This window comes from Cryobacterium mannosilyticum (assembly GCF_004402705.1).
Lineage (GTDB): Bacteria > Actinomycetota > Actinomycetes > Actinomycetales > Microbacteriaceae > Cryobacterium > Cryobacterium mannosilyticum.
On record NZ_SOFM01000027.1, the window covers coordinates 1 to 57,671 of the forward strand.

A 57,671-nucleotide genomic window follows, 5' to 3' on the forward strand; every position below is an offset into this window, starting at 1 on the left:
CCGCGACCCCGCCCCCGCTGCCGATCCCCGCGCCTGCCCCCACCCCCGCGCTTCGGCGGTTCCGGGCGCGCGCCGCCGCCCCCGCTCCGCTGGAGGCCGAGACCCCGGCCCCCGAGACCCCGGCGATTCCCGCGCCGCTCATCGAGCCCGCGCCGACCATTGCCATGGCGGCCCAGCCCGATGCGACCCCGCCCGACGCGGCCGAGCCGCACGGGACCCCGCCCGACCTGACGACTCGCGCAGTCGCCGAGCCCGAAGCGATCCTGCCCGAGACCCGCCAGGCCCGCAGGCTGGCAGAGGCGGCCGGGACGGACCAGCCGCCGACGCCGGCACCGAACGCGGCACCCACCGTGGCCATTCCGGCCGGACCCGCGGCATCCGCCGGCGCTGCCGGCCCGGTCGGCCCGGACGCCCCCGGTCGCCGCCGCGGACCCGGCGGCCGGTCGCCAGCACGCCCGGGCGTGTTCGGCGGGCTGCCTCCCCGGCTGGTCTGGATCGCCGGCGCACTGCTCGCCGTGATCGTGCTGGTCGGCCTCTTCTTCCTCGGCCGCCAACTCGTCGGCGGCATCGCCCCGGCCGCCGTGGCCACGTCCAGCGCGGCCGCGACCCCGACCGCCACGCCGCCCCCCACGGCCGCCCCGGAGCCCACCGGCCCCCAGCCGGTCGGCGTGCACAAGTGGAACACCCTCTTCGGCGGCGAATGCCTGCAGCCGTACGTGTCGCCGTGGGAGGAAGACTTCACCGTCGCCGACTGCGCCGCCCCGCACGCCGCCCAGCTGGTCTACCGGGGCACCTTCCCCGGGGATGCCGCCGCCGCGTTCCCCGGTGAGGAAGCCCTGGCCTCGCAGATCAACCTGCTCTGCAGCGCGACCGGCGTGATCGACCTGCCCGCGGCCGCCGAGTTCGCCGACGTGCAGGTGCAGGGCAGCTACCCGGTCACCGCTGAACAGTGGGCGAAGGGCCCGCACTACTACTACTGCTTCGTCAACCGGTCAGGCGGCGAGCCGCTCTCCACGAGCGTCGCCGGCCCCGGACCGGCCCCCGCCGGCTGACGAGGAACGCCGGCTGTCGAGGCGCGTCAGCTGTCGAGGCCCGTCAGCGTTAGATCTCGTCCGACAGCAACGGTTCGCGGGCGACGAGCTCGTGCACACCCGAGATGATCTCGTCGGGGCGGAACGGGTAGCGGCGCACCTCGGCCTCGTCGCTGATGCCGGTCATCACAAGGATCGTGTGCAGCCCGGCCTCGATCCCGGCGACGATGTCGGTGTCCATCCGGTCGCCGATCATGGCCGTGTTCTCCGAGTGCGCGCCGATCTTGTTCATCGCCGAGCGGAACATCATCGGGTTGGGCTTGCCGACGACATACGGCTCCATCCCGGTCGCCTTCGAGATGAGGGCGGCGATCGCGCCCGTCGCGGGCATCGGGCCGTCGGCGCTGGGGCCGGTCGCATCCGGGTTGGTCGCGATGAAGCGGGCACCGGCCAGCAGCAGACGGATCGCCTTGGTGATCGCCTCGAACGAGTAGTTGCGGGTCTCCCCGACGACGACATAGTCGGGGTTCGTCTCGGTCATGATGAAGCCGGCCTCGTGCAGCGCGGTCGTCAGGCCCACCTCGCCGATCACGAAGGCGGTGCCACCCGGCGCCTGCGACTTGAGGAAGTCGGCGGTGGCGAGGGCGGAGGTCCAGATCCGCTCTTCCGGCACGATCAGGCCGGACGCGCGGAGGCGGGCGCTCAGGTCTCGCGGGGTGAAGATGGAGTTGTTGGTGAGCACCAGGAACGGCGTTCCGGCGTCGGTCCAGTTCTGGATCAGTTCGGCCGCGCCGGGCAGCGGGCTGTTCTCGTGTACGAGCACACCGTCCATGTCGGTGAGCCAGCATTCGATCTCGTCGCGGCGTGTCATTGGGCGCTCCTCAGGGTCGACCCAAGCCTAGCCGGGGCGGGTTTCCGGGCGGTTACAGCGTCAGCCAGATCGACGCGGCGGCATCGGGGTGCAACGGGCGGATGCGCCCGCCCGGCAGGCGCACCGCGCCCGCCTCGAGCACGGTCAGGGTGCTGCCCGGCCCGATCGACTCGGCGGCGAGATCGCGCAGGATTCCCGGGTCGCGGTCGCTGATCCGCAGCACCGTCCCCGCGTGGCCGGGCGCGGCATCCGCCAGCAGGATCGCGGGCACGCGCACCAGGCTGCCGTCGGCGGCGGGGATCAGGTCGCCGTGCGGGTCGGCGCCCGGTCGGCCGAGCCGCTCGTCGATCGCTTCGAGCAGCCGGTCGGAGAGCGCGTGCTCGAGCACCTCCGCCTCGTCGTGCACCTGGTCCCAGTCGTAGCCCATCTCGCGCACGAGCCAGGTTTCGACCAGGCGGTGCCGGCGCACCACCGCGCTTGCGCCGAGGAAACCCGACCGGGTGAGCCGGAGCGGCCCGTACGGCACATGCGTGATCAGCCCCGCCGCGGCGAGCTTCTTCACCATCTCGGTGACGGATGACGGCGCCACGCCGAGGCGCGAGGCGAGCACCGAGGGGGTGATCGGCTCCGGCTGCCATTCGGTGTGCGCGTAGATGGTCTTGAGGTAGTCCTCCACCGCGGGGGTGGACACTGCCGTGGGTCGCCTGGTCATCCGGATCCCGGCCTCAGGCGCCGGTGAAGATCAGCACGAGCAGCACCACATTCAGGGCGACGAGCAGCACGGCGGCGACGATACCGGCGGCGGTGGTGAACCACCGGTTCGTGTAATCGCCGAGAACGTCCCGGCGGGAGGTCAGCCAGATCAGGGGGATCAGAGCGAACGGGATGCCGAAGGAGAGCACCACCTGGCTGAGCACGAGGGCGAGGGTCGGGTCGAAGCCCAGCCCGAGGATGAGCAGGGCGGGGATGAGCGTGACCAGGCGGCGCAGCAGCAGGGGAACGCGGATGTGGAGCAGGCCGTGCATGATCTCCGCGCCGGCATACGCGCCGACCGACGTCGACGCGAGCCCGGATGCGAGCAGCCCCACCGCGAACAAGGTCGCGACGAGAGGGCCGAGGCTGGCCTGCAGGGCGGCGTAGGCGCCGGGCAGGCTGTCCGTTCCGGGCGCGCCCTGCAGGGCGGACGCGGCGAGCAGGAGCAGGGCCAGGTTCACGGTGCCGGCGATCGCCATGGCGATCGAGACATCCCACCTGGTCGCCCAGAGCAGCCGGCGAGTCGCCGTCGACCCGACGATGTCGGGGAACCGGTCCCTGGCCAGGGCCGAGTGGGCGTAGATGGCGTGCGGCATGATCGTGGCGCCCAGGATCGACGCGGCGAGGAGCACGGAGTTGGCACCCTCGAAGCGGGGCACCAGCCCGCCCGCGACCCCGGCGGCATCCGGCGGGGCGAAGAAGACGCCGGCGGTGAAGCCGACGGCGATGATCAGGAGCAGCGCCAGCACGACCTTTTCGAAGCTGCGCGGACCGCGGCGGGTCTGCACCGTGAGCACGAGCATCGAGATGACGCCCGTGATGATCCCGCCGGCCAGCAGGGGGAGGCCGAACAGGAGGTAGAGGGCGACCGCGCCGCCGATGATCTCGGCCAGGTCGGTGGCCATCGCCACCAGTTCGGCCTGCATCCAGTACAGCCTCCGCCCGAGCGGCCGCCGCAGCCGCGCCCCGAGGATCTCCGGCAGGCTCGAGCCGGTGACGATCCCGAGTTTCGCCGAGAGGTACTGGATCAGCCAGGCCATCAGGTTGCCGGCGATGACCACCCAGACCAGCAGGTAGCCGAAGCGCGCCCCGGCCGTCATGTTGCTCGCGACATTGCCGGGGTCGAGGTAGGCCACGCCCGCCACGAGGGCCGGCCCGAGCAGCCAGAGCAGGCGAGTGGATGCGATGGTGGCCGGTTGCGCGCGGACCGGCACCTGCGTCGTCCCAGATTTAGGCATACCGAAATCATAGCCTCGCGGCGGCTCCCCGTCGTCCCCCTAGATCGCCTCTTTCGGTCGAGACCGACCCGCGCGCCGGTCGGTTTCGACCGAAACGGCAGATCTCGACGACGAGGGGAGTCGGGCAGGGAGCCGGCCGGGCCGGGATACGGTTGCAGGGTGACTGAATCGCTCAACCCGACGCCCGAGCTCTCGACCCATGGCGTCGGCCCCTGGCCGGGCGATCTCCCCGAGGAGTCCTTCTACGACCCGGAGCTGCTCGAGCACGGCGACACCCGCAACGTGATCGACCGGTACCGGTACTGGTCGATGGCGGCGATCGTGGCCGACCTGGACGAGAAGCGGCATCCGTTCCACGTCGCCATCGAGAACTGGCAGCACGACATGAACATCGGTTCGATCGTGCGCAGCGCCAACGCGTTCGCCGCCGACACCGTGCACATCATCGGCCGGAAGCGCTGGAACAAGCGCGGCGCGATGGTCACCGACCGCTACCAGCATGTGCTGCACCACCCGGATGTCGCGGCCTTCGTCGCCTGGGCCGCCGGCGAGGAGCTGCCGATCATCGCGATCGACAACGTGCCGGGCAGCGTCATCATTGAAACCTTCCGCTTCCCGGAGCGCTGCGTGCTGCTCTTCGGGCAGGAGGGCCCCGGCCTTTCCGAGGAGGCGATCGCCGCCGCCGACGCCGTCGTGGAGATCAGCCAGTTCGGCTCGACCCGGTCGATCAACGCCTCGGCCGCGGCCGCCGTGACCATGCACGACTGGGTGCTCCAGCACCGGTTCTGAGCCTCGCCTCGGCTGCCCCCAGCATTGGGGGCGCCCGGATCTGGCTTTCCCGGAACCGGAAACGATAGATTCTCAGAAGATGTTTGTCCGGGGGGCAAATTCTCGGGGCACGTGAACCGAGGGGCGTGTGCATCGATTTGTCCGATGCGCCATGCCCCTGGAGTCTCCCGTGCCACAGCCCCGCCCCCGCCCGCGCCACCAGAAGCGACAGGTGCTCTTCGGAGGCGGTTTCCTCGCCCCGGCCCGCGCGCACATCCGCATCACCGCCGGCGTGCTGGCCGGCCTGCTCGTCGCCGTCGGCCTGACCCTCGGCGTGGTCGTCGCCCCGGCCAGCGCCGACGCGCTGATCTCACTTTCCGCCACCTCGACCGGCACCATCCTCGCCGGCGAGGACGCGACCGTCACCCTCACCGCCAGCGGACCGAGCGGGTCGACCGCCGACTACTACAACCTGGCCTTCCGCTACGAGCTCCCGACCGGGGTGGCCTACGTCGCGGGCAGCGCGAAGAGCGCCACCGTGCCCGCCCTGCCCGACCCCACCATCGTGGTCATCACCGACTCGGCCGGGCCGCCCGCGCTCACCCACCAGGTGCTGATCTGGACGAACCTCGCCGACCTCCCTCACGGCACCACCCCCGGTTTCAGCTTCGGGATCAAGCCGGATGCCGACGTCTACCCGGTCGGTTCTCCCATCCCGGGCGCCGCCGCCGTCTACGCCCAGACAAACCCGCGCCTGCTCGCCAGGTTCGACAAGGACACCGGCATCGTCGTCGCCGGCAGCTTCGCCGCCTCGGATGCCGTCAGCCCGCAGGCCACCAGGGTCGCCGCGATCAAGGTGACCAAGAGCGAACCGAGCCCCGAGCATGAGCTCATGCGGGGCGTGCACAACGAGGGCAGGGTCTACACGATCGCCACCCGCAACACCGGCATCGCCCCCACCGATGGCGTCGTCCTCGTCGACTACCTGCCCGCCGGACTCGAGTTCCTCGGCTGCGGAGCGACCGACAACAGCGCCGCCGTGGAATACCCGGGCTCCGGGCCCGTGCGCGCAACCCTCACCGGCGGCGAAGTCGCCACCTGTGCGACCCCGGTCAGCATCGACACGGTGAACGACCGCCCCGGTTTCGCCGGCCAGGTCTTCACCAAGGTCACCTGGAACCTCGGCGCGCTCGCCGCCGGCGCCACCCGCACCATCACCTACGCCGCCGGGATCCCGCTCCGGGCCAACACCCTCGCCTGGCCCGCCGGCACCCCCGGCGTCGCGTCCCTGCTCCAGGGTGCGAACCTCGACAACAACACCGGCGCATCCACCCGCCAGGAAGACGCCGCCGCCGCCGGCCAGTCGCTGACGAACACCGCAACGGCCTCCGGCACGTACACCGGCAAGGTCGCCACCCCGGCGGATGCCGCCACCTCGTCCAGCGACTCCGTCACCGTGAAGGCCATGGACCTCTCCATCGTCAAGTCCGGCACCAGCGTGTTCACCGCCGGTGACATCGCCGACTTCTCCCTGCTGGTTCGCGCCGGCGAGTACACCGACGACAGCGCCATGACCATCGTCGACACCATCCCCAACGGCCTCTGCCCCATCCTGCCTGCCTCCGTGCTCTTCACCCGCAGCGCGGGCTGCCCCGGCGACGGCATCGTCACCAATGCGACCGTGACCGGCGCCGTCGCCAACAGTGATGGCACGTTCACCGTCACGATGACGCCCACCCCCAACGCGATCGCCCATGACGACAGCGTGATCATCAGGTACAGCGCCTACATGAACGCCTCCTACCAGGGCACGAGCACAACCGGCACCGGGGCGGGCGTCCCGACTGCCGCCGGGGACTCCTTCCTCAACACGGTCACCATCGCCGGAACCACCACCGGGCTCACCCCCGGGGACCTGGCCGTCAAGGCGGTCACCGATGACTCCTCCGCCGGACTGGGCTCGGACGGACCGGAAATCAGCAAGAAGGTGCTGGAGCGCCCGACCCCCGGGGCCACCCCGGTGGCGTGCGAGGCCGCGCCGGGCAACTACGTCGAGGAACCCCAGACACCGGCCTACCAGGTCGGCGACAAGGTCTGCTTCGAACTCACCGTCACGTTCTCCACCGGGGCCAGGACCCGCAACGCCCAGATCACCGACTTCGTGCCGGTGGGCACCCGCTACGACTCCTTCGTCCTCGCCGCCGGAAGCACGGTCGCAGTCACCCCGGTCGCCGGCACCCAGTCCGCGACGCCCCTGGTCGCCGACCCGCTCCCCGCGTCCTGGAACCTCGGCACCTCCGAGGGCGGCGCTGACCTCTTCGTGCCCAAGGGTGCGACGCTCACCCTGTACGTGAGCGCCGTCATCGTCTCGCGCTCCGCCGGAACAGGCGTCGACATCACCGCCAACCTGATGAAATACCGCCAGGAGACGACCGACGGCGGCGTGCTCGCCCTGCGCGACCAGGTCGACTACAGGGTCGCCCCGACGCCGGCGGTCCTGCTCGCCAAGAGCATCGCCAGTGTCAACGGCACCGCCCCCGCGGCCCCGAATGACAACGCCGTGGTCAAGGAGGGCGACGTCGTCAGCTACTCCGTCGACGTGAGCGGGGCCCCGTCAAACCTCTTCGACGTCGAGGACGTCGTCGTCTGGGATGCCCTCCCGGCCGGCTACGACTGTGCCACCTGGACCGTCACCGGCATCACCGCGGGCGGCGTCTGCCTCAACCCGGGTGACGCAGGCTACCCGGCCAACTCGGCCGCACCCAGTGGACGCAGCGTGATCGTCTGGACCATTGCCGGGCCGCTGTCCGCGTTCACCGTCGCCACACTGGCCTACAGCGTGACAATGCCCGTCGGCTTGAGCGTGTCCCGGATCTTCGTCAATACGGCATCCGTCGTCGCGTTCACCGCGCCGACCACCAACGCCACCGACAACGCCTACTTCCCGAAGGGCTCGCTCAACCCGGCCCACGACACCGACGGCAACGCCGCCCCGGCCAACGACAACGCCCAGGTGCGCCTCGCTGACGCCGTCACCGGCAAGACCGGCATCAGCCGCATCAACGAGACCGGCAACACCGCCGGTCAGGCGGTCGCGGGTGAGCTCGTCGACTACACCTTCTCCGTCACGGTCCCGGCCCGCACCACCGTCTTCAACGGCGTGCTCTCCGACGCCCTTCCGGCCGGCCAGACCACGACCGGGGCGACCGCCACGGCAGCCCTCGATGGCGGGGCCCTCCCCGTCGGATTCGTCCTGGACACGACCACCGGCGCGCTGACCTTCCCGGCGACCTACGACAACACGACAGCAGCCGCCCAGGTCTTCACCGTGACCCTGCCCGGCGTGCTCGTCGGCGTCACCCTGGCCTCCGGCACCCTCACCAACACGGCCACCTTCGCCAGCAACGTCACCCTGGGCGGCACCGCGGTGACCCCGCGCACGGCGACCAAAGCCATCGCCGTGGTGACCCCGCTGCCCACCCTCGCCAAGGTCGTCGACAAGCCGACCGCGCAGGGCGGCGACAGCGTGGTGTTCACCCTGACCGCGGGCAACACGGCCGGCCGTCCGGCCGCCTACGACTCCGTCGTCACCGACTGCCTGCCCGCCGGCCTCATTTTCGGCAGCTTCCTCACCGCACCGGTCGGCACCGTCACCTCGAGCGCGGCCGGCACCGGTGTCGCCGGCAACGGCTGCGCTGTCGGCACCACCCGGCTGGCCTGGGTGCTGCCCGGCACGGGGGCGCTGCTCAACCCGGCGACGACCCAGCTCACCTACTCCGCCCAGGTCGACCCGGCCTCCGCCGGCCTCGTCAGCTACACGAACACCGCCTCCGTCACCGGCTCGACCCTGTCCGCCAACGCCGCGAACAACGCCGCCGTCGAGCGCATCGTGACCGCGGGGGCATCCGCCGTCGTCTCGGTCGAGGGTGCCACGACCGTCAAGACGGTCGCCCCGGCCATCGCAACGATCGGCGGCAACGTCGGCTACACCGTCAAGGTCGTCCTCCCGAAGAACGTCAATTTCTACAACGCGACCATCGTCGACACCCTCCCGGCCGGCCTGACCGCCGACGCGTCGACCGCCACCGTGACCTGCCAGACCGCCTCACTGCTCGACTGTTCCGCCGACCTCCCGAACTCGCCGACCTTCACCCTGGCACCCTCCGGCCAGAAGATCGGCTGGCTGCTGGGCAGCGTGACCGCCAAGCCTGAGAACCGCACCGTCACCGTCTCCTTCACCGGAACGGTCACCTCGGCCGTCGCCAACATCGCCGGAAAGGTGCTCACCAACACCGCCGTCCTCGCCTGGAACGACTCCGCCAAGGCCTCCCCGGCCACCGCGGCGTCCCCGTTCGACCGCACCGGCACCCCCGGCACGGTCGACATCACGGTCATCGAGCCCAGACTCGGCATCACCAAGAGCGTCTCCAACACCACGCCCGAGCCCGGCCAGGCCTTCACCTACACGGTCACCGCCCGCAACGCGAACACCGCCACCACGAGCACCGCCTTCGCCGTGAGCATCGTCGACACCATCCCCACCGGTATCGACCTGTCGAGCATCACGAACATCTCGGGCGGCGGCGTGCTCTCCGGCAACACCATCACCTGGTCGGTCGCGAGCATCGCAAAGAACGCGTCCGTGGTTCTGACGTACGACGCGAAACTCGCCGCGTCGAGCACCCTCGGCACCGGCCCGCTCGTGAACACCGTGCGCATCCCCACCTACTCGTCGCTTTCCAGCGGCGGCCGTGAGTACACCATCAACCCGCCGACCGCCACGGCCTCCGTGACGCCCGACTTCCCGTTCATCACCCTCGCCAAAACGGTGGCCAGCGGCACGACGGCCTACCTGGACACCCCGTTCGGCTGGACCCTCACCCTGCAGAACACCGGCAGAGGAACCGCCGCCACGGTCACCCCGACGGATGTCCTCCCGGCCAACTGGATCTACGTCGCCGGAACCGGCACCGCCTCCATCAACGGCGCCGCCGCTGCCCCCCTCGCCGACCCGACCGTCACGACGGCCGGCGGCGTGCAGACCCTGGTCTGGCCGGCATTCACCACCGTCGCACCCGGCACCGGCATCGTGATCCGCTACTCGGCGCAGCCCACCGCGGCCGCCACCACGACCCCCGGCGCCGGTTCGCTCACCGCCCACATCAACACCCTGTCCGCGTCGACGACGGATGCGACCGGAGCCACCGGCCGCGGCGGCCCGACCCCCTACACGGCCGCCCCGGTCACCGCGGCGGCGCACCTCGACTCCGCCGACCTGCGCATCGTCAAGGCGGCCGGAACTGTGCTCGTCGCCGGAACGACGACGGCCGACGCCTGGACGATCACCGTGTCCAACCTCGGACCGGACACCGCAGTCGGCAACGTCGGCGGCCGCAACTTCCGGGTCACCGACACCCCGGCGCAGCCGCTCCCGGCCGGCCTGGTCGTCTCCCTGGCCTCCGGCACCGGCTGGAGCTGCTCCGTGCCGGACGCCGGCACGGGCGCCTTCACCTGCGACCGGACGAACGCCGGCGAAACCCTGGCGCCCGGCAGCGCCTGGCCGGCCATCAGCGTGGCCGTCCGGGTCGCCGCCGATGTGGCATTCGGCAGCACGGTGACCAACTCGGCCACCGTCGCCGGACTCACGTTCGACCCGGCCACCGGGAACAACACCAGCACCAGCGCCCTCAGCGTGACCACCAGTGCTGATCTCCGCATCGTCAAGGCGGCCCAGGGCGTCTTCGCCGCCGGGGAGGTCGCCACCTGGACGATCGACGTCACCAACGACGGCCCCTCGCTGTCGGTGGCGCCGCTCGAGGTGACCGACACGCTGCCCGGCAACATCTCGGGCGTCACCGCCACCGGAGCCGGCTGGACCTGTGACACCTCGGTGACCCCGCTGAGCTGCAGCACGGCCACCGACCTTGCCCTCGGCGCCACGTCCCGCATCACGGTCACCGCGCTGGTCGACTCGGGCTTCACCGGCAGCCTCACCAACTCGGCCACCGTCACCGGCACCACCCCCGACCCGAAGCCGTCCAACAACACCTCCGGACCGACCACCCCGGTCGGCACCGGCACCAGCCTGGCGATCGAGAAGACCCTCGTGGACGCGAAACTCGTGCCGGGCGCCGAGGCAACCTACCGTTTCCTCGTCACCAACACCGGCCTGGCGAACGCCCGCAACGTGCATATCACCGACGCGCTCCCGAACGGGCTCACCTTCGTGGGCCAGAGCGCGGCGGGCCCCGGAACCTGGACCTGCACGGAGACGGCCACAGCCCCGTCGACCATCGGCTGCGCCCTGACCGGCACGCTCGCGCCCGGCGTCTCCGCCGCCCAGACGATCGACGTGACCGTGCTGGTTCCCAGCAGCCTGACCGGTGACGTCGTCAACGCGGCCACGGTCTCCGCCGACAACGCCCCGTCGGTCACCGACGACACGAGCACCGCCCTCACCGGCGAATCCGACCTCGGCATCGTCAAGTCCCACCCGGCCGGGCCCGTCACGGCCGGCACCGACGTGACCTACACCCTCTCGGTCACCAACCACGGTCCGTCCGACGCCCCCGTCGGCACCGTCGTCACCGACCACGTCCCCGCGGGCCTCATCGCGCAGTCGGCCGACGGCGGCGCCGAGTGGAGCTGCGACCTGCCGGTCGGCCAGGACCTGACCTGCACCAGCACCGGCATCCTCGCCGCCGGGGACACCGCCTCCGCCATCACGGTGGTCGTGGCGATCCCGGCCGCCGCCGGCCCGGCCACCTTCACCAACGTCGCCGACGTCGCCGGTGTCCTGCCCGAACCCGCGACCGACCCGAACCCGAACACCGCCAGCGACCCCACCGACGTCACCGACCGGGCCGACGTCACCATCGTCAAGACGATCACGCCCGACGCCGCCACCGTCGTCGCCGGCGGGTCGATCGTCTACACGCTGACGGTGACCAACGCCGGTCCGTCCGACGCGGATGCCCTGAGCGTCACCGACACCCTCCCGGCCGGCTTCACCGCCACGGCGATCGAGGGCGCCGACTGGACCTGCACGCTCGCCACCGTGAGCTGCACCCGGCCGACCCTCGGGGTCACCACCTCCGTCATCACCGTCACCGCCGCGGTGTCCCCGGCCCTCCCCGACGGCACGGTGGCCACCAACACCGCCGACCTGGCCTGGACCGACAGCCGCCCGGGACCGCACACCGACACGGACTCCGTTCCCGTGACGGTGACGGCCGTGGCAGACCTCGTGCTGGCCAAGACGGCGCCGCTCACCACGCCGAACGCCGGCGACGCGGTCGACTTCGATCTCGCGCTCACCAACGCGGGCCTCTCCGACGCCGTGGGGCCGATCACGATCGTGGACACGCTGCCGGTCGGCATCCGTTTCCAGGCGAACACGCCCGGCTGGACCTGTCTCGCCGATGCCGTTCCGGCCGACGCCGACCAGCCCGTCACCTGCACGCTCGGCGACGGCGCGGTCGGCCTCCCGGCCGGCGGCACCGCCACCGCGCTGAGGATCTCGACGAGCACAGATCCCGCGCTCGGCCTGGTCACGCTGACGAACACCGCCACAGCGGCAACGCCGACGAGCGAGACCAACCTGGACAACAACACCGACCCGGCCGACGTCACGTTCGCCCGCAGCGCGGACCTGCGCCTCGCCAAGTCGCACGTCGGCGCGGGCGCCATCGGCACCGCCACCGCGTTCAGCCTGGTCGTCACCAACGCGGGTCCGTCCACCGCGGCCGGGGTCAGCGTCGTCGACTCCCTGCCGAAGGGGCTGACCTTCGCGGGCGCCGCCGGCAGCGACCCGGCCTGGACCTGCGCCGCGGCAGATCCGGATGCCGGCACCGGCGTCACGCAGGTCACCTGCGCCCTGGCCGGCGACCTCGGCGCCACCGCCACCGCACCGGCCCTGTCGGTCAACGCCCTCGTGGGCGCCGGAGCCTACCCGACCGTCGACAACGTCGCCGTCGTCTCCTCCGCCACCCCGGATCCGAACCCGGACGACAACACGGCCACCGACCCGCTGGCGGTGGCCCCGCTGGTCACCCTCGCGGTCACCAAGAAGCACCTCGGCCAGGCCAGGGTCGGCGGCACCCTCGACTACCTCATCTCGGTGTCGAACGTCGGAGTCACGGCCGACCCGGGCGGGTTCACGATCGTCGACCGGCTCCCGTCCGGCCTGGCTTTCGCGAGCAGCGCCGGCCAGGACGTCACCTGCGCCACCGCCGGATCCACCGTCACCTGCACCTTCGACGGGCCGCTCGCGATCGGCGCGACCCGCACGGTGACGCTGACCACCTCGGTGCTGGCCGCGGCATTCCCGCAGGTCGTGAACACGGCCACGGTGCGGAGCCTCTACCAGGATCCGGCCGCCGTGGTCCTGCCGGGCAGTGACACCGCGGTGGTGCTCAAGGCACTCGCCCACACGGGCGTCGACCTTCCGGTCGGCCTGCTGATCGCCTTCGCGATCCTCGTGCTGCTCCTCGGCGCGATGCTGCTCCTGGTCGCCCGAAAGAGGCGAGGCATCCGCCGCGGATAGGGGCTAGCGTGGGGTCATGACTGAGATCACTGACGATCTGCCCGCCCGACTGCTCCACGAGGAGCAGGAGGGCTGGCAGGCGATCCTCGCCGGCCGAGGCGGAGAGTATTACCGCCGCACGATGACCAGGGATGCGCTCCTGATCCTGCCCGGGTGGGTCATCACCCGGGACCAGGTGATGGCGGCGTTCGCGGCCGCCGCCCCGGTCGACAGCTACCAGCTGCGCGAGCCCGCCGTGATCCGGATCAACGACCACGCCGGCATCCTCGTCTATCGCCTCGTCGCCCACCGCGGAGAGACCACGACCGAGGTGAACGCGGCCACGACCTACGTCTTCGCCGACGGCGGCTGGTGCGTCGCCGCCCACCAGCAGACCGCGATCTGAGCCCTCCGCCGGGGCCCGAACAAGGCCTTCCGGCAGGGTTGTGGACCCTCCGGCCGCAGGCTAGCGTGGCGAATAGGTACACATCGTGAGAAGGGACTCCGACCATGGCTGACTTCGGAAATGAGGGGCTGGCGGAGCTGTATCGCCGGCCCGGTTCGGTCTCGACGGTCTACGTGGATGTCACCCAGACCGGCGAGGATCCGCGTCGCACGTCGACCATCCGGCACCGCACCCTGCGCGAGTCGTTGGCCGCCGCGGGAGCGCCGTCCGGTGACGCGGACACGATCGTCGAACTGGTCGAGGAACCGCCGGGCATTCCCGGCAAGGTCAGCCGGCTGATGATCGTGCGCGACGGCAAGGTCGAGTTCAACGAGGTGCTGCCGGGGGAGCCCCTGGGCGAGTTGATGGCATCCTACGGCCCCGTTCCCAGCCTGATCCCGCTGTTCACCCAGCGCCCCCGGGACCTGAGCTACGTAGTCGCCGAGGTCGGTCGTGACGGCGGCGAGATCCGGCTGTTCCGGCTGAGCCAGGCCGACCCGGTGGCTGAGGAAGACGTGCAGGGCGACACCGAGTACATCACCAAGGTGCAGGTCGGCTTCCTGTCCAACTCGCGCTACCAGCGCGACACCGAGGAGATCTGGAAGCGCAACGAGGGCCAGGTGGCGGACGCCATCGACGAAATCGTGCGCGACAGCGGCGCGGAACTCCTGGTCGTGACCGGGGACGTGCGCGCCCGCCAGCTCCTCGTCGCCCAGCTTGCCCCCGCGACCAGGGACATCCTCGCCGTGGTGCCGACGAACACCCGGCCGGGCGGCGCGACGACCCGTGAACTGGAAGAAGACCTCGACCGGCACCTCGCGTCGATTCTCGCCCAGGACGAATACGACGCCCTCGAACGCCTGGAGTCCGGGCGGGGCGAGGGGCTGGCCGAGATCGACTTCGCCGCGGTGGTGCGCTCGCTCCAGCAGGGCCAGGTGGAGGTGCTCATCCTCGACCCGGCCGGCCTGTCCGGGACCACCCTGATCGCGCTCGACCGGGAACCGTGGGTCGCCGCCTCGTCGGCGGATGCCCTCGGCGCCGGCGAGCTCGGCGAGGTCGCCGCCGCGGACGCCCTGGCCAGGGCCGCCACCCTCACCGACGCCCGGGTGGTGGTCGTGTCGCACGGCGAGCTTCGGGGCGACTCCACCGCCGCGGCACTGCTGCGCTGGTCGACCTTGCCGGCCGCCGCCGAGACGGAGTGAGAGGGGACGCCCCTCACCCTCACCGGTGTTCGCGGCGCCAAACGAGTTTCAGGCCCGACCAGTCCTCGTCCAGCGCCGCGACCTTCACGTCGACGAGTCCGATGGTCAGTGCGCTGTCCCGAATGAGGTTCTCGGTCATCTCGCTCCGGTGACCGGCCGCCTTGCGCGGCCAGGCGATCCACACCATGCCGGCCGGCCGGATCCGCTCCGCCAGCGCCGGCAGCTCGGCGATGAAGGCCGCCGGGTCGGTGTGGAACGCCAGGATCACCGCGGCAGGGGCATCCGTCTCACCGGTCAGCCAGTCGATGCGCTCTGGCGCGTCCGGAACCATCCACCCGGCCGGCGCGTGCAGCAGTTGCACCGCGTCACCCGCCCGGAGCCCGAGCTTTCTCCACAGCGGAGTACCCGAATAGCCGCCCATCCGCACAGGCTACCCGGCTCACCCGATGACCGCACTCTCGCGGGCGGGGATGGCGCCGGCGCCGGGGTCGTCCAGTCATCCACCGACTCGGCAGTACAAGTACGAGGGTTTGCAGCGGACTGGCGGTTTGCGCACCGACCGGAATCCGACCTATACTGACTGGTCAGTACAAAAAGGAAAGAGGTTCGACGTGCAGTCGACTGTGTGGGCGGACGACCTGGCCCTGGAATTCAAACGCGGAGCGGTCTACGGCCCGCTGAGCTTCGAGGTCGGCCACGGCCTCACCGTGCTCTGCGGGCCGTCCGGCAGCGGGCGCACCAGCCTCATGCTCACCCTGGCCGGCCGGATGAAGCCGACCAGCGGAAGCCTGACCGTGCTCGGCCAGGAGCTGCCGCGCCGCGCCCGCCGGGTGCAGAAACGCACCGGCATCTCCGGCTTCCACGACATCGACAACCTCGAAGACTCGGTCACGGTCGGCGCGGCGATCCGCGAACGCGAGGCCTGGGTGTCGCCCTGGTGGGCGTTCATCCGCGCGGTCGACGACACCGAGGTGCGGCGGGTCTGCGCCGCCGTCTTCGGAGACGTGCCGATCCCCGCCGCGGACGCCGTCATCTGGGACCTCGACGAGGTGCAGACCGTGCTCCTCCGGGCCGCCCTCGCCCTGATGAACGAGCCGAGCATCCTCTTCTTCGACCAGGTCGAGCAGGTGCACTCGGCCGAATCCCGCCGCATCCTCTGGCAGCGCCTCGCCGCCCTCGTCGAGGGCGGCACCTGCGTGATCGCCTCCGCCACCGCGCCGGACACCGAACTGTGGTCCGAACTCGGCATCGAACCGACCGTCATTCTCATGAACAAGGAAAACCGCTGAATGTTCGCCTTCCTCTCCTCCGGCACCGAGCTGCACCGCTTCGGCAAGGGCAAGATGCCCAAGATCGCCCTCGTCGTGCTCATGTTCATCCCCCTCATCTACGGGGCGCTCTATCTCTGGGCCTTCTGGGCGCCCAATGACGCCATGGACAATCTGCCCGTCGCCCTCGTGAACGCGGATGCCGGCGCCAGCCGCGACGGCAAGCCGATCACCGCGGGCAAGGACCTCGTCGACCAACTCGTCGACGGGCACGACCTCGGCTGGACGGTGACCAGCGCGAAGGATGCGACCGCCGGCGTGAAGGACGGCGACTACTACTTCGCCGTGACCATCCCGCGCAACTTCTCCGCCAGCGCGGTGTCGGCCGGCACGGACAATCCGACTTCCGCGGTGGTCCAGGTCGACTACAACGACAGCAACAGCTTCCTCGCCACCACGATGGGCAAGCAGGCGATGGTGCAGCTGCGCGACGCGGTGGCCGAGAAGATCGGCGACCAGACCGTCAACGCGCTGCTCGTGGGCGTGAACGACGCCGGCACCGGCATCCGCTCGGCCGCGACCGGGGCCAAGACCCTCGCCGACGGCCTCTCCACCGCAGAGGAGGGCACCGGCACGCTCAGCGAAGGGCTCGGCTCCCTCTCGGACGGGGCGACCAGCCTCGACGGCGGCGCCGTTCGCCTCGCTGATGGGGCGACCGCGCTCTCCTCGGGGCTCGACACGCTCTCCCAGGGTGCGGCGACGCTCTCCGGGTCGAGCGTGAAGCTCGCGGGCGGCACCGCTCAGGTCTCGGCGGGAATGCAGGCGGCCGCCACCGGGGCCGCAACCCTCTCCGACAAGTCACAGCAGCTCGCCGGCGGCGCCACCAGCATCGCTGACGGCACCCGCAGGCTCGCCGGCGGCACGGCATCCGTGGCCCAGGGCCTCACCGACCTGGAAGCGGCGATGGATGCCAATCCGCTCGCCCCTGCTGCCGCGTTCCGGCCCACCCTGGACAAGATCAAGGCCGGCGCGGCCGACGTCGACGCCGGTGCGCAGGGCGCGGTCACCCAGACCCGTGACTACGCCGGCCTGAGCGGCCAGTTCTCTGCCGGAGTCGGCGAACTCTCCAGCAAGCTCGCCGCCGGGGCACCGGGCGCCGCCCAGGTCGCCACGGGCGCCGGTCAGCTCTCCACCGGTGCCGCGAGCCTGGCCACGGGCGCTGCCACGGCCGCCACGGGCTCGCACGCCCTGGCCGATGGTTCGAACGCGCTGAAGACCGGCGCGGACTCCCTCGTCGACGGTTCGGCGAAACTCGTCGCCGGTGGCACCGCGCTGCAGGACGGTACCGTGCAGCTCGCCTCCGGCTCCCGCACCCTCTCCGACAAGCTCGCCGAGGGCGGCCGGGCCGCCCCTGACCTCAGCCAGGCCGAGATCGACAAGAAGACGGATGTGATCGCCAACCCGGTCACCCTCGACCAGCGCTGGGAGAACGCCTCCAGCAGTTTCGGCGAGGGCTTCGCCCCGTTCTTCCTGGCCCTGGCCACCTTCGTCGGCGCGCTGATCACCTGGCTCATCCTGCGCGCCCTGCCCACCCGGGCGCTGGCCAGCGCGGCCTCCGGCCTCCGCACCACGATGACCGGGTTCCTGCCGGCCATGGCCGTCGGACTCGCCCAGGTCGTGATCATGGTGCTCGTGCTGGTCTACGGGATCGGGCTCCAGCCGCGGTACTGGCTCGGGATGAGCGCCTTCATCTACCTGACCACGCTCGCCTTCCTCGCCCTGCAGCAGATGTTCATCATCCTGCTCGGGACCGCGGCGGGCCGGGTCGTCAGCCTGGTGCTGCTGATGCTTCAGCTGAGCTCGTCGGGCGGAACCTACCCGGTTGAGACCACGCCGGAGTTCTTCCAGGCGCTGCATCCGTTCATGCCGGCGTCGTACGTGGTCACCGGCCTTCGGCAGCTCATCACCGGCGGCATCGACTCTAGACTGTGGGTCTCGGTGGCTGTGCTGCTGGTCATGCTGGTGGGATCCATCGCCCTCAGCGCCTGGAGCGCCTCCCGGCAACGGATCTGGACGGTCGGCCGCCTGCACCCCGAACTGACGATCTAGGCCGAACCGACAAGCAGGAAGGACGCCATGCCACGCGCCACCGGAACGAAACGCGCCATCCTCGACGCGACGCTGGAGCTGGCGGCCACCAAGGGGATCACCGGCACCACGATGGACGAGGTCGCGGAGCGGGCCGGGGTGGCCAAGGGGAGCCTGTACTACAACTTCGCTTCTAAGGACCGTTTGTTCGAGGAGCTCCTCCAGGAGGGGGTCGGCGCACTCGCCGACACCCTCAGGGAGGCGCGGGCCGGGCTCCACGGCCGGGCAGCGCTCGAGGCGCTGATCAGGGCGCTGCTCGACGGGATTGCCTCCAACACCGCACTGGCCAAGCTGATGGCGGCGGAGATCTTCCGCACCGACCGCACTTGGCAGAAGACCCTGTTCGCGCTCCGGCACGAGGCCCTCACGGTCTTCGCCGAGGCGATCGCGGAGGTCGAACCGGGCAGCCGCCGCGACGGAACCTGCGGCCTGATGGCGTCGAGCGTGTTCGGGGCGGTGCTGCTGTCCGGCCTCGAATGGCTCGTCTTCGACCCGGAGCGGCATCGCGACGAGGTCGCGGCCGCGATCCTCGACTCCTTCTCCGGCGGCCTCCTCGGCGACTGACCGGTGATCGAGCCTGTCGAGATCGAGCCGCCCCGGTGATCGAGCCGCCCCGGTGATCGAGCTTGTCGAGATCCCCGCCCGACGGCGACCGACAGGCTCGACCGACGGCGCAGCATCCGCGCCGCGTTAGGATCGAGTGTGACCGGCGAAAACTTGATTGAGCAGCCCGAGACCCTTCTTCCCGCGGAACCGGAGGTGATCGAGGCTCTTCGACGAGCCGGCAGCGCCGATCTCGGCTCCGTCGTGGCGGCGCATCCGACCTCGTCCCTGGCCTGGGTCGTGCTCGCCGATCTCGCCCACCTCGAGGGTCGCACGATCGAGGAATACGCCTTCGCGCGGGTCGGCTACCACCGAGGCCTCGACGCTCTGCGCAAGGCCGGCTGGCATGGCCACGGCCCCGTCAAGTGGACCCACGAACCCAACCGAGGGGTGCTCCGCGCCCTGTACGCGCTGCGGCGGGCGGCCCGCGAGATCGGCGAGATCGACGAGTTCGACCGCCTCACCACCTTCCTGAACGACGCCGACCACACCGTGATCAGCCGCATCGAGCAGGAAACCATCACGCCGGACGGGTACCGCGCCAACGACCCGGCCCCGCCCACCGAGGCGTTCTTCATCCGAGGAGAGAACTGATATGCCAGCGATTGTTTTGATCGGCGCCCAGTGGGGCGACGAGGGCAAGGGCAAGGCGACTGACCTTCTCGGCAGCCGGGTCGACTATGTCGTCAAGTTCAACGGCGGCAACAACGCCGGCCACACGGTCGTCATCGGCACCGAGAAGTACGCGCTGCACCTGCTGCCCTCCGGCATCCTCACCGCCGGGGTCACCCCGATCATCGCCAACGGCGTGGTCGTCGACATCGAGGTCCTGTTCGAAGAGCTCGACGCGCTCATCTCCCGCGGCGTCGATGTCTCCAAGCTCCGGGTGAGCGCGAACGCGCACATCATCACCCAGTACCACCGCACGGTCGACAAGGTCACCGAACGATTCCTCGGCAAGCGCCAGATCGGCACCACCGGCCGCGGCATCGGCCCGACCTACGCCGACAAGATCAACCGGGTCGGCATCCGCGTGCAGGACCTCTTCGACGAGAACATCCTGCGCCAGAAGGTCGAGGGCGCGCTCGAGCAGAAGAACCACCTGCTGGTCAAGGTCTACAACCGCCGCGCGATCTCGGTCGACGAGATCGTCGAGGACCTGCTCAGCTACGCCGAACGCCTGCGCCCGATGGTCGCCGACACCGCCCTGCTCCTGCACCAGGCGCTCACCGACGGCAAGACCGTGCTGTTCGAGGGCGGCCAGGCGACCATGCTGGACGTCGACCACGGCACCTACCCCTTCGTCACCTCCTCGAACGCCACCTCCGGCGGCGCGGTGACCGGCTCGGGCATCGGCCCGAACCGGATCGACCGGATCATCGCCGTCGTCAAGGCGTACACGACCCGCGTCGGCGCCGGCCCCTTCCCGACCGAGCTGTTCGACGAGTCGGGCGAGTTCCTGCGCGCCAAGGGCTTCGAATTCGGCACGACCACCGGTCGCCCCCGCCGCTGCGGCTGGTACGACGCACCCGTCGCCCGGTACACGGCCCGGATCAACGGTGTCACCGACTTCGTGCTGACCAAGCTCGACGTGCTCACCGGCCTCGACGTCATCCCGGTCTGCGTCGCCTACAGCGTCGACGGCGTGCGCTTCGACGAGGTTCCGGTCTCGCAGTCCGACTTCCACCACGCCAAGCCCATCTTCGAGGACTTCCCCGGCTGGACCGAGGACATCACGGGTGCGCGCACCTTCGAGGACCTGCCCCGCGCGGCCCAGGACTATGTGCTCGCCATCGAGAAGATGAGCGGCGCCCGTATCTCGGCGATCGGCGTCGGCCCCGGCCGCGAAGCGATCATCTCCCGGCACGACCTCGTCGACTGATCGGAGAAACGGATGTCGGCGGCGAACCGTTTCGTCGGCATCCGTTCACCGCGCCGTCACATTCTGCTGACACAATGTCGGGATGAGCGCCCTTCGCCCGGCGCCCGCGACGATCGCGGGCCAGTACCTGCAGCTCGAGCCGCTGACGCGCGTGCTGCTGCCCGAGCTGCACCGGGCGATCGCCCAGCCGGCCGTCTTCGCCGGCGGCTACGGCGGCGGGCCGGCCGGGCTGCGCGCCGGCCTCGGTGAATTCATCGATTGGGCCCTCGGCTACTACCAGTGGGCGGGGCTGCCCTACGCGGTGCGCCTGATCGGCGGCCCGCATGACGGAGACCTGGTCGGCACCTCGACCCTCGGCGACCTCGACCTGGCCAACGGCACGGCGCACCTGGGCTGGACCGCCTACGACCCGCGGGTCTGGGGCACCGCCGTCAACGCCGAGGCCAAGCTCCTGCTGCTCGGCCTGGCCTTCGAGCACGGATTCGGCCGGGTGAAGATCCAGGCCGACGCGCTGAACCTGCGTTCCTGCGCCGCCATCGCGGGCATCGGGGCCACCTACGAGGGCACCATCCGCCGTGAGCGACGCCGCGCCGACGGAAGCTGGCGCGACACCGTGGTGTACTCGGTGCTCGAGGATGAGTGGCCGCGGGTGCGGGCCGGCCTCCGGGCAAGACTCGACGGCTACGGCACCCAGGCGGTGCATTACCGAATCGGCCAGCTGAGCTGAGCCCCCGCCCGCCCGCGCCCGTCCGCGCCCGCCCGCGCCCGCGGGTTTCGGCCGTCGAGGCCGGATCCGGCGCCGGTCGCACCCGGCCGCGATAGGGTCGGCAGGTGATCGACACTCCGACGGCAGGCAAGACCATCGTCACCCTCCAGTTCCTGGGCATGGGCGTGGTCTGGGGCTCCAGCTTCCTGTTCATGAAGGTCGCCCTGGCCGGGGTCAGCTTCGGCCAGGTGGCCTGGTCCCGGCTCGTTCTCGGCGGCCTCACCCTGGGCCTGATCGTGCTCGTCACCCGGCCCCGAGTGAACCGGGGACCGGTGCTTCCACGCGAGGGCATCGTCTGGCTGCACTTCCTCGTGATCGCGATCACCGGATGCGTCGTGCCGCACCTCCTGTTCGCGTGGGCGGAGCAGTACGTGTCCTCGAGCCTGGCGAGCATCTACAACGCCGTCACCCCGATCATGACGGCACTGATGGCCACTCTCGCCTTCCGGGTGGAGCGACTCGTCCGCGGCCAGGTCGTCGGCGTGACCGTCGGCATCCTCGGCGTGGTCGTGATCATCGGGCCGTGGCAGTATGCGGCCCTGACCGGCGATCTCTGGGGCCAGCTCGCCTGCCTCGGCGCCGCGGTCTGCTACGGCTTCACCTTCGGCTACACCCGCCGGTTCCTCAGCGGCCGGCCGATCGCGGGAGCGACCTTCGCCTTCCTCAACATCGGGCTCGGCGGGGCGATCATGCTGCTGCTCACCCCGGTGCTGGCGTGGCATCCGGTGGCCCTCACCGCACCGATCGTGCTGAGCCTGGTCGCGCTCGGGGCGCTCGGCACCGGCGTCGCGTACATCTGGAACATCAACGTGCTCCGGGCCTGGGGGCCGACCAACGCGTCCACGGTCACCTACGTCACCCCGGTGGTCGGTGTGCTGCTGGGTGTGCTCCTGCTCGGCGAGACCTTGTCCTGGCACGAACCGCTCGGTGCGGCCCTGGTGCTCCTCGGCATCCTGCTCGCCCAGAAACGGCTCCGGCTGCCGCCGCGCCGTTCGGCGGCTGCCCGCGAGTCTCCTCCCGGCAGCGCGGCCGCCGCCCCCGCCCGCGCCACTGGGTCCCCGCGCCGCTGAGTCCCCCCGCCGCGAAGTCCCCGCCCGGCCGAGATCCGCCCTTCCGGCCCAGCCCGCCCCGCACACCGGTCGGCCTCGACCGGAAGGGTCGAAGTCGGCGGCGATTTCGGCCGCACGGTATCGTCGAACCATGGCAGCAGCAGAGGAATTGCCCGCGGGCGCGGGGCAGGATGCGATCGACGAGCTGGGCAGCATCCGGCAGAGCATCGACAACATCGATGCGGCGCTGATCCACCTGCTCGCCGAGCGCTTCAAGTTCACCCAGCAGGTCGGCCGGCTCAAGGCCGCGCACGGTCTGCCGCCGGCCGACCCGACCCGGGAACTGCTGCAGATCCAGCGCCTGCGCGGCCTCGCCGAGGAGGCCCGGCTCGACCCGGCGTTCGCCGAGAAATTCCTCAATTTCATCATCGCCGAAGTGATCCACCACCACGAGAAGATCGCCGGCACCGAGAACGTGAACGGCGGCGCCCGTGCCGCCGGATCCGCCGCGACCGGGACGAACCCGACCTAGTGACCTGGAACCCGCGGAGCCTCCCCGGCCAGGCCGGCAAGACCTTCGTGATCACGGGCGCCAACGCGGGGCTCGGTTACTTCACCGCCGAGCAACTGGCGGATGCCGGCGCCCACGTCGTGCTCGCCTGCCGCAACCCCGACCGGGCCCAGGCCGCCGCCGGGGCGATCCGCGGGCGGGTGCCGGGGGCATCCGTCTCGACAGTACCGCTCGACGTGGCCGACCTGGCCTCCGTGCGACGAGCGGCCGAGGCCCTGCTCGAACTCCCGTCCATCGACGGCCTCATCCTCAACGCCGGGGTCGTGCACCCGCCGCGCCACCGGGAGGTCAGTGTCGACGGCAACGAACTCGTGTTGGCCACCAACTACCTGGGCCATTTCGCGCTCACCGCGCTCGTGCTGCCGGCGCTGCGGCGCACGCCGGGCAGCCGGGTCGTCTCACTCGGCTCGTTGATCTCGCGGCTGCTTGACTCCCCGCTGCTCGACCTTCAACTGGAGTCGGGCTACAACCGGTGGAAGGCCTACGCACAGTCGAAGATCGCCACGCAGGTGTTCGGCTTCGAGCTCGATCGACGGCTGCGCGCGGCCGGAGCCGGCGGCGCTGACGGGGTGCAAAGCCTCGTCGCCCACCCCGGCTACTCGATTTCGGGGCTGACGCCGGGCATCCGCGGGGTCAATCAGCCGTCGCGGGCGACCCGTCTCGCCGACAACCTGCAGGCCTTCGGCGCGCAGGGCAAGGACGCGGGCGCGTGGCCCACGGTGCGCGCGGCCGTGGACCCGGATGCCCGTGGCGGCGACTACTACGGCCCGCGGTACCTCACGCGCGGCCTGCCGACGCTGCAGGAGCCGACTCGCACCTCGCTCGACCCCGCGGTCGCCGAGTCGCTCTGGTCGCGCTCGGAGCAGCTCCTGGGTGCCCCCTTCCCGCTCTAACCACCCGTCCCCGCTGCGGCGCCCGCCCACGTCGAGTCTCCCCGCTGTTCGCGCGAGAGCGGGTGAATCGTCGGTTTGAGTTGTCCAAACCGACGTTTCACCCGCTCTCGCGTGCACGGAGGTGACGCGGTCCGCGTCAGGGACGCCATCCAGCGGCGCGCAGTGCCGTTTCGACCTTGCGGAGCACCGACGCCGGCTTGCTTCGCAGGTGGGACTTGTTGATCCGGATCACGCGCCAGTCCGCCTCCATGATCCGGTCGAGCCGGTCGACATCCCAGTGGTACTGCTCCTCGTCGGTGCGGTGCTGTTCGCCGTCGTATTCGACGAGCACGCGGTACAGGCGGTAGACCAGATCCCCGGTGGCGATCTTCACCCCGAGGCGGTCGGTGATAGCGCAGTTCACCTCGGGCTCCGGCAGCCCTGCCCGCACGATCAACAGACGCAACTGGGTCTCCTTCGGCGAGTCGACCCCGGGTCGCACCCAGTCGAAGGCCTCGCGCAACTTCCTCGCGCCCCGATGTCCCGCATAGCGCAGGACTGCTGCCCGAAGTGACTCCATCGTCGCCAGCGGTTTCTTGCGGCGCACCAGCGCATCGCCGACCTTGATCAGGTCGTCGAGATCGAGCACGGATGCGAGTCGGCACCAGGTATCGACCGGCGATGTGACTCGCAGCCCCCGAACCTCCACGACGGCGATGCTCCCGGCGCGGACATGGTGGCCGATGACCCCGGAGCTTCCGTGCCGGGCGGCCGGCTTGTCGGTGCACACGTGCAGCAATTGCGAACGCGCCAGGCCGAGCGGCAACGGCAAACCAAGGATGATCGCCGCGGTCACGTCGCTGAAGAACTGGTCGCGGGACATCCGCAGGCTGTAGGCCACGATCCGGGACTCGATCGTTGTGGTGATCCCGGGGGCCGCGTGCAGGCCCCGGTACGGATGCTCCAGGTCGGCACGCCGCAAACGCTCACGGCTGAGACCTGCATCGAGTCCCTCTGCCGTCGTGAATGCTCGCGCGCTCAAGTGCCGCGGGAGCTTCCCAGCCCGTTTCATCCCCCGAGGATGCCCCAAACCGGCATCCGTTCGCCCGATTCATCCACACCCGAACCCCCCACCCCCCAACCGGCGCCCCACCGGCGCCCCGACCCGAGCTGTCCTCACCCGCTCTCGCGGCCAGATCAGTGGCTACTGGGCGAAGCGGGAGGGCAGGGTGCTGCGGTGGCGCGACTGCAGGTCGAGCAGGCTCACCGTGAAGTAGTCCTGGATCTCGAGGACCGGCGCCGTGGCATCCGTCACGCCGATGCGCAGCACCGGGTAGCCGCGCCCCTCGCACAGGCCGAGGAACTTCACGTCGTCCTCGCGCGGCACCGACACGACCACGCGACCGGCCGACTCCGAGAAGAGGGCGACGGATGCGTCCACCCCGTCGCGCTCGCAGATGTCGCCGAGCCAGACCCGGGCGCCGACCCCGAACCGGAGCACCGCCTCGGCCAGCGTCTGCGCCAGCCCGCCCGTCGAGAGGTCGTGCGCGCTGTCGATCAGCGCTTCGATCGACGCTGCGTGCAGGAGTCCAGCGAGTCGCGCCTCCCCAGGAAGGTCGACCACGGGCGGCAGGCCGCCGAGGTGGTCGTGGATGACGCCGGCCCAGGCGGAGCCGTCGAGTTCCTCACGGGTGATGCCGAGCAGGTAGATGTTGTGGCCGTCGTCCTGCCAGCCGCTGGGCACCCGGCGGGCGACGTCGTCGATGACACCGAGCACGGCCACGACCGGGGTCGGGTGGATCGGCTGGTCGCCGGTCTGGTTGTAGAACGAGACGTTTCCGCCGGTGACCGGGATCTCCAGTTCGAGGCAGCCGTCGGCGAGCGCCGTGACGGCGCGTTCGAACTGCCACATCACCTCGGGGTTCTCCGGCGAGCCGAAGTTGAGGCAGTCGCTGATGCCCACCGGCACCGCGCCGGTCGCGGCCACGTTCCGGTACGCCTCGGCGAGGGCGAGCTGCGCGCCGCGGTACGGGTCGAGCTGGCAGTAGCGGCCGTTCGCGTCGGTGGCGATCACGAAGCCGAGGCCGGATTCCTCGTCGATCCGGATCATGCCCGCGTCGTCGGGGAACGAGAGGGCCGTGTTGCCCAGCACGTACCGGTCGTACTGGTCGGTGATCCAGCTCGGGTCGGCCAGGTTCGGCGAGCCGAGCAGGGCGAGGAACTGCTCGCGGAGGGTGGCAGCATCCGTCGGGCGGGGCAGGGCGGATGCCGTGTCCGCCTGCAGCGCGTCGAGCCAGGCCGGGTAGGCCACGGGCCGGTCGTAGACGGGGCCGTCGACGGCGACGGTGCGCGGGTCGACGTTGACGATCTCCTCGCCGTGCCAGTCGATGATCAGCCGGCCGGAGTCGGTGACCTCGCCGAGCACGCTGGTCTCGACGTCCCACTTCGCGGTGACGGCGAGGAACCCGGCGAGCTTCTCCGGGGTGACGACGGCCATCATCCGTTCCTGGCTCTCCGACATGAGGATCTCCTCGGCGGTGAGCGACGGGTCCCGCAGCAGCACCTTGTCGAGCTCGATGAACATGCCGCCGTCGCCGTTGGAGGCGAGCTCGCTGGTCGCGCAGGAGATGCCGGCCGCGCCCAGGTCCTGGATGCCCTCGACCAGCTTGTCGCGGTACAGCTCGAGGCAGCACTCGATCAGCACCTTCTCGGCGAACGGGTCGCCGACCTGCACGGCGGGGCGCTTGGTCGGCCCGCCCTCGGAGAAGGTGTCCGACGCGAGAATGGATGCCCCGCCGATGCCGTCGCCGCCGGTGCGCGCCCCGAAGAGCACGACCTTGTTGCCCGCGCCGGTGGCGTTGGCCAGGTGCAGGTCCTCGTGCCGCAGCACGCCCACCGAGAGGGCGTTGACGAGCGGGTTGCCCTGGTAGACCTTGTCGAACCAGGTCTCGCCGCCGATGTTGGGCAGGCCGAGGCAGTTGCCGTAGAAGGAGATGCCGGAGACGACGCCGTGCACGACGCGGGCGGTGTCGGGGTCGTCGATGTCGCCGAAGCGGAGGGCATCCATCACGGCGACCGGGCGGGCGCCCATCGAGATGATGTCGCGCACGATGCCGCCGACGCCGGTCGCGGCGCCCTGGAACGGCTCGATGTAGGAGGGGTGGTTGTGCGACTCGATCTTGAAGGTGACCGCCCAGCCCTCGCCGACGTCGAGGACGCCGGCGTTCTCGCCCATGCCCACCATCAGGTTCTTCTTCATGGCCGGGGAGACCTTGTCGCCGAACTGGCGCAGGTACTTCTTCGAACTCTTGTAGGAACAGTGCTCGCTCCACATCACCGAGTACATCGCGAGTTCGCCCGAGGTGGGGCGGCGGCCGAGGATGGTGCGGATCTCCGCGTACTCGCCCGGGGTCAGGCCGAGCGCGTCGAACGGCTGCTCTTTGTCGGGTGTCGCGATCGCGTTGGTCACGGTGTCGGCGACGCCGCGGGAGGATGAAGTGGAAACAGCGGTCACGAGGCGTTCTCCCAGGGATAGCGGATGCTTGGCCCCGCAAGTCTACCGTCGCGGGCTGTTCTCCTCCCCAGCCGGACGGGCTGCAACGGAGTGTGCCAGCATGAATGGGTGACCTATCTCCCCGCTGACACCAGATACGACTCCATGCCCTACCGCCGCACCGGGCGGAGCGGCCTCAAACTCCCCGCGATCTCACTGGGGCTGTGGCAGAACTTCGGCGACACCACCGCGCGCCAGACGCAGCGGGACATCCTGCGCCGCGCGTTCGACCTCGGGGTGACCCACTTCGACCTCGCCAACAACTACGGCCCGCCCTACGGCAGCGCCGAGACGAACTTCGGCGCTCACCTGCGGCAGGACTTCTCCGCCCACCGCGACGAACTGGTCATCTCGACCAAGGCCGGCTATGACATGTGGCCGGGGCCGTACGGCGAGTGGGGATCCCGCAAGTCGGTGCTCGCCAGCCTGGACCAGTCGCTCGGCCGGATGGGCGTCGACTACGTCGACGTGTTCTACTCGCACCGGGCCGACCCCGACACGCCGCTCGAGGAAACCATGGGCGCCCTGCACACCGCGGTCACCAGCGGCAAGGCCCTCTACGCCGGCGTGTCCTCCTATTCCCCCGAGCGCACCCGGCAGGCCGCCGAGATCCTCGCCGGCCTGGGCACCCCGCTGCTGATCCACCAGCCCTCCTATTCGATGGCCAACCGCTGGGTCGAGACCGAACTCCTCGGCACCCTCGACGAGCTCGGCATCGGCTGCATCGCGTTCTCGCCACTGGCCCAGGGTCTGCTCACCGACCGCTACCTGCACGGGGTGCCCGAGGGCTCGCGCGCCGCCCGCCCCGGCTCGATGAGCAAGGACATGATCAACGACGAGACGCTCGGGCACATCCGGGCGCTCACCGCGATCGCGGCCGACCGCGGGCAGTCGCTCGCGCAGCTCGCGCTGGCCTGGGTGCTGCGGCGCAGCGAGGTCACATCCGCCCTGGTCGGGGCGTCATCCGTCGCCCAGCTGGAGACGAACCTGGCCGCCCTGGACAACCTGGCCTTCGACGACGAGGAACTCGCCCGCATCGACCTGCACGCGGTCGATCTGGGCATCAACCTCTGGGCGCAGTCGGCCGCCGTCTAAACCGCCGTCTAAACCGCCGTCTAAACCGCCGTCTAAACCGCCGTCCTAACCGCCGTTTGGACCGCCGTTCAGCACGTCGGTGGGCACCGCGCGGGGCCGGCCCGGATGTCAGAACTCGGGCATGAAGCTCTGCCAGACCGCGCGCCGTTCCCCGCGCGGGTCCGATTCGATCCGGTCCTCCTCGTCGATGATCAGGGTCAGCCGTTCCGGCTCCGTGTAGGTCGGCCAGGTGTCGTCCGGCCGGCCGGTGACGGCGAAACGCAGCCAGTGCCGGCGCATCCGTTCCCCGGCGCCGATGAACGCCGCGCGGCCGCCGAGCAGGCTCATCGCCCGGGCGAAGGGGGCGTCGACCTGCTCGAACAGGGCGAACAGTTCCAGGCCGTGGGTCGCGCCGATGCCGAGCAGGTGCATGAGCCGGGGGGCGAGGTCGAACCGGTACACGTAGACCGGCGCCACCCGGGAATGCAGTTCGCCGATCTGCACGCTCGGGTACCAGAACACGAAGTCTCCGCCGAAGTCGACGGCGGACCGGTTCGCCGGCAGCCGGGAGTACACCGCCCGCATCGCGTCGTGCGAGGACACGGGGGCGTTGTCGTAGACCGACACGATCCGCCACGGCGACCGGGGCAGGATGTCCACCCGGCCCCGGAACAGTGAGCCCTCCCGCTCGTTCGTGCCGATGATCAGCGGCACCCGGTGCTCCCGCCCGTGCCGGAACGCGTCGAGCGGCCGCTCGGGCAGGAAGAGACCGTCGACGACGGGCACCAGGCAGAAGGTGCCGGGGTTGGCGTCGGGGGTGCGAGACTGCACGACCACGGCCGCGCGGGTCAGGTCGGCGACCTCCGCGGAGCAGAGCAGGTCATTCGGGTCGGCCTGCTCCCCGCCGGGAATCTCGGTGATACCCCGCAGCTCGTCGACGAATTCCGCGGCCCAGCCGTCGGTGAGCGCGGTGGAGAACGAGGCGTTCGTCGGGGCGCTCTGCGCGATCGCCCGGGTGAACAGGCCCGTGGCGCTCGGCGTCGCCATCAGCGTGATCACCGCGTTGCCGCCGGCGGATTCGCCGAACACGGTCACATTGTGCGGGTTGCCGCCGAAGGCACGGATGTTGTCCCGCACCCATTCCAGGGCGGCAACCTGGTCGCGCAGCCCGAGATTGCTCTCGAGGGGGCGCTCCGGCGTCGAATACCGGCTGAAGTCGAGGTAACCGAGCGCGCCGAGCCGGTAGTTGAAGCTGACGTAGACGACCCGCCCGCTCCGCACGAAGCGCTCGCCGCGGCCGGCGAATTCCTGCGACGAGCCCACGCTGTACCCGCCGCCGTGGATGAACACCATCACCGGCCGGCCGAGCCGTCTGCGGGAGGGCGCTGCCGGGCGCAACACGTTGATGGTCAGGCAGTCCTCGCCCGCGGCTACCTTCGGCCCGGCCCCCTTGAACTGGCCCTTGTACGGTTGCGGCGCGATCCGCCCGAACGCCGACGCATCCCGGACGCCGTCCCACGGCACGACGGGCCGGGGCGCGCGGAACCGGTACTCGCCCACCGGCGGCGCGGCGTAGGGGATCCCGCGCCAGGCCAGCATGCCGTCCTCCTGCACGCCGCGCACGATGCCGCCGGTGACCCGCACGTCCAGGCGGCCAGGCAGCGGCACCGGCGCGTCGTGGGCCAGGATCGCACTCATGCCGCCTCGTCTCCTCGTACTGTCCTTCTCGGTGCTGGTGCTGGTGCTGGTGCTGGTGCTGGTGCTGGTGCTCGTGCTGGTGCTGGTGCCGCCGGTGGCGCCGCTACCGATATTCCGGGTTCGCCTGGAAGCCGAATCGCTCGCCCTTGTCCCAGTCCTGGCGCAGGTTGCCGTAGGCGGGGATCCCGCCGTTGGCCTTGAGGATCGCGGCCAGGTGCATGAGGTTCCAGGTCATGAAGGTGGTGTTGCGGTTGGTGAAGTCGTTCTCCGGCCCGCCGGAGCCCGGGTCGAGGTAGCTGGGGCCCGGCCCGATCTCGCCGATCCAGCCGGCATCCGCCGCGGGCGGGATCGTGTAGCCGACGTGCTGCAGGCTGTAGAGGATGTTCGACGCGCAGTGTTTCACGCCGTCCTCGTTGCCGGTGATGATCGCCCCGCCGACCTTGCCGTAAAAGACGTACTGGCCCTTGTCGTTGAATTCGCCGCTCATCGCGTAGAGCCGTTCGATAATCCGCTTGGTGACCGAGCCGTTGTCGCCGAGCCAGATCGGCCCGCCGATGACGAGGATGTCGGAGGTGCGCACCTTGTCGAACAGGGCCGGCCAGGCATCCGTCTTCCAGCCGTGCTCGGTCATGTCGGGGTAGACGCCGGTGGCGATCTCGTGGTCGATCGCCCTGAGGGTCTCGACGTAGACGCCCTGCTCGTGCATGATCGCCGCGCTGAGGTTGATGATGCCCTGCGTGTGGCTGACCTCGGGGCTGCGTTTCAAGGTGCAGTTGATGAACAGGGCCCGCAGGCCGGAGTACTCGAAGGATGCCTGGGTGTTGCGGTTCGGTGTCATGGCGCCAGTTTTGCACCGGCCCGGGGCTCCGGCTAGGGGCCCGGCGGTGGGCGCCCCCATCATTGCCGGGGCGCCGCCATCGGGGCTAAAATGCGGCGTGACCCCCCGCCAGCGCCGCGTCCTGATCGTGTCCATCCTGTCGTCCTTCGTGGCCTTCCTCGACGGCTCCATCATCAACGTGGCGCTGCCCGCGATCGGGCGGGAGTTCGGCGGCGACCTGGCCCTGCAACAGTGGGTGGTCGACGGTTACCTGCTCTCCCTCGGCGCGCTGATCCTCGTGGCCGGCTCCCTCTCCGATACCTACGGCCGGGTGCGGGTGCTGCGGGCGGGCCTGATCTGGTTCGGGATCACCTCGCTGGCCTGCGCCGTGGCGCCGCTGGGGACCCTGCTGGTGGTGGCCAGGATCCTGCAGGGCGCGGCGGCCGCGCTGCTGGTGCCGAGCTCCCTCGCCCTGATCACCTCCACCTTCTCCGGCCCGGCGCAGGGCAAGGCGATCGGCGCCTGGACCGGCTGGACCGGCATCGCCGGCATCGCGGGACCGGTGCTCGGCGGCGTCCTGGTCGACACGATCGGCTGGCGCTTCGTCTTCGGGATCAATGTGCTGCCCATCCTGGTCACCCTGATCGTGCTGGCCCGGATCGATGAGCCGGCGCGCACCGGCCCGGCCGCCCGGATCGACCTCGTGGGCGCGGGGCTGGCCGTCGTCGGCCTGGGTGCCCCCGTCTTCGCCCTGATCGAGCAGGGCCGACTGGGCTGGGGCAGCCCGGTGGTCGTCGTGCCGCTCATCGTGGGCGTGCTCGCGCTCGCCGCGTTCCTCCGGTGGGAGGCCCGGGCGCCGCAGCCGATGATGCCGCTCGGGCTGTTCCGGGTGCGCAACTTCTGGGTCGGCAACATCGCCACCGTCGGAATCTACTCCGCACTGAGCCTGGGCTTCTTCATCTTCGCGGTCTACCTGCAGCAGGTGGGCGGGTTCTCCGCCACCGCGGCGGGAATCGCGGGGGTGCCGGCCACACTCATGCTGCTCCTCTTCGCGACACTGTTCGGCACCCTCGCCGGTCGCTACGGCCCGCGCCGGTTCATGACCATCGGCCCCATAGTCGCGGGGGCCGGCTTCCTGCTGCTCCTGGCCGCCGTGCCGCCGATCAACGTGTGGCTGCAGGTGGTGCCCGCCATCGTGCTGATCGGCCTCGGCCTGGCCATCACGGTGGCGCCGCTGACCTCGGCGGTGCTGGGATCGATCCGGGCGGAGCAGGCCGGTATCGGATCGGCCATCAACAACGCCGTGTCGCGGGTTGCCGGCCTCATCGCCGTGGCCCTGGCCGGCACGATCATCGGCGGACGGCTCGATCTGGCCGGCTTCCAGCGGGTGATGGTCGTCGTCGCCGTGCTCATGTTCGCCGGCGGGATCGTGTCCTGGCTGGGCATCCGCACCCCGGTCGTCGCCTCGCACGAACGAGACAGCTCGGAAAAACTGTTATAGTTTCTAAGTTGTCTTCGAGCGTCAAGTTCGAACGGCACCACTGCGCTCGTAGCTCAACGGATAGAGCATCTGACTACGGATCAGAAGGTTGGGGGTTCGAATCCCTTCGGGCGCACGGCAAGAAAGCGGCTCACTTCGGTGGGCCGCTTTTTGTTTTCCCCCGCGGGGCCCTGCCCTTTTCGCGGCCGAGCCGAGGGGGCAGACTGTTGGAGTAGTTCGACAGGCGATCGAGGGAGACCTCCATGAAGACCTTTCCCAGCGACCGGTGGGTGCGCGCATTCGTCGAAGGCACCACGGTGGTGGACAGCCGGGATCCGCTCCTGTTCTGGGAGGACGGCTTCCCGGTGCCCGGCTACGCCTTCTCGGCGGAGACCGTCGAGCTGGCCCTGCTCTCCGAATCCGCTGACGCGCCCGTGCGCCGCGGCTTTGATTTCTTCGGACCGAAAGGGGAGGTGCGCACCTGGTTCGACGTCGTGTCCGGTGAGCGGATGCTCCCGCACGCGGCCTGGGTGCTGGCCGGACTGGCCGATCGGATCGTCTTCAGCTGGCGGCCCGGGCTGATCGACCGGTGGCAGGAGGAAGACGTCGTGGTGCGAGGTCATCCGCGGGACCCGTTCCATCGGGTCGACGCCCTTCCGAGCAGCCGGCAGGTGCGGGTCGCGGCGAACGGCGTCGTGCTGGCCGACACCCGGCATCCGGTGCTTCTGTTCGAAACCGGGTTGCCCACCCGGTTCTACATCCCGCAGGCCGACGTGCGGCTCGACTTGCTCCGGCCGGCCGCCGCGATCAGTGTGTGCGCCTACAAAGGCCAGGCGGACCGTTACTGGGATGTCGCCGACGACCCGAACCTCACGAGCGTCGCCTGGAGCTACAGCCGGCCGACGCCCGCCGTGGCGGAGATCGCGGAGCTGGTGGCGTTCTATAACGAGCGGGTCGACATCACCGTTGACGGGGCGTCACAGGGGCGGCCGGCCAGCCCGTTCAGCGATCCGGCGCATCGGCCCGCCTGACGGGCGACCCCGCGAACGACGGTCAGCGCGTAGCGAGGGCTATCCGCGTCGGCCTGGCCGAGTCGCGCCGCACGCTGGTGCGGTCACAGCCGGTGCACTTGAGCACGTAGAGCGGAAGGGTCAGCCGTTCGGCATGGGCAAGATTCGGCGTGAGCCGGGCCGGCGAATGACAAAACGGGCAGGTGATTCTCATGGTGATGTACCCCCTCGGGCAAGAACGCCACGTTTGCGACGTGTAATACCGAAGTTACTCCGCGCCGACGGGGAGAGTCACCCCCTAGACCGGCGGGCGGTTTTGTGCATGCGAGGAGCCTCGCGGCGGGGCCTGACCGGCGGTTCCTGATCGGCTCAGACCGTTTCGGCGTGCTCGATCACGAAGTCGGATCCCGGGTAGACGACGCTCTCGTGGCCCTCGCCGAACCGAACCCGGTACGGCGGTTCGCCGTCCTCTCCCCGCACCTCGATGATCTCGCCGTGCCGATCCGGTGTCTCCACCGTGCGACCGCGAATGATGATTCGATCTCCTGGGCGTGCGCGCATGAGACTCACCTCCTGAGCGTTACGTTACGCCGACAGTCGCCGCCTGCACAGGGCCACTTCGGGGCGCGGTCAGGCGTGCCGGGGTTTGCGGGCGGCGCCGGCGGGAGCCGTGCGCAGCCGGTCGCAGAGCGCCGTCAACTCGGCCAGTTCCTCATTGGAGAGGGCGTCGCCCATCCGCCCCGTGATCGTGTCCATGTGCTGCAGCGCCACCCGGCGGAACACGTCGTACCCCTCCGGGGTGAGTTCGACGATCGCGCCGCGCCCGTCGGACGGATCGGTGAGCTTGAGCACGTACCCGCGTGAGGCCAGCCGGTCGACCAGGCGGCTCACGCTCGGCTGGGTGAGCAGCACGTGCTCGTTGAGGTCTCGCAGACGGATGCGCCGGTCGGGTTCCCGGGACAGGTTGAACATCACGTCGTACTCGTTGAAGGAGATCCCCTGTGCAGGGAAATCCGAGGCGAGGCTGCGCATGATGGCCACCTGGGCCCGGAAGAGGGACTCCCAGGCGCCCACGGCCGCCGCTCGATCGCTCACCGTGCCTCCAAAGTCGTGTTCCCCAAGGATAGGGACTCGACCAGTGGAGCACCGAATTCGCTGATAGGGAATTCGCAGGAAAATAACGAACAGACAGCTAGCGCTCCGTTACCGGTTCGTTATATATTCAATGTGCGTCAACCGTTTGCTGTGGCGGGAGGCGCGAAATGTGATTGCAGGACACTCTTGGTGCAAGGGAAGAGGGTCGGTCGTTAGCCTCTACGACCGGCCCTCAATTACGTTCACGGTCAATCGCGTCACGCGCTGCAGGATGTCCGCGGAGGAGACGGTGTAAGCGCCCGGAAGACGTAGTTGTGCCCGTTGTTCAGCTTGCCGTTTTGACAAAAGAGGGAGCCGCTCTGCGCGTCAGGGCCGCGCGGACCGAGTGCGCACCTCGGCTGCGACCGACGTGAGCGTCTCGGTGAAGGCGGTGAGCTGCTGAGCAGTGAGGCTGGTGGTGCAGGCGGTGAGCATCTCCGAGAAATCTCGGTGGATGCCGCTCATCACGTCGTGCCCGTGCGGGGTCAGTTCAAGAAAGAGGCTGCGGCGGTCGCCGGGATGGTCGACCCGCTTCAGCAGGTTCGCCTCGACCAACCGACGGGCGATAGCTGTGATCGCACCGGTGGTCATGCCCAGGTGATGGGCCAGGGCTTTGGGTGTGATGCTCATCGACCGACCCACCCTGAACAGCGCACGCAACTCGGTGGCGCTCACGCCGGCATCTTGCGCGATGCGCTGGCGGTTGGCATCGAGGGCGCTTACGAACGACGTAGCAGCCGCCGGAAAACCGGTGAGGGTGTGCGCGAGTGGTGAGGGTTGGTCCATGTCTCCTCCGGCCGGCGCGGAGCGAGTCGTTTCACTCACGGTGGGTGGAATATATTCTACCGAATCCTCCCCAAACAAGCTGAAAATGTAGTTTACTGATTAAATCACTTAGTCAGTGAGACATATCAGGCACCGTCAAACCCCGATGGAGTAGCTCATGATTCCCGACATTCTCTCGCTTGGTCAATACGACACCGTCTACAACTTTCTCTCGCTGGTGATCGCCGCGCAACTGTTCACGGCGGTGTACCTGCTGATCGCGCTGCCGCGCATCCTGCCACGGTACCGGCAGGCAATCACGGTCGCCATCGTGGTCTGCGGTATCGCCGCGTACCACTACTTCCGCATCTTCGATTCGTTCAAGGCGGCATTCGTGACCGACGCCGTGGGTGGCCGAGGCGACTACGCTCAGGCCGCCGGGGCGGGATTCAATGAGGGCTACCGCTACGTGGACTGGCTCCTCACGGTGCCCCTGCTGCTGGTCGAGCTCATCGCCGTGCTCGCGCTGGCCCGGTCGGTGCAGCGGGGTCTTCTGGTGCGGCTCGTTCCGGCTGCCGCGCTCATGATCATCCTCGGCTACCCCGGCGAGATCAGTGGCGACAACGGTCTCCGTGGCCTGTTCGGGCTGCTGTCAACTGTCCCGTTCGCCTACATTCTCTATGTCCTGTTCGTGCAGCTGAGTAAGTCGCTGAACCAGCAGCCCGCGGGCGTGCGACGCATCCTGAGCCAGCTGCGCTTCTTGCTGTTGCTGAGCTGGGGCGTCTATCCGATCGCTTACCTGTTGCCGCTGCTGAGCATCGCCGGTCCTGATGCCTGGGTCTACAAACAGGTCGGCTACTCGATCGCCGACATCCTGGCCAAGGCCGTCTATGCGCTGATCATCTTCCAGGTAGCGCGCATCAAGTCTTTCGACGACGACCCCACGTTCGCCGACATCGAGCGCTCCCGCGACGGGGCGCCGGCGCGCGCCTGACCGTGAGGAGGGCGCCGCGCGCAAGTATTTTTCGATCGCCACCGGCAGGGAATACATCATTCGTTGGGCTGCCGGCTTAGGGATTACAGTAATCGCACCATTTTGGATCTGCGTGTGCCTGATTTCGTGGGTTCCGGGTTTGGTAACTGCACCGGCCGCAGCCGTGGATATCGGCTGCGATGGTCTGGGTTGCCGATCCGCACAAGGAGCAGGGCAGGCCGTGTTCGACGTTGATGTGGCCAAACCCGGGCGCCCAGCAGTGCGGACACTCTGTTGCAAGTCGCTGGGCCATTTTTTCGCAGAGCGCCCGGATGGCTGTGGCGCGGGACGGTGCCTTGTGGGCGCGGTAGTCCGGAAGTATCACGACGGAATTATGCTGTTTGAGAAGAGCTTCAGTGGTGTCGCCGAGGACCTCGAGTTGGGTGATGTTTTTGTGGGCGGTCGTGTGGTTGTTCTGGGTGCTCTTCAGGATCACTCCTTGGCCCGGGAAGCCGATGGCTGACGCGAACGTGAGGGCTTCGCGGGCGCTGGCGATGCGTCGTCCTCCGGCCAATGGCGAAGTGGTGACGCTGCCTTCGACAATTTCCAGGCCCAGGGTGTAGTCAATGAAGAGGAGAAGTTCGATGTTCTCCACGAAGAGTCCGAATCCGAAGGTGAAGGTGCCCTCGGAGGCGAGGCCGAGGCCGGTTCCGGCGATTTGCATGCCGAGTCGGGCTTTCGCTCGGGCTGCGTCGCGCGGGCTGAGGGGTCGGGCGATGTCGCCGGCGAATGTTCCAAATTGGTCGGTGTCGAGCCCCCTCGCCGCGGTGACGGTTGCGCCCAGGGTGTTCTGGAATGCGTCGTGGGCGAGCAATTCTTTGCCGTGCATCGTGGCGAAGGTGATCGTGCGTCCGGTGTAAACGGTGCGGGGGCAGGTCATTGGAAGTAGTCGGGCCTGGAGACGTAGGTGTCGGAGACGAACATGACACCACTGGAGGTGCTGAGAAGTTGCTGCACGGCGTCGATCAGCTCGCCGGCGTTGTCGGGTGGGAGGACGGTGATGAGCATGGTGAGGGTGTCGTATTCGTTGAAGAGTAAGGCCCCGGAGTGTTGGCCGTGGTGTCCGATTCCGGACACCCCTGACACGGACGTGTAGCCCGTGGCTCCGGCGGAGGTGATCAGTTCGCGGATTGCGGGGGCGTCGCGGGCGGGCACGACAACCTCCAGCCGGGTCATTTGGGTCAGGTTGTTCATGGTCATGGTCATGTTCCTTTCAGTGCGGTGGGGGCGGCCGTCCAGCCGTACGGGGTGTAGCGCCGCCAGGGGGCTGCGGGGTCGTTGCGTGCGGTGAGGGTGATCCAGTCGTTGTCGAGCAGGTTGCGCAACACCTGGTTGCGGGAGACGATGCGGCCGATGCTGTCCAGGGGTGCTTGGATGATGACGGTCAGGCGCATCGGTTCGTGGAAGAGTTGGCCGCCGAGGCCGACGGATTGCCAGGGCAGGCCGCGACGCAGGTCGCCGGCGTGGCCGGCTAGGACTCCGATGGTGCCAATGGCGTTGTGGATGGTTTTGGTTCCGGCGCCGAGGGTGACGGGGTTGAGGGCGGAGAAGTAGTACTGGTGGTTGATCCACTGGGCGACCACCAGGGGTGCGGTCATGATCGTTTCCAGCGCGGCACCGTCCAGGTCCAACTCTGTTTGGTAGGAGTGGAGGAACACCCGCCGGTTCAGGTTGACGCCGCGGGTCATCTGACGCGGTCCGATGATCATGGCGGCGTTTCCGGCCAGCCCCAGCTCTGGATACACCTCCGCCCAGTCGTGGGCGCGCCCCTGCACCCGGGCCGGGGAGTGTGGGGAAGCTCCCGGCAGGTCATGGGCGCGTTCCTTGACCAACCGTCCGGCGGCTGTGCGTTGGGCCAGGTCGAAGGTCAGCGCCGCATGGACGTGGCTCTGCGGGACGAGGTGCCGGTCCAGGAGTGTGACGGCGTCGGTGACGGTGTTGTGCTCAGCCGCGATGAAGAAACTGTCGGAGGGGATATCGATTCCGCGGGCTGCGAGGAGGGCGCGCACGCCGGGGTCGTTGAAGATGGCGGCGGAGGCGCGGGCGTTGGCCGCCCCGGGGTTGCCACCGCAGGCACCGCAATCCAACGCTGACTGGTACAGGTTGTTCATCGACTCGGATGCGTGGCCGGCGAGTACGACCAGTGGGGCGAACTGGCCGATGCCCATCATCCGCACCGCGGTTTCAGCCATCGCGGCCCGCTCCTCCAGCGTGAACGCGTCAACGATTGTCACGTTGCTCGGGAGAGTGGCCGTCGATGGGGTCAGGAATCGGTGGATTCGTGCCTGCAACGTCGGGGTAAGGGTGCGCAGCACGCTGATGGCGCCGTACAGCCAACCGGATACCTCCGCGAAGGCGAACGGCGTCACTGCGCCGGAGTCGGCACGGTGGGTCGCCTGACGGAGCGCGTCCCGGGTGCGGCCGCGCATGATGTGGTCGTCAGCCTTCGCCGGGTCCGTCGGGTGTTCGGTCAGGTGGTGGCGGGCGGTCAGGAGGGCCGGCAACGAATTCACGGCCCCGCGGGCTCTGTACCGGGAGAAGCGCACGGGGACGCCGAAGAATCCGGCGAACCCGAACGTTTCCACGTCGGGGGGGACCTCGATGTGACGCCGCATTCCTTCGGACCGGGGGTCAATGCACATCACCAGTTGCAGTTGGGGACGAGGGGTGAAGGGATCAGTGTCCCTAAGGGAGGCCACCAGGGTGGCGCGGTAGTGCAGCTCGTAGGCCTTCTGCCACGTCAGCTCGTGGTCGGGCACCGGATGGGTGGCCAAGACCCGGCTCACTGCCGCGATGTCATCCCGGTCTGCTCGACTGCCGCCGATCGACCGGGCAACGTGCTCGGCCCGGTGCCATAGGGTCGTTTGCGCCTCTTCGGCGATCAGGGGTTTGCGTGACGACGGGAGAGGTGTCAAGTCGAGGACGGCTTGGAGGGTCAATCTCACGCTCAGGTAGGACAGCAGGTCGATGTCCCCAATCTTCTCGGCCCGCCACTTGATATGGCCGACCCAGCCCGGCAGGTACTGGAGCTCGGCTCGGAGCGTCTCCGTAACCGCCTCCGCCGCGACCCCGAGCTTGACCAGCGCCCACGCCAGCGCGGCGTCAGGCTCGACGGGCAATTCGGCCACCGTCCGGCGCGCCGTTCGCGGGAGTGACGGGTCCCGGCGGGCCAGAGCGCGCCACGCCTGGTAGAAGCCCTGCTGCTTGTGCGGCATCGGCCAAAGCGGGTCCGGGTTCAGGTAGGACGACACCCAGGTGGCCAGGTACTCGTCCAGCCAGGGCGCCGATGGTTCCGTTGCGCCGGGGGAATTCCACAGCGCGCTCTTCATGTCCAGGACCGCCACGCTCACCGCGGACACGCTATTTCCGCCGACGGTGAGCTTCCCGGCCAGTTCGGGAACACGCTCGGCCAGGGCTGCTTCAAGGTCGGCATCGACGATGCGGCCGCGGTCGGCGTCGGCAAGGTAGGCCTCGCGGGATCGGGCGAGGACCACGCCCGGGGTGGCGGCGGTCTCGAACGGGCGAGGTTCGTGGCCCGCGAGAGGGTTCACCGCGATGAAGGACTCCACCGGCCAGGACGGCACGATGGCGTGGGCGGCTGTGGCCACCTGGGCGCGAAGAATCAAATTCATGACAACACTCCTGTGGTCACAGACGGGCGGGGGACAACTGGCGGGCGGGGAATAGCCGGCGGGCGGGGGAGGGCGGTCGTCACGGTCCTGGCATAAACGAGGTCACGCAGGTGTGCAAGCTGGCGCGGGTTGCGGGAGAGCAGTTGGACCGCGATGAGGCCGACGGCGGGCAAGGCCAGCAGCCAGGCCGGGCCGGCGTTGATGGTGGTCGCGGGTTCCAATGCCGCCGTGAACATTTGCAGGAGGGCCACATATCCGAACGCCAGCAACGCGATCGTTGCCGTGCCGGTGAGGAACGTTCGGGCCGAGAAATTGGTGCTCAGTGCTGTGCCCAGAGCAACGCTGGCGGTCACGGCAACGAACACGAGTAGAGCGGTGCTGGCCGTTGACACGTCGGGGGAGAACACCCATTCGGCTGCGGACAGCGCCGCCAATGGCACCAGCACCGACAGGGTCACGGCTGCAGCGAGTGTGAACGGCGAGCAGTTCTCTCGGGGTGGAAGGTCTCGGTCGACGGCGTGCTGTCGCACCCCCATGCCGGCCCCGAGGAAGAGGGTGGATTTGAACAGGGAGTGGGCGACCAGATGGAAGATTGCTGCCGCGAACACTCCCAAACCGCAGGCCATGATCATGAACCCCATCTGCGCCATCGTTGAGAACACCAACCGGCCCTTCACATCGGGCCGGACCAGGCGGACCGCCGATGCGTAGACCAGGGTCACGGCACCGGCCACGAACACCCCGATCATGACGGCCTGGTGTGGCGCGATCGCCGGGGCGAATCGGATCAGCAGGATCGCACCGGCGTTGACCACGCCGGCGTGCATCAGCGCGGACACCGGCGTGGGCGCAGCCAACGTGAACGGCAACCAACCCTGGAAGGGGATCTGGCTTGACCGAGCTAACGCCGCGACCACGAGCAGCGCGGCGCAGGTCAGTTGAAGCGGCAAGGGCAACGACTCCGCGACGGCACCAAGCTGGTCCAGGGGAATATCTCCTTTGGCGGTGACCAGCAGGATGGCGACAGGAACCAGGAAGACAGTGTCAGCGATCATGAACCTGGATCCGGTGCGCCGGATCCCGTCGCGGGCCTGCGCAAGCGGCCGATAGGTTGCCAGGAGCACAACGAGGGCCGCCCCCGCTCCGATCCAGGCCACGGTGAACAGGGACACCGACCCGGCGCATGCCATCAACACGGTGAAACCGGTGAGCAGGTTGGCTGCGACGACAAACCATACCTGTCGAAGATCACCGCGGAGGTAGCGAATCGCGAAGACCTGGATCAGCGCGCTGAGTCCCAGCACCAGCACGGACAAGATCAACGCCAAGGCATCCAGGTGCGCGGAGGTGGACCCGAACACCACCTGCTCACTCCGGTGCGGCGCGGCAACAGATGCGATAGCGATCACGATAGTCGCGACGAACCCGACCCCGACCACGGTCGCCGCCAGGCGGGCAGCCCTGTCTCCGCTCGCCCCCGCCCAACCGAGGAGCGCGGCGCAGAGCCCCGCGATCCACGGCGTCAGGGTCACACCACCCGCAACAAGCCAATCAGACATCAGCACCTCTCGAAGCACGACCTACAAAACAGGAAAAACATAGCACATGTTTAGTGTCGGGAATTGAGTGTGGAGAGAAGCTCGTCGGGTGGGAGATAATCGAGAGATGGCGACCTGGACGTTTCTGACCAATCACGCCCACGTGTTGTTGTGCGTGGCGGACAACCCGAACGTGCGGCTACGCGACGTCGCCGTTCAGGTCGGTATCACTGAGCGAGCGGCGCAACGCATCGTCACCGAGCTGGAGGAGGCAGGCTACCTGGACCGCGAACGCGAAGGTCGCCGCAACACCTACCGGCTCAATACGGCAATGCCCCTTCGGCACCCCCTGGATCGCGATCATCGCATCGGGGAGCTACTTTCTGCCTTCGCCAACACTCAGTCAGGGCCAGTAACAGAGCCGCGGGTCTAACGACCTGACTCCGCGAGGGTGCGCATGGCTGGCCCCCTGTCCTTCGTGCAATGTGAGCTGGGGCAGGTGGGCGAACGTGCGGCGAAGGGATGACGTCTCCACTGCAAGAATCAGAGCATGACGTCAACCGCTTGCTCGATGTTGTTCGACGAGCGGGGACTCTATTTTTGCGGACCGAAGTCGTGAAGTACTGGTGCGGAATCGCTCTGGGTGCGCTCGGGGGGGATGCTCATGCTCTGGCTGGCCCTTGTCCTGCTCCTCTGGATCGAGCAGCGCCGGCATCCCGGCGGCGCTTCGCTTCGTGACCTCCTTCGCCTTGCCCCTGACGTCGCCCGGCTTCTGAAACGCCTCATCTGTGATCGATCCATTTCGGTTGGTGGTCGTATTCGGCTTGGCGTTCTCCTGGCCTACCTGCTGTCACCCATTGACCTGATCCCTGATTTCATCCCGGTTCTCGGCTACGCGGATGACGCCATCGTGGTCGCGTTCGCTCTCCGTTTCGCGACTCGCCGGGCAGGCCTTTATGCCGTCGAGCGACACTGGCCCGGAACGCCCGACGGGCTAGCTGCCGTTCTCCGTCTGGCCGAACCTGCGGTGAGGGCGGGCGTGAGGCGGCCTGATGGCGGTGCTCGAGGTGGTGTTGGGCGATACGGTTCAATGCGACCGGAAAACGTGCCCCGCTGAGGTTCACTCGCGCCCGGTCGCGCCAGGCCGTGATGAACACCCCCTGGGTGATGTGTTCTGCCCTTGCCCGGGTCCGCGAAGAACGCAACGCGATCGTGCATACCAGCGGGGACCAGCGCGTATGCGTCAGCGAACGCCCGTTGTACCCCGGCAGAGAACACATCTGGCGGCAGATCGTCCTCCTTTTTCTTTGCGGATCATGCCGTCGTCGGACGCAGCATAGCGCCCGAGGCAAGTGCTGGTGTTTTCTGCCGTTCACGGTGAGGTGATCAGCGTCTTCTGTCGGGGGTGGCGTAGGTTACCCGTGTGTCCGGCGGGCCCCCTGACACCCCCGATGGCGCTGTGGATGGTTAGGTATTGTCCCGGCTTGACAGACCCTGCTGGTGGAGCAGCCCGGGAATGCGCGCACGGAAGGGGAAGAATCCCCGCGCCGCATGCGGCCAGGCGAGGCTGTCCCAGCGCCGCCGAACGGTCAGGAACGCCACTGCCTCGGAGGCGAGCGCGGCGTCGAGCGCCAGCATCCTTTCCTGAACTGGGCCCACCGAAGCGTAAGGCACGACGACGGCATCGAGACGTTCGGACGCCGCCCACTCGAGCACCGTGGCGGGGAGGACGTTGGGCAGTATTCGCGCCGGGCTGTTGAGGGCGCGCGACGCCCGCACGACACCATCCTCGAGAGCTGACGCCGTGAATCGACGGACCACGTCCGAGGCGCCCGCGAGCGACCGTGCGTCAGGATCAGCGGCCCCTGCGATGGCGACGAGTCCGCTGGTCGCATCGAGCCAGGGATGCTCGGCGCAGAGGCTCGCCGCGTCCAGATCCTCTTCGTGGAGCAGAAGCCCCACACGGCCCTGCACCGGGGCGGATGCTGCAGGTGGAATCGCTTCCGGCGACGGCATGGGCTCCTCGACGAGCGCCCGGGCCGATGTCGCGAGTCCCGACGGCGAGAACCGGCCGTCGGTGTACCGGGAGATATTTGCTGCCGTCGCGAGGTAGGTTTTGCCTGGGGTCTGGAGCCCGGCGACCCACCGCCAGGAGAGCGTGTTGGAGGCGGCATCCCCGTCGAGAAGGTGGCGGTAGAAGAAGTCCGCGCCCAACTGCCACGGCAGGCCGAGGGTGAAGATCCAGATGCTCGCAAACCACATCCGGGTGTGGTTGTGCAGGTACCCGGTGTCGACGAGCTCGTGCACCCAGGCGTCCATCGCGTCGATGCCGGTGCGCCCGGCGATGGCTTCGTCGTAGGTGGCCGATGGGTAGTCGCCCGTGAGCCTCTGATCTGCCAGGTCACGACGATACCGCCGCCACACGTCGGGACGCTGCTCGAGCCATCCCTTCCAGTACGTGCGCCAGAACACCTCCTGTACGAACTTCTCGCACGAACCGAGCGGATGCCGCTCGAGCACGGCCGAGACGACCTCCCGCTCGGTCAGAAGCCGGTGGCGGAGGTACGGCGAGAGCCCTGACACATTGTCGCGGGCGGGACCGGTGTCATGGTTGCGGTCGCGCGCGTAGTCTTTCCCCGCGCGGGGCAGGAAATCGGCGAGGGACTCAAGGCCAGCCGCGCGGGTGGGAATGAACACTCGTCCATCATGCACGATGACGATCGTGTCGACGTCGGCCTCCGGCCGTGAGCGGGGACTATCCCGCTGCCCAGCTCGCGTCGTACTGCGGAACTGCTGGGGCAGGCCATGAATATCACGATCATTTCGCTCGCCTCACGGCGCCGGCTGATTTTCTTTGAGGGGGAGACTGCTGGTTGAGTACACAAAGAAGTGGTTGTCCATCGGAGAACCGGCGGCCAAATTCAGTCGATCGCTGACGCCTTCCATGTGCCCGGGCTGCGCCTCAGCAACAAGGTACAGGGCACTTTCCGAGGTGGCCTTTCCCCGTTTCGGTGAGAGGTTAAGTCTCTGGTGAGAGGTGGATTACTCACGATATGGGGCGGCCACATTCGTGGAGGAAGTCCAAGGTCCGTGGCTTCGGCTGCTCTGGCCGCGATGTCGCCCTCGGGGAAGGCAACTTCGACGTGAGTTCGGCGCCACGTTACGCCCTTGAGGCTGAGGACAATCTGGAATCTTCGAGGTTTGACGCGGCGCGAGGTGGTCTCGATGACCGACACGGTGGAGCGAGTGAGGGTGATGTCGCCCCACGGCTCGGCCAACGCGCCATCGAGGGCGTGGAGAAATTCGTCGAGTTTCCCACGGAAGAGGGTATCCACGTCTTTCGTTGCGCGGCTGGCCAGTCCAATTTTGTGTTCCAGGTCGTAGACGCGAGAACCCACCCCGTCCGTGAGCCGGTTCGGCCGGTAATTTTCTAGGCATCCTGAACCCACCGGTTGAGCATCGAGGCGTTTGAGGGCCGTCTGTCCTTCTCGGGAAGATCACTCAACGGATTCCCGGTCACGCCCGGTTCTCTAATGTCCGGACCAGACTGGAGTGCTGTTCGTCGGTATCCCGCCCGAGGGCTCGGGCGTTGCGGAGGGCTTGTTACTGCTCGATGGCGATGTCCCACAGCCGGTCCTGGACGCTGTTTTCAGTCCCTCCCCGGAAGTGTCAAAATTAGAGCACTTTCGGGATAGTTTTGGCGAGGGCACTCTGGCTGGCGCGGTTGGGACGCTTGGTCTCGATTGCCGGGCTGATCGCCGAAGGCACCGTGTCTCCGTCTCAGATCGCGTCCGCTGAAGCGATCAAGGAGTTCCGCGACAGCGGTGCTCTGGACGGACTGTTCGCGAAGATCGACGCCGGCGATATTCAACTCACCGGTGAGGGCGGGTTCGCGCCCGGCTTGATCGAGGCGGCTCTGGAGCTTGGGGCGCAGGTTACTCAGGCCTGTGCGTCGTGATGAGGAGTGCCATGTCAGCCGCGGGAGCGGCCTGGGAAAGAGAATTGGTTCGCGTGGATTTCGCAGCTATGGAATCTCGATCACCGGGTGGCCATTGGCCCAGTTCATTTTTACAGCGTTCATTCCGCGGTAGATAAGTGAGTCGTTCCATGAATGAAAAATGAGGCTGTCAGTGTCGTTCTTTGATTGAACGACATCTTGGCCGCCAGGGCCGGAGTACCCGTTCTTCGAGAGGGTAGTTGAGAGCAGGGGTGCGTCGTGCTTTGTGTACGGCCCCAGCACGGATGAGGCGGTTGCGTATCCGATTTTGTATTCGCCGGCCGAGTAGTCGTTCGCGGAGTACAGGAGTGCGTAGGAGCCGTCGTGGCGGATGAGGGTGGGGGCTTCGACGACCTGGCCTTCCCACGGAAGGGTCTGTTTGAGGAGTTTGGTCGGTGTCGAGGTGAGGTGGGCGCCATCGGGTGAGACCTTGGCGATTTGAAGCCAGGTGTCGAGGCCACAGCAGTTTCCGTCGTTCTTCCAGAGTAAGTAGCGCGTGCCGTCTGCGTCGAGGAACGACGCGGGATCGATCGCGCCGCCCTCGTCGGCAGGACAGACGAGAGGGATGTCACCGACCGGAGTGAAGGGTCCGTCGGGCGAGGAAGACGTTGCGGCGCCGATGCATTGGGCTGCCGGGTCGACGCTCGCTGCGACGTAGTACATGACGAATTGATTCGGCCCCACTTGGGAAACGTCCGGCGCCCAAGTTTTTCCGGTCGTGGCCCAGGCTGGCAGTTCGGGAAGCGCGTCCGTTTGTGAGACAGTCCAGTGTTCGAGATCGGAGGACGTCGCGACTTGGACGTTCGCTGCGGCGGAATTGGTGGCGTACGCGAAGAAGGAGTCGGGTGTCGTCAGCACGTCCGGGTCGGCGAAGTCCTGATCGATGAGGAAGTGGCCGGCCTCGGGCAACGGGCTGTTCCCTTGTCCAGCGAATGACCCGCCATTAGCGCAGCCGACAAGTAGAAGTACTGCTGCAACGGAGGACAGAGATAGGCCTGCCGTGCGAACGCTAACCCTTGACACCGGAACTTGCCACGCTTTCGACGATTTGGCGCTGGGCGAGGGTGAAGAGGATGAGAACGGGGACGGAAGCGATCACGGCGCCGGCCATGATGATGCCGTAGTGGGTGGAATAGGCGCCCTGAAGGATTGAGAGCCCAGGTTGCAAGGTGAGGTTCTCTGGGCTCAGGAGCACATAGATCGGCCAGAGGAAGTCGTTCCAATTCCCGAGAAAGCTCAGCACGGCGAGCGTGGCCAACGCAGGTTTCGATAGGGGCAGCACGATTTGGAGGAAGATCCTGAAATCGCCAGCCCCGTCGACGCGGGCGGCTTCTTCGATCTCGCTGGGGAGACCGAGAAAGAACTGGCGCAGGAAGAAGATGCCGAATGCGCCCGCTGCGCCGGGTACGGTCACGGCCAGGATGGTGTCCAGCCAGCCGAGGTTTTGAACAATGAGGTAGTTCGGAATCAGGAAGATGACGGGGGGTACCAGAAGTGTGCTGACAATTGCACCGAAGACGACTCGTTTCCCCCAGAAGTCGAGCCGTGCCAGGGCGTAGGCGCCCGCTGACGCGGTAATCAAGATGATCATCGTCTGCAGGGTCGCCGCGGCCATGCTGTTGAGGAACCACCGGAATATCGGTTGCTGTCCGGACGCGAGGGTTTTGTAGGCCTCGAGGGTGAAGGGGCTGGGGAAGGGATTGGCAGGGGAGCTGATCGCATCGAAGTCCGTCTTGAAACTGGTCAGGAGCATCCAGACCAGAGGAACCACAATGGTCAACGCGATGAGCACGAGGGCCGTGTAGAGAAGCACCCGCGGAGAGGCCCTTCTGAGCCGACTCCGTCGGTCGATATTCGTTGCAGTCATGGGGACTCCTCAGTTCGACTTTTCTCGTTGCAGCCGGAAGTTGATGACACTGATCACGGCGAGGAACGCAAACAGGACATAGCTCATGGCCGAAGCTGCACCCATCTGATTCTGCGAGAGACCCTGGTCAGCGATGTACATGATGGCTGTGCGGGTCTGATTGCCCGGACCGCCCTTGGTGAGAAGGTACGACTGTCCGAACATGTTGGCGGAGGCCAGGATGGTGACGGTGGTGACGAACATCATCACCGGGCGAAGGCCAGGCAGGGTGACGTTCGTGAATTTCTTCCACACGCCGGCGCCGTCCATGGAGGCCGCGTCGTAGAGTTCCGGGCTGATGCCTTTGAGGCCGGCGAGCAGGATGACCGTGTTGAATCCGAGCGTCCACCAGACGGTGACACCGACCAGCGAGATCCAGGCCCAGGGCACATCCACGGTCCACGGCGTGTTGTCCGGGAGGCCGAAGGCGCCGAGAACGTGGTTGACCACGCCTACTTGCGGGTCGAGGAGGTACTTCCAGATGACGCCGATCACGGCGACCCCGAGTACGTAGGGGGCGAAGAAGATGGCGCGGAAGACTGTCCCGCCCTTGATCTTCTGGTTCAGCAGCGAGGCAACCGCGAGTGGGATGACGAGGAGTAGGGGAACGCTGGCGACGGTGAAGATCCCGGTTGCGCTCATGCTCGCCCAGAAATCTCCGGAGGTCAGGGATCCAGGGGTGAACAGCTGGATGTAGTTGTCCAAACCGACGAAAGGCTGGTTGGGCAGGAGCGGGTTCCAATTATGGAGGCTGATCCAGAGGCCGTATACGGCGGGTGCGAGAACGAAGACGCCGAAGAGCACGAGGAAGGGAGCGAGGAAGACGTAGGCGATTCCGGTGCGCCTGTTGCCCCCCGCCCTGCGGAGCCGAGGGCTCCGCAGGGCGGGGACGATCGGGGCCAGATTAGCCACCGTACTGGGCTTTGTTCTGCTTGAGCAGCTGGTCTGCCTTGGCGGCAGCGTCATCCAGCGCCTCTTTCGGCGTCTTCTTGCCGAGGACCGCTTCGTTGACCGCGGTCGTGATAGTCGCCATCGCGTTGCTGATGCCAGGTGCTGACGTTTCGTAGTGCGCGTAGGGCAGCTCGTCTAGGAACGGCTTCAGGTTCGGATACTTCTCCAGGAGCGCCGGATCGTTTCGCACCTTGTTGTTGGCGGGAAGTTCTCCTGTTTCGGCCCAACCGCTCGAGTGTTCGTTCATCCACTTCACGAAGGTCGCGGCAGCAGCGGTCTTGTTCTTGTCCTGGCCCTTGTTGTTCATGAACATCCAGTGCGTGGAACTCGACCACACAGCCTTCTCAGTGCCGATCTGGGGCACAGCCGTGGCCGTCCAATCGACCTTGTCCAGCGCGGTGTTCGTGGTCTGCCAGACACCGTTCCAGTTGAAGGCGGTCTTGCTGGACACCAGGGCGTTGATGTTTCCATCCTGGGCAACGTTCTCGGGGCTGTAACCGGCCTTGATGACGTCGGTCATGTGCGTTAGCGCCTGGACACCCGCGTCGGAGTTGAACGTGGCCTTGGTCACGCCATCGTTGAAGAGGTCGCCGCCGAACTGCCAGAGCAGGGACTCGAATTCGAACGTGCCGGTGAAGACGTACCCGTCGACCCACTCGCCCTGAACGCCCGCGGTCTTGAGCGCGGCAAGCGCCTTCATGTAGCTGTGTTTGTCGGTGGGGATGTTGGCGGGATCCAGGCCAGCCGCCTTCAAAACATCATTGTTGACGTAAAGACCCATCGGAGTCACGCTCCACGGGATTCCGTACTGGGTTCCGCCGTAGTTGCCGGCGTCCATGAGGCCGTCCGGGAAGTCGGACGCCTGGTATCCGAGGGATTTGACGATGTCATCGCCCTTGAGGAGCAGGCCCTGGGCTGCGTATGTGGCGATGTCATCACCGTGTGCGACGGCGACGTCAGGCCCCTTGCCGGCTTTCACAGCGAGAGGCATCTTGGCGGCGATATCGCCCCACTGGAGCGGGTTGTTCTTGACGACGATGTTCTTGTGCTCTTTGTTGAACTGGTCGACCAGCTTGGGGACGAGGACGGGAGCGGCGCCACCTGTCCAACCATTCCAGAAGCTGATCGTGACTGCGGGGCCTGAGTAATCGGCTCCGCTGACGCCGGCCGTTTGCGGTGCCCCGCTTCCGCTACTGCACGCGGCCAAGGCAACGCTGGCGCCCAGAGCGACCGCGACCGCGAGCCCGCGTCGGACAGATTGTTTCTTCATTTCCCGTGCTCTCCTTTGAGTGATGCCGCCAGGCCGTGGCCGGCGAGTTGGATGTCCCCGTTCGATCGTTAACCACTCGAGCGGCTCAGGGAAAAATTTACAGCGCTGTAAGTCTGATTGTCAAGTGTTTCGAGAAGCGCCGCATCTGGGCTGATCCGTGGATAGAGTCATCCCGAGGGTCCGGTCCAGATGGTCCGGGCCCGGCCGGAAGCAGGGAGGGACGTGAGCGTGGTTCGAATGGAAGACGTGGCCAAGCTGGCCGGCGTATCGATGAAAAGCGTCTCCAATGTCATTCACAATTACGCCCACGTGAGTGTCGGTATGCGCACGCGTGTGCAGCAGGCCATCGATGAACTTGGGTACCGTCCCAACGTGTTGGGCCGCCGCCTGGTGACAGGGCGCACGGGGATGTTGACGCTGGCGTTTAGCGATGTGAGCTTGCCCTACTTCTCCGAACTCGCGCGGGTTGTGTCGAGTGAGGCCGGGCGACGTGGGTATCGACTCTTGCTGGAGCAAACGGATGGCACTCTCGAGGGTGAGAGGGCCGTGGTCTCGTCCAGCGAATCTGGCCTCGTAGATGGGGTGATTTTCCAGCCATCGATCATGTCGACAATCGAGATCGCGCAGCATCGCCAGGACGATCCTCTGGTTCTGTTGGGCGAAGGGGCTGCCCCTCTAAGCGTTGACCACGTAATGATCGACAACACGGGGGCCGCAGAGGATGCCACCTCGCATTTGATTTCCTCAGGGCGGAGGCGGATCGGATTCGTAGGTCAAGAGGATATCAAGCAGTCCGCCACATCCAGTCAGCGCCTAATTGGGTACCAGCAGGCGCTCGAGCGGGCCGGGATCAGAGTTGACTCGTCACTTCTCATGGCCAGTCATGCCATAAGTTCCCAAGATGCGGCGGTGGCAGTGAGTCGCGCGCTCGACCGGGGCGTGAAATTCGACGGTCTGGTGTGTCGGGATGACCTTGCGGCAATCGGCGCACTCCGAGCTCTTCAGGAACGTGGGCTCTCAGTTCCCGGAGATGTGGCCGTCATTGGATGGGACAACATCGCGATGGCCGCGTGCACCTACCCGAGTCTCTCCACGGTGGCACCCGACACCAAGCAGCTCGCTGTTGTGGCCCTCGACATGCTGGAGGAGCGCATCGCGGGGTATGCGGGACTGGGCCGACATCGGCTGGTGGATTATGCTCTCGTTCTTCGGGAGAGTGCTCCCTGATCAGATAGCCATTCTCGCGCCGCGGGATCCGGCACGACTGCCATTGACCAAAAAAAGTCCGGACACATGTTTACAGCGCTGTAAAAATGTTGCAAACTTGCGGACATGGACAACACCGTCGATTCGAGCCGCCCGAGCATCTTCCCCGCCAGCGAACAGGACGGTTCGTATCCGCGGCCGCAGCTCATGCGTCCTGTCTGGGCTGACCTGTCAGGGGAGTGGGGCTTCCGTTTCGACGACAACGACGAGGGGCTGGCGGAAGGGTGGCAGTTCAACCCGGTCTTCGACCGCCGGATCATAGTTCCCTTCCCACCGGAGTCGCCGGCGTCGGGTATCCACGACACGGGCTTTCACTCGGTGGTTTGGTACCACTGTGAAATCGGGATCGATGACCTGAAAGAAGCCGGACTTGGGTCGCAGGGCGAGCGGCTCATCATCCACTTTGGTGCGGTCGACTATCGCTGCAACGTGTGGCTCAACGGCATCCTTCTTGGCGAACATGAAGGTGGTCACACGCCGTTCAGCTTCGACGCCACTGCGGCGCTGACAAAGGATCGGCTCACTCAATCCCTGGTCGTGCGGGCCGAGGATCTGCCCGGTGACGTTGCACAACCCCGGGGGAAGCAGGACTGGGAGCGGGACCCGCACGTTATCTGGTATCACCGGACAACGGGAATTTGGCAGCCCGTCTGGCTGGAGGCTGTCCCAAGAGTAGCGGTCGAAACCCTGAGCTGGCATCCTGACCTGGCTACAAGCACGGTGAAGGTGGCGGTCACCTTCAACCGTCTACCTAGGCCCGGCACGGTTCTCAAAGTGGACCTGACCTATAAAGGCGTAACGATCGGCGACCTCGCCATATCGGCCAACAGGACTCGCGTGGAAGGCACCATCTCACTCGCCAGGCAGACCAACGGCCAAGACTACGAGCAGCTTCTCTGGAGTCCCGAGACTCCGCGGCTGGTCGACGCTACCGTCACACTCTCCGATGGCGCGGGGGCTCGCGTCGATGCCGTGGGCTCGTACCTCGGTCTACGCTCCGTTGCCGTCGAAGGGGGACACTTCCTCCTGAACGACCGGCCATACTATCTCCGATCTGTGCTGAACCAAGGCTATTGGCCGGAATCGCACCTGGCGAGTCCCTCGGCGGACGCCCTGCGCGCGGAGGCGCAGCTCATCAAGGATTTAGGTTTCAACGCCACGCGAGTGCACCAGAAGATTGAGGATCCGCGCTTCCTGTACTGGACGGACCGGCTCGGCCTCCTGGTTTGGACCGAGATGCCCAGTGTCTTCGAGTTCTCCAGGACAGCAATCCGTCGAGTGACTGCGGAATGGACCGAGATCATCACTCGAGACATCTCACACCCGAGCATTGTGACGTGGGTCCCTCTCAACGAGAGCTGGGGCGTCCAGCACATCGCACATGACAACGCGATCCAAAACTACTCCCGGGCACTCTTCCACCTCACGAAGGCCCTCGACAGCTCCCGCCCGGTCGTCTCCAATGACGGATGGGAACACCTCGACTCGGACATCTGGTCGATTCATGACTACGAGGCAAGCGGACCTGTCCTCCGCGAGCGGTACGCAGACGCAGAATCAGCACGAAAACTGTTCGAGGGCATGGGCCCGAGCGGCCGTCGCCTGCGACTCTCCGAGGAACCGGACCGTGGCCAGCCGATCATGCTGACAGAATTTGGGGGCATCAAGTTCCAAACGGACTCGGAGTCGCTGGATGACGCGTGGGGCTACTCCACTGCGCAGTCAGCCGCTGAATTCCAAGCACAATTCCGCACGATTCTCGAAGCCGTCCACGCCAGCACAATCCTTGCCGGCTACTGCTACACCCAGCTCACCGACACCCTGCAGGAAGCAAACGGGCTAGTGACCCCTGACCGCACGCCCAAGCTCCCCCTCGATGTTCTGCGCGCGATCATCACCGGAATCGACGCACCCCTCGATCAGAAGTACACCCTCGAATCCCACGACAGAATCGCGGATCCGGATCCGACCTTTGCGCCCGCCTAACTCCATGTTGCGCACGCCGCTGTCAGGAACCCAATTCGTTCTCGCGGCTCACGGCTACACCGCATCGATCGCGAGCATCGGCGCGAGCATCCGATCACTCCAATACCACGGACGGAACCTCATCGTGCCGTTCGAGGCTAACCAGGTGCGACCCTTTTTCCGCGGCGCCATTCTCGCACCGTGGCCGAACCGAGTCGTCGACGGAAGGTACACATTTGGTGGCGTAGAGCAACAACTCAGCATCACCGAGCCATCCAGGGGACACGCCCTTCATGGACTCGTGTCCTGGCTGAACTTCGAGGCTGTTAAACAGGCGTCCAATCGGCTCATCCTTTCGGCAACCATTGAGGCGCAACCTGGATATCCCCACAAGGTGACGGTGGAGATCGAATTCGCCCTTGACGTAACGGGCCTACAAACGACAGTGACGGCACTGAATGTTGGACCAAACGCGGCCCCCTTTGGCGCAGCTCCACACCCCTACCTTGTCGCCGGTGAGGGCCGCGTCAACGATTGGATGCTCGAACTCCCAGCCCATCGAATCCTTACCGTGACTCCTGGCCGGCTCATTCCCCTTCGCCTGCGTGACATCAATTCTGGAGATCTTGCTGCCCTTGATTTTCGCAGGCCTCGGGCGATCGATGACACCCTTATTGACCAGGCCTTCACTGGCATCGACCGGGACAAGGAAGGCACGGCGACCGTTCGAGTGACGACGAACGCGGGTAGTGGTGTGGCGCTGAGCTGGGGCAGCGAATGCCCTTGGGTTCAGGTGCACACCGCTGATCAAAGCGAACGCTCCATTGACAGAATTGGACTAGCCGTGGAGCCGATGACCTGTCCGCCGGATGCTTTCAACTCTGGAGTGAACCTGCAGGTCCTTGAGCCGGCAGGTTCAACACGTGCCTCCTGGACGATTCGAGCAATTGACTGACTGTGGCCCGTCCAGCGGTTCCAGTTACCCTTTGGGGCGAGCGAACACGTTGCGCAACGAGACCCGTTTGGTGTATTCGACCGACCTTCGAGCTCGGGCTGGTGCGCCGCCCGCTGTGGCGTAGGGGGTGTAGGTGATGGTGTCGAGGTTGTATTCGAAGTAGACGAATTTGTCCAGTGGGGCTGCGGGATGCCAACGGCCTTCCCCGCGCGTGGCGAGGCGCCGAGTGCCGAAGGAACGATAGTCGCTCAGGGGTGTCGACCAGGGTTGAGGGGTCAAGGTCGAGCCGTCCGAAGAGGTGCTCATCCGATCGTCGGAGATAAAGTCGACGAGATCGCCATCGCAGAAGGTCAGGTCGGCGGTCACAGTATGCGCACCGTTGGTGAAAACACCGCGGACATGGCTGTCGTCGAGGGGCTGCCAGTCGATGGGTGCGTCAATGAACGCCGCGGGGGCGAGGATGCAGAGGTCGTTGAAAAGTGTCACGGTTTCGGCCCGGTCCATTTTCGGCCCCGCGGCGTTCGCCATCGGCAGCACCGAGCACAGCTTGACGCGCATGGTGGCGGTGCGCCCGACGAGGACGTGGAGGACGTCGACCGGCAGGCCGAACATTGTGGCGTCCATCCAGAACAACCGGGTCGGCGCGGGCCCGTAGGTATTGACCTGCTCGCCGGTGTAGGTCATCCACCGCGACGTCGCATTGGCACGTATTCGGCCGTGAATATGGGCGCGCAACGAGGACACCCGGGGTTGACCGACTGCCCCGGAGCGACGGACGTGCTCGGCGACCAGCCCAGGAAGGTGAGCCAGGTCGGCTTCGGTCACGACCACGCCTGAACGCGGTTGGACTTCGCTGAGCGCGGCCTGCACCTGACGCCGATACTCGGCACGGTAACTCGTTGGACCGTGGGACACGAAGGTGTAGGCCAGAGCGGCCAACAGCAGAAGGTTTGCCAGTGTGCCTGTCTGGGCGTCGCTCCATGAGGTCAGGATTGCGGTCTGCGAGATCAGGACGCCGATAGTGCCGGCGACCCACCACAAGCGATTGCGGGCTGCGAGCAGCACCCCGGTCGTTACGACCACGACGGCGGCGAGCAGCCAGAACAGGCCGAGCGCAGGTTCAATCGGCTCGGTAAGAGCCTCCACCTCCGCCCAGCCGAACCCTTTGACTGCGCCGAGCAGATGGATGAGACCGTGCCCGACAAGCACGACAACGACGAACCACCGCATGAAGGTTCTCATCGGGGTCGCGTCCCGAAGCTGGCGAGGGAAATAGTTTTCGACGCGGTCCGTGCGCGTGGCTGACATGGTGTGTGCCTTCGTTTTCGTGGGGCTGGGTTGAGTTGGGTTGGGTTGGGTCGGTCTGGTGGTGGTGACTCAGTCGGATGAGACGGCGTCGAGAACGGGCAGTCGGGCGGCACGGGATGATGATGGCCACAATGCGGCCAACACGCCGACGACGACAGGCAGGATGAGCATGCCGGCGAGCTGCGCCCAGGGAATGGCCAGCGTGGTCCAGCCGACCCCGTTGAACACGGTCGGCATCACTGAGGCAACGGCAACGGCAACGGCAACGCCAACGCCAAGAACAAGGCCGACGACGGTCGACAGCTCGCTGGGGCGATGCTGTAGACGTGACTCCAGCCCCACTGCGGCCACGACCCTATCGAAGTGCGCACGATCGACCGGCCTGCGGGCGATGTCCAGCGGCAACGTGATGCTCTCCGCCGCAGTGAACGCAGGAACCAGTTTGAAGGATTGGAAGATGAACCCCAGCCGGGTGCGGCGAAGCTTCGTCAGTTGGCGCTGGTTCATCCGGCCGACGTCGGCTGTCGCGGAGCGAATCTGGAGGGGTTTCGTGGTCGGGTAGTTGGTCATGTGTTGTCCTGGCGGAAGATGCTATGGGTTGAAGAGTGATCGTGCGGTGAGCGCGTTCGACTTGCGCGGGCGCTGTGGAGCGCAGGCCCGTTAGAACCGCGCGGTCACCTGAAGGCGCAAAGCAACGGGAGGTGCCGACGTACGGGTGTTAGCTGGGAGCGGTTTTGTAAGGGGCGAGGACAAGGTTGACGCCCGCGCGTGCGTAGCCGGCCGCGATGGGCTCTCCCGTGATCAGAAAGCTGAAATACAGGGGGCCAACGAGCGCATTGAGCACAAAGTCGACATCCGTATCGACGGAGAGCTCGCCGGAGGCGATTCCGCGCGCGATCGCCGCACGCCAGTGCCGCAGGTTTGGCTTGATGATCAGATTGCGGTAGCTGGCGGCGAGCACCGGATCGGCGGCCATCTCGGCCACCAGACCAGGCAGCACGCGGCCGAGAGGCGTCCGGGTCAGGACATCGATCAGCTGGTCGGTCAGGGCCACTAAGTCGTCGGCGGCGCTGCCGGAATCGTTATCCTTGCCAGGGCGCATTTGGGTCACCATCGCCTCGACGACGAGCTGGGACTTTTGCGACCACCGCCGGTAGATGGCTGGCTTACTCACCCCCGCCCGCCGGGCGACCTCTGCCACCGTTACACGGACATAGCCGACCTCGGAGAGCAACGCAATCGTTGCCCGCAAGATGGCCTGATCCATGTCTGGGTCGCGGGGGCGCCCGATGTCGCTGCCGCGGCCACCGGTGCGGCGCGGCGCCATCAGCGACTCGGACATCAAAACCAACTCCCTATTACGTAATTGTTAGTAACGTAACAGAGCTGGCCAGGATACGCAACTAGTAGTAACGGAACTGTGCGTAATGATTACGCAGGTGAGTGGCCTCACCAGAATTTCTCGCCGATTTCACTTCCGAAGCGCACCGTGTATCGGATCGGATTTAGTCCTACTAAAGCGGGGAGCAACCATGCGCACAACACGGCAGCTGAGCATTACCCTTCCGAACGAGATGGCCGACGCGCTACGTCAGCGAGTGAGTTCGGGCGCGTACGCGAGTGAGAGCGAAGTCATCCGAGATGGATTGCGCACCTTGTTCGCCCGAGACCAGGTGCTCGAGTCCTGGCTTCGCGAGGAGGTTGTCAGTGCCTATGACGCGCTCGCGGCTGATTCCTCCGCCGTGGTCGGCGTCGACGACGTGCGCGGCTTTCGGCGAAGCACGCCGAACAGCAGTGACCCACGACGGGGTCGTCTTCCGGCGGGAAGCACTTCACCAACTCGAGGATGTCTACGATTTCATCGCCGACGCAGGGTCTGCTGCCACCGCGGCGGGCTTCGCTGAATCGATCGTCATTTTCTGTGAAGGCCTGTCCGACTTCCCGTACCGCGGTGTGGCGAGGGTGGACCTCCACCCCGGGTTGAGAACGATCGGCTTTCGGAAGCGCGTCGTGATCGCCTATTCCATCCTCAATGAGACCGTGGCCATCATCGGAATTTTCTCCGGCGGTCGCGACCACGAACAGATTCTCCGCGACACCAACGAACTCGACTGACCACAATGCGATCGGTGGCCCCGCTCTCAATGGCGAGCAAGTCCTGAGCCATCGCTCGGACGGATTCGCGTCCCGGTGACGGTTCCGCAAAAGAGTTCGGGAGTGGGGAGGGGTGACACTGAACCCAGTAGCATCAGCGCAGGGGGAAAGTTGACGATTCACGACGTTCTTATGCGTCTGAGGCGGGACAAGGGAACCCAGGGTGATTCCAAC

47 protein-coding genes, 1 tRNA gene and 2 pseudogenes are annotated in these 57,671 nt (G+C 67.5%); 27 read left to right on the forward strand and 23 right to left on the reverse strand.

Features of this window, described 5'->3' with window-relative positions; translation table 11 throughout:
• Positions 1-1,052: pseudogene (locus E3O32_RS17255) on the forward strand (hypothetical protein); the annotation flags it as partial.
• 49 nt (positions 1,053-1,101) lie between these two features.
• On the opposite strand, the gene E3O32_RS09545 reads toward E3O32_RS17255, so the two are convergent.
• From E3O32_RS09545 to E3O32_RS09555, 3 genes are read right to left on the reverse strand one after another with little or no spacing between them, the layout of a single operon-like run.
• Complete coding sequence (locus tag E3O32_RS09545) at positions 1,102-1,902, reverse strand: HAD-IIA family hydrolase (protein WP_134508935.1); 801 nt, start codon at positions 1,900-1,902, stop codon at positions 1,102-1,104.
• Positions 1,903-1,954: 52 nt separating this feature from the next.
• Positions 1,955-2,614 carry a metal-dependent transcriptional regulator gene (locus E3O32_RS09550; protein WP_166790816.1) on the reverse strand — a complete coding sequence of 220 codons (660 nt, stop codon included), beginning with the start codon at positions 2,612-2,614 and terminating at the stop codon, positions 1,955-1,957.
• Between the two features lie 13 nt (positions 2,615-2,627).
• Positions 2,628-3,893, reverse strand: a complete 1,266-nt coding sequence (locus tag E3O32_RS09555) for an Nramp family divalent metal transporter (RefSeq protein WP_134508937.1) — start codon at positions 3,891-3,893, stop codon at positions 2,628-2,630.
• 159 nt (positions 3,894-4,052) lie between these two features.
• On the opposite strand from E3O32_RS09555, the gene E3O32_RS09560 reads away from it, so the two are divergent.
• From E3O32_RS09560 to E3O32_RS09575, 4 genes are all read left to right on the forward strand, one after another.
• Positions 4,053-4,682, forward strand: a complete 630-nt coding sequence (locus E3O32_RS09560; protein WP_134508939.1) for an RNA methyltransferase — start codon at positions 4,053-4,055, stop codon at positions 4,680-4,682.
• A gap of 169 nt (positions 4,683-4,851) precedes the next feature.
• Positions 4,852-13,206 (forward strand): isopeptide-forming domain-containing fimbrial protein, encoded by an 8,355-nt coding sequence (locus E3O32_RS17715; RefSeq protein WP_166790817.1) that lies wholly within the window; start codon positions 4,852-4,854, stop codon positions 13,204-13,206.
• Positions 13,207-13,222: 16 nt separating this feature from the next.
• On the forward strand, positions 13,223-13,591 hold the full coding sequence (locus E3O32_RS09570; RefSeq protein ID WP_134508943.1) for a DUF4440 domain-containing protein: 369 nt from the start codon (positions 13,223-13,225) through the stop codon (positions 13,589-13,591).
• Between the two features lie 104 nt (positions 13,592-13,695).
• Positions 13,696-14,832, forward strand: a complete 1,137-nt coding sequence (locus tag E3O32_RS09575; RefSeq protein ID WP_134508945.1) for a baeRF2 domain-containing protein — start codon at positions 13,696-13,698, stop codon at positions 14,830-14,832.
• A gap of 19 nt (positions 14,833-14,851) precedes the next feature.
• Here the strand turns inward: E3O32_RS09575 and E3O32_RS09580 are convergent, their stop codons facing one another.
• Positions 14,852-15,253, reverse strand: coding sequence for a DUF3052 family protein (locus E3O32_RS09580; protein WP_134508947.1), 402 nt, complete (start codon positions 15,251-15,253; stop codon positions 14,852-14,854).
• 190 nt (positions 15,254-15,443) lie between these two features.
• On the opposite strand from E3O32_RS09580, the gene E3O32_RS09585 reads away from it, so the two are divergent.
• The 9 genes from E3O32_RS09585 to E3O32_RS09625 all read left to right on the forward strand — a co-directional run bounded on the left by E3O32_RS09585 (position 15,444) and on the right by E3O32_RS09625 (position 24,012).
• Entirely contained in the window at positions 15,444-16,121 is a 678-nt protein-coding gene (locus E3O32_RS09585; protein WP_166790818.1) for an ATP-binding cassette domain-containing protein, read from the forward strand.
• Positions 16,122-18,209, forward strand: coding sequence for a YhgE/Pip family protein (locus E3O32_RS09590; RefSeq protein ID WP_134508951.1), 2,088 nt, complete (start codon positions 16,122-16,124; stop codon positions 18,207-18,209).
• Between the two features lie 27 nt (positions 18,210-18,236).
• Complete coding sequence (locus E3O32_RS09595) at positions 18,237-18,812, forward strand: TetR/AcrR family transcriptional regulator (protein WP_134508953.1); 576 nt, start codon at positions 18,237-18,239, stop codon at positions 18,810-18,812.
• A 138-nt stretch (positions 18,813-18,950) separates the two neighbouring features.
• Positions 18,951-19,445, forward strand: coding sequence for a DUF3151 domain-containing protein (locus E3O32_RS09600; protein ID WP_134508955.1), 495 nt, complete (start codon positions 18,951-18,953; stop codon positions 19,443-19,445).
• A 1-nt stretch (position 19,446) separates the two neighbouring features.
• On the forward strand, positions 19,447-20,733 hold the full coding sequence (locus tag E3O32_RS09605; protein ID WP_134508957.1) for an adenylosuccinate synthase: 1,287 nt from the start codon (positions 19,447-19,449) through the stop codon (positions 20,731-20,733).
• 82 nt (positions 20,734-20,815) lie between these two features.
• Complete coding sequence (locus E3O32_RS09610) at positions 20,816-21,460, forward strand: GNAT family N-acetyltransferase (protein WP_134508959.1); 645 nt, start codon at positions 20,816-20,818, stop codon at positions 21,458-21,460.
• A 158-nt stretch (positions 21,461-21,618) separates the two neighbouring features.
• Positions 21,619-22,569 (forward strand): DMT family transporter, encoded by a 951-nt coding sequence (locus E3O32_RS09615; protein ID WP_134509183.1) that lies wholly within the window; start codon positions 21,619-21,621, stop codon positions 22,567-22,569.
• 130 nt (positions 22,570-22,699) lie between these two features.
• Positions 22,700-23,080: a chorismate mutase gene (locus E3O32_RS09620; RefSeq protein WP_134508961.1), complete on the forward strand. Its 381-nt coding sequence runs from the start codon at positions 22,700-22,702 to the stop codon at positions 23,078-23,080.
• A complete protein-coding gene (locus E3O32_RS09625; protein WP_134508963.1) occupies positions 23,080-24,012 on the forward strand; it encodes an SDR family NAD(P)-dependent oxidoreductase in 933 nt (310 codons plus the stop codon). Before E3O32_RS09620 ends, E3O32_RS09625 begins: the two co-directional genes overlap by 1 nt.
• A 136-nt stretch (positions 24,013-24,148) precedes the next feature.
• On the opposite strand, the gene E3O32_RS09630 is transcribed toward E3O32_RS09625, so the two are convergent.
• Together E3O32_RS09630 and purL are read right to left on the reverse strand one after the other, a co-directional pair.
• A complete protein-coding gene (locus E3O32_RS09630; RefSeq protein WP_134508965.1) occupies positions 24,149-25,033 on the reverse strand; it encodes a DUF559 domain-containing protein in 885 nt (294 codons plus the stop codon).
• Between the two features lie 162 nt (positions 25,034-25,195).
• Positions 25,196-27,505: a phosphoribosylformylglycinamidine synthase subunit PurL gene (purL, locus tag E3O32_RS09635; protein WP_134508967.1), complete on the reverse strand. Its 2,310-nt coding sequence runs from the start codon at positions 27,503-27,505 to the stop codon at positions 25,196-25,198.
• A gap of 108 nt (positions 27,506-27,613) precedes the next feature.
• Between purL and mgrA the strand changes: the two genes are divergently transcribed.
• Positions 27,614-28,639: an L-glyceraldehyde 3-phosphate reductase gene (gene mgrA / locus E3O32_RS09640; RefSeq protein WP_255455504.1), complete on the forward strand. Its 1,026-nt coding sequence runs from the start codon at positions 27,614-27,616 to the stop codon at positions 28,637-28,639.
• Positions 28,640-28,747: 108 nt separating this feature from the next.
• Here mgrA and E3O32_RS09645 read toward each other — a convergent pair whose 3' ends face one another.
• Both E3O32_RS09645 and E3O32_RS09655 read right to left on the reverse strand, forming a co-directional pair.
• On the reverse strand, positions 28,748-30,316 hold the full coding sequence (locus E3O32_RS09645) for a carboxylesterase/lipase family protein (protein ID WP_134508971.1): 1,569 nt from the start codon (positions 30,314-30,316) through the stop codon (positions 28,748-28,750).
• Positions 30,317-30,419: 103 nt separating this feature from the next.
• A complete protein-coding gene (locus E3O32_RS09655) occupies positions 30,420-31,154 on the reverse strand; it encodes a flavodoxin family protein (RefSeq protein WP_134508975.1) in 735 nt (244 codons plus the stop codon).
• 97 nt (positions 31,155-31,251) lie between these two features.
• Between E3O32_RS09655 and E3O32_RS09660 the strand changes: the two genes are divergently transcribed.
• The 3 genes from E3O32_RS09660 (at position 31,252) to E3O32_RS09670 (ending at position 33,644) form a co-directional block, all read left to right on the forward strand.
• Complete coding sequence (locus tag E3O32_RS09660) at positions 31,252-32,634, forward strand: MFS transporter (protein ID WP_241974746.1); 1,383 nt, start codon at positions 31,252-31,254, stop codon at positions 32,632-32,634.
• Positions 32,635-32,676: 42 nt separating this feature from the next.
• Positions 32,677-32,749, forward strand: a tRNA-Arg gene (locus E3O32_RS09665).
• Between the two features lie 127 nt (positions 32,750-32,876).
• A complete protein-coding gene (locus E3O32_RS09670) occupies positions 32,877-33,644 on the forward strand; it encodes a DUF427 domain-containing protein (protein WP_134508979.1) in 768 nt (255 codons plus the stop codon).
• A 348-nt stretch (positions 33,645-33,992) separates the two neighbouring features.
• On the opposite strand, the gene E3O32_RS09675 is transcribed toward E3O32_RS09670, so the two are convergent.
• The 3 genes from E3O32_RS09675 to E3O32_RS09685 form a co-directional block, all read right to left on the reverse strand.
• Positions 33,993-34,184: a DUF1918 domain-containing protein gene (locus E3O32_RS09675; RefSeq protein ID WP_134508981.1), complete on the reverse strand. Its 192-nt coding sequence runs from the start codon at positions 34,182-34,184 to the stop codon at positions 33,993-33,995.
• A 69-nt stretch (positions 34,185-34,253) separates the two neighbouring features.
• Positions 34,254-34,718 carry a MarR family winged helix-turn-helix transcriptional regulator gene (locus E3O32_RS09680; RefSeq protein ID WP_241974747.1) on the reverse strand — a complete coding sequence of 155 codons (465 nt, stop codon included), beginning with the start codon at positions 34,716-34,718 and terminating at the stop codon, positions 34,254-34,256.
• A gap of 366 nt (positions 34,719-35,084) precedes the next feature.
• Complete coding sequence (locus E3O32_RS09685; RefSeq protein WP_134508983.1) at positions 35,085-35,543, reverse strand: MarR family winged helix-turn-helix transcriptional regulator; 459 nt, start codon at positions 35,541-35,543, stop codon at positions 35,085-35,087.
• 157 nt (positions 35,544-35,700) lie between these two features.
• Here E3O32_RS09685 and E3O32_RS09690 point away from each other — a divergent pair, with 157 nt between their 5' ends.
• On the forward strand, positions 35,701-36,516 hold the full coding sequence (locus tag E3O32_RS09690) for a bacteriorhodopsin-like (RefSeq protein WP_134508985.1): 816 nt from the start codon (positions 35,701-35,703) through the stop codon (positions 36,514-36,516).
• 76 nt (positions 36,517-36,592) lie between these two features.
• Here E3O32_RS09690 and E3O32_RS09695 read toward each other — a convergent pair whose 3' ends face one another.
• The 4 genes from E3O32_RS09695 to E3O32_RS09710 are packed head-to-tail and all read right to left on the reverse strand — an operon-like array spanning position 36,593 to position 41,746.
• Complete coding sequence (locus tag E3O32_RS09695; RefSeq protein ID WP_134508987.1) at positions 36,593-37,435, reverse strand: DUF6671 family protein; 843 nt, start codon at positions 37,433-37,435, stop codon at positions 36,593-36,595.
• The gene (locus E3O32_RS09700) at positions 37,432-37,755 is read right to left on the reverse strand and encodes a P-II family nitrogen regulator (RefSeq protein ID WP_134369361.1); all 324 of its coding nucleotides are present in this window, start codon (positions 37,753-37,755) and stop codon (positions 37,432-37,434) included. The genes E3O32_RS09695 and E3O32_RS09700 overlap by 4 nt, the downstream gene beginning before the upstream one ends.
• Before the next feature lie 2 nt (positions 37,756-37,757).
• Positions 37,758-40,187, reverse strand: coding sequence for a DUF2309 domain-containing protein (locus tag E3O32_RS09705; RefSeq protein ID WP_134508989.1), 2,430 nt, complete (start codon positions 40,185-40,187; stop codon positions 37,758-37,760).
• The gene (locus E3O32_RS09710; protein WP_134508991.1) at positions 40,184-41,746 is read right to left on the reverse strand and encodes a proton-conducting transporter transmembrane domain-containing protein; all 1,563 of its coding nucleotides are present in this window, start codon (positions 41,744-41,746) and stop codon (positions 40,184-40,186) included. The genes E3O32_RS09705 and E3O32_RS09710 overlap by 4 nt, the downstream gene beginning before the upstream one ends.
• A 106-nt stretch (positions 41,747-41,852) precedes the next feature.
• Here E3O32_RS09710 and E3O32_RS09715 point away from each other — a divergent pair, with 106 nt between their 5' ends.
• Entirely contained in the window at positions 41,853-42,158 is a 306-nt protein-coding gene (locus E3O32_RS09715; RefSeq protein ID WP_134508993.1) for a helix-turn-helix transcriptional regulator, read from the forward strand.
• Positions 42,159-42,389: 231 nt separating this feature from the next.
• On the forward strand, positions 42,390-42,842 hold the full coding sequence (locus E3O32_RS17885; RefSeq protein ID WP_420898105.1) for a YkvA family protein: 453 nt from the start codon (positions 42,390-42,392) through the stop codon (positions 42,840-42,842).
• 350 nt (positions 42,843-43,192) lie between these two features.
• Here the strand turns inward: E3O32_RS17885 and E3O32_RS09725 are convergent, their stop codons facing one another.
• Positions 43,193-44,422, reverse strand: a complete 1,230-nt coding sequence (locus E3O32_RS09725; RefSeq protein WP_134509187.1) for an FAD-binding domain-containing protein — start codon at positions 44,420-44,422, stop codon at positions 43,193-43,195.
• 1,072 nt (positions 44,423-45,494) lie between these two features.
• Here E3O32_RS09725 and E3O32_RS09730 point away from each other — a divergent pair.
• Positions 45,495-45,659, forward strand: a pseudogene (locus E3O32_RS09730) (IS256 family transposase); the annotation flags it as partial.
• A 90-nt stretch (positions 45,660-45,749) separates the two neighbouring features.
• On the opposite strand, the gene E3O32_RS09735 reads toward E3O32_RS09730, so the two are convergent.
• The 4 genes from E3O32_RS09735 to E3O32_RS09750 form a co-directional block, all read right to left on the reverse strand.
• Positions 45,750-46,631, reverse strand: a complete 882-nt coding sequence (locus tag E3O32_RS09735; protein WP_166790819.1) for a glycoside hydrolase family 43 protein — start codon at positions 46,629-46,631, stop codon at positions 45,750-45,752.
• A 100-nt stretch (positions 46,632-46,731) separates the two neighbouring features.
• Complete coding sequence (locus E3O32_RS09740) at positions 46,732-47,589, reverse strand: carbohydrate ABC transporter permease (protein ID WP_134508998.1); 858 nt, start codon at positions 47,587-47,589, stop codon at positions 46,732-46,734.
• Positions 47,590-47,598: 9 nt separating this feature from the next.
• Entirely contained in the window at positions 47,599-48,531 is a 933-nt protein-coding gene (locus E3O32_RS09745) for a carbohydrate ABC transporter permease (protein ID WP_241974778.1), read from the reverse strand.
• A 1-nt stretch (position 48,532) separates the two neighbouring features.
• A complete protein-coding gene (locus E3O32_RS09750) occupies positions 48,533-49,849 on the reverse strand; it encodes an ABC transporter substrate-binding protein (protein WP_134509002.1) in 1,317 nt (438 codons plus the stop codon).
• 237 nt (positions 49,850-50,086) lie between these two features.
• Between E3O32_RS09750 and E3O32_RS09755 the strand changes: the two genes are divergently transcribed.
• The 3 genes from E3O32_RS09755 (at position 50,087) to E3O32_RS09765 (ending at position 54,035) form a co-directional block, all read left to right on the forward strand.
• The gene (locus E3O32_RS09755; protein ID WP_241974748.1) at positions 50,087-51,076 is read left to right on the forward strand and encodes a LacI family DNA-binding transcriptional regulator; all 990 of its coding nucleotides are present in this window, start codon (positions 50,087-50,089) and stop codon (positions 51,074-51,076) included.
• A 105-nt stretch (positions 51,077-51,181) separates the two neighbouring features.
• Positions 51,182-53,101, forward strand: coding sequence for a glycoside hydrolase family 2 protein (locus E3O32_RS09760; protein ID WP_134509006.1), 1,920 nt, complete (start codon positions 51,182-51,184; stop codon positions 53,099-53,101).
• A gap of 4 nt (positions 53,102-53,105) precedes the next feature.
• Complete coding sequence (locus E3O32_RS09765; RefSeq protein WP_174776502.1) at positions 53,106-54,035, forward strand: aldose 1-epimerase family protein; 930 nt, start codon at positions 53,106-53,108, stop codon at positions 54,033-54,035.
• Between the two features lie 24 nt (positions 54,036-54,059).
• Here E3O32_RS09765 and E3O32_RS09770 read toward each other — a convergent pair whose 3' ends face one another.
• The 3 genes from E3O32_RS09770 to E3O32_RS09780 form a co-directional block, all read right to left on the reverse strand.
• A complete protein-coding gene (locus tag E3O32_RS09770) occupies positions 54,060-55,343 on the reverse strand; it encodes a DUF6544 family protein (RefSeq protein ID WP_134509008.1) in 1,284 nt (427 codons plus the stop codon).
• Positions 55,344-55,412: 69 nt separating this feature from the next.
• On the reverse strand, positions 55,413-55,913 hold the full coding sequence (locus E3O32_RS17890; protein WP_420898106.1) for a hypothetical protein: 501 nt from the start codon (positions 55,911-55,913) through the stop codon (positions 55,413-55,415).
• A gap of 148 nt (positions 55,914-56,061) precedes the next feature.
• Positions 56,062-56,685 (reverse strand): TetR/AcrR family transcriptional regulator, encoded by a 624-nt coding sequence (locus E3O32_RS09780; RefSeq protein WP_134509010.1) that lies wholly within the window; start codon positions 56,683-56,685, stop codon positions 56,062-56,064.
• Positions 56,686-56,875: 190 nt separating this feature from the next.
• Between E3O32_RS09780 and E3O32_RS17895 the strand changes: the two genes are divergently transcribed.
• Both E3O32_RS17895 and E3O32_RS09790 read left to right on the forward strand, forming a co-directional pair.
• Positions 56,876-57,247, forward strand: a complete 372-nt coding sequence (locus tag E3O32_RS17895; RefSeq protein WP_478213460.1) for a ribbon-helix-helix domain-containing protein — start codon at positions 56,876-56,878, stop codon at positions 57,245-57,247.
• On the forward strand, positions 57,138-57,458 hold the full coding sequence (locus E3O32_RS09790) for a type II toxin-antitoxin system RelE/ParE family toxin (RefSeq protein ID WP_198417549.1): 321 nt from the start codon (positions 57,138-57,140) through the stop codon (positions 57,456-57,458). Before E3O32_RS17895 ends, E3O32_RS09790 begins: the two co-directional genes overlap by 110 nt.
• Positions 57,459-57,671 lie beyond the last annotated feature (213 nt).

Excerpts from the sequence above, each read along its gene's own strand:
- E3O32_RS09685 (WP_134508983.1), bottom strand. The coding sequence starts at position 35,543 with ATGGACCAACCCTCACCACTCGCGCACACCCTCACCGGTTTTCCGGCG.
- E3O32_RS09555 (WP_134508937.1), bottom strand. The coding sequence starts at position 3,893 with ATGCCTAAATCTGGGACGACGCAGGTGCCGGTCCGCGCGCAACCGGCC.
- E3O32_RS09710 (WP_134508991.1), bottom strand. The coding sequence starts at position 41,746 with ATGTCTGATTGGCTTGTTGCGGGTGGTGTGACCCTGACGCCGTGGATC.
- E3O32_RS09715 (WP_134508993.1), top strand. The coding sequence starts at position 41,853 with ATGGCGACCTGGACGTTTCTGACCAATCACGCCCACGTGTTGTTGTGC.
- E3O32_RS09760 (WP_134509006.1), top strand. The coding sequence starts at position 51,182 with ATGGACAACACCGTCGATTCGAGCCGCCCGAGCATCTTCCCCGCCAGC.
- E3O32_RS09615 (WP_134509183.1), top strand. The coding sequence starts at position 21,619 with ATGGGCGTGGTCTGGGGCTCCAGCTTCCTGTTCATGAAGGTCGCCCTG.
- E3O32_RS09695 (WP_134508987.1), bottom strand. The coding sequence starts at position 37,435 with ATGACCTGCCCCCGCACCGTTTACACCGGACGCACGATCACCTTCGCC.
- E3O32_RS09675 (WP_134508981.1), bottom strand. The coding sequence starts at position 34,184 with ATGCGCGCACGCCCAGGAGATCGAATCATCATTCGCGGTCGCACGGTG.
- E3O32_RS09780 (WP_134509010.1), bottom strand. The coding sequence starts at position 56,685 with ATGTCCGAGTCGCTGATGGCGCCGCGCCGCACCGGTGGCCGCGGCAGC.
- E3O32_RS09770 (WP_134509008.1), bottom strand. The coding sequence starts at position 55,343 with ATGTCAGCCACGCGCACGGACCGCGTCGAAAACTATTTCCCTCGCCAG.
- E3O32_RS09570 (WP_134508943.1), top strand. The coding sequence starts at position 13,223 with ATGACTGAGATCACTGACGATCTGCCCGCCCGACTGCTCCACGAGGAG.
- E3O32_RS09750 (WP_134509002.1), bottom strand. The coding sequence starts at position 49,849 with ATGAAGAAACAATCTGTCCGACGCGGGCTCGCGGTCGCGGTCGCTCTG.
- E3O32_RS09670 (WP_134508979.1), top strand. The coding sequence starts at position 32,877 with ATGAAGACCTTTCCCAGCGACCGGTGGGTGCGCGCATTCGTCGAAGGC.
- E3O32_RS09575 (WP_134508945.1), top strand. The coding sequence starts at position 13,696 with ATGGCTGACTTCGGAAATGAGGGGCTGGCGGAGCTGTATCGCCGGCCC.
- E3O32_RS09595 (WP_134508953.1), top strand. The coding sequence starts at position 18,237 with ATGCCACGCGCCACCGGAACGAAACGCGCCATCCTCGACGCGACGCTG.
- E3O32_RS09605 (WP_134508957.1), top strand. The coding sequence starts at position 19,447 with ATGCCAGCGATTGTTTTGATCGGCGCCCAGTGGGGCGACGAGGGCAAG.
- E3O32_RS09580 (WP_134508947.1), bottom strand. The coding sequence starts at position 15,253 with ATGGGCGGCTATTCGGGTACTCCGCTGTGGAGAAAGCTCGGGCTCCGG.
- E3O32_RS17885 (WP_420898105.1), top strand. The coding sequence starts at position 42,390 with ATGCTCTGGCTGGCCCTTGTCCTGCTCCTCTGGATCGAGCAGCGCCGG.
- E3O32_RS09765 (WP_174776502.1), top strand. The coding sequence starts at position 53,106 with ATGTTGCGCACGCCGCTGTCAGGAACCCAATTCGTTCTCGCGGCTCAC.
- E3O32_RS09590 (WP_134508951.1), top strand. The coding sequence starts at position 16,122 with ATGTTCGCCTTCCTCTCCTCCGGCACCGAGCTGCACCGCTTCGGCAAG.
- E3O32_RS09545 (WP_134508935.1), bottom strand. The coding sequence starts at position 1,902 with ATGACACGCCGCGACGAGATCGAATGCTGGCTCACCGACATGGACGGT.
- E3O32_RS09705 (WP_134508989.1), bottom strand. The coding sequence starts at position 40,187 with ATGAATTTGATTCTTCGCGCCCAGGTGGCCACAGCCGCCCACGCCATC.
- E3O32_RS17890 (WP_420898106.1), bottom strand. The coding sequence starts at position 55,913 with ATGACCAACTACCCGACCACGAAACCCCTCCAGATTCGCTCCGCGACA.
- E3O32_RS17895 (WP_478213460.1), top strand. The coding sequence starts at position 56,876 with ATGCGCACAACACGGCAGCTGAGCATTACCCTTCCGAACGAGATGGCC.
- E3O32_RS09690 (WP_134508985.1), top strand. The coding sequence starts at position 35,701 with ATGATTCCCGACATTCTCTCGCTTGGTCAATACGACACCGTCTACAAC.
- E3O32_RS09740 (WP_134508998.1), bottom strand. The coding sequence starts at position 47,589 with ATGACTGCAACGAATATCGACCGACGGAGTCGGCTCAGAAGGGCCTCT.
- E3O32_RS09610 (WP_134508959.1), top strand. The coding sequence starts at position 20,816 with ATGAGCGCCCTTCGCCCGGCGCCCGCGACGATCGCGGGCCAGTACCTG.
- E3O32_RS09620 (WP_134508961.1), top strand. The coding sequence starts at position 22,700 with ATGGCAGCAGCAGAGGAATTGCCCGCGGGCGCGGGGCAGGATGCGATC.
- E3O32_RS09700 (WP_134369361.1), bottom strand. The coding sequence starts at position 37,755 with ATGACCATGAACAACCTGACCCAAATGACCCGGCTGGAGGTTGTCGTG.
- E3O32_RS09655 (WP_134508975.1), bottom strand. The coding sequence starts at position 31,154 with ATGACACCGAACCGCAACACCCAGGCATCCTTCGAGTACTCCGGCCTG.
- E3O32_RS09550 (WP_166790816.1), bottom strand. The coding sequence starts at position 2,614 with ATGACCAGGCGACCCACGGCAGTGTCCACCCCCGCGGTGGAGGACTAC.
- E3O32_RS09755 (WP_241974748.1), top strand. The coding sequence starts at position 50,087 with ATGGAAGACGTGGCCAAGCTGGCCGGCGTATCGATGAAAAGCGTCTCC.
- E3O32_RS09645 (WP_134508971.1), bottom strand. The coding sequence starts at position 30,316 with ATGAGTGCGATCCTGGCCCACGACGCGCCGGTGCCGCTGCCTGGCCGC.